The sequence below is a fragment of the Pseudomonas sp. BLCC-B112 genome (genome assembly GCF_028550695.1).
Taxonomy (GTDB): Bacteria; Pseudomonadota; Gammaproteobacteria; order Pseudomonadales; family Pseudomonadaceae; genus Aquipseudomonas; species Aquipseudomonas danubii.
In genome coordinates, this window is record NZ_JAQQGK010000011.1 from 1 (window position 1) to 56,693 (window position 56,693).

General features: G+C 64.4%; 50 protein-coding genes and 1 pseudogene (1 of these 51 running past the window's edge). 32 read left to right on the forward strand and 19 right to left on the reverse strand.

Annotated elements, in window-relative coordinates; all coding sequences use genetic code 11:
* The coding region (tssI, locus tag PQT43_RS25515) for a type VI secretion system tip protein TssI/VgrG (protein WP_272754950.1) at nt 1–617 on the reverse strand (617 nt) is incomplete at its 3' end.
* A gap of 542 nt (nt 618–1,159) precedes the next feature.
* On the opposite strand from tssI, the gene PQT43_RS25520 reads away from it, so the two are divergent.
* From PQT43_RS25520 to PQT43_RS25575, 12 genes are all read left to right on the forward strand, one after another.
* Nucleotides 1,160–1,513 (forward strand): DUF6124 family protein, encoded by a 354-nt coding sequence (locus PQT43_RS25520; protein WP_272754952.1) that lies wholly within the window; start codon nt 1,160–1,162, stop codon nt 1,511–1,513.
* Between the two features lie 132 nt (nt 1,514–1,645).
* Nucleotides 1,646–2,425, forward strand: a complete 780-nt coding sequence (locus PQT43_RS25525; protein ID WP_272754954.1) for a hypothetical protein — start codon at nt 1,646–1,648, stop codon at nt 2,423–2,425.
* Between the two features lie 98 nt (nt 2,426–2,523).
* Nucleotides 2,524–3,171, forward strand: a complete 648-nt coding sequence (locus PQT43_RS25530; RefSeq protein WP_253084109.1) for a YcxB family protein — start codon at nt 2,524–2,526, stop codon at nt 3,169–3,171.
* A gap of 47 nt (nt 3,172–3,218) precedes the next feature.
* Nucleotides 3,219–4,238 carry a beta-ketoacyl-ACP synthase 3 gene (locus PQT43_RS25535; RefSeq protein WP_272754955.1) on the forward strand — a complete coding sequence of 340 codons (1,020 nt, stop codon included), beginning with the start codon at nt 3,219–3,221 and terminating at the stop codon, nt 4,236–4,238.
* Nucleotides 4,238–5,245, forward strand: coding sequence for an NAD-dependent epimerase/dehydratase family protein (locus tag PQT43_RS25540; protein WP_272754957.1), 1,008 nt, complete (start codon nt 4,238–4,240; stop codon nt 5,243–5,245). The genes PQT43_RS25535 and PQT43_RS25540 overlap by 1 nt, the downstream gene beginning before the upstream one ends.
* The gene (locus PQT43_RS25545; protein WP_272754959.1) at nt 5,242–6,096 is read left to right on the forward strand and encodes an MBL fold metallo-hydrolase; all 855 of its coding nucleotides are present in this window, start codon (nt 5,242–5,244) and stop codon (nt 6,094–6,096) included. The genes PQT43_RS25540 and PQT43_RS25545 overlap by 4 nt, the downstream gene beginning before the upstream one ends.
* Nucleotides 6,086–7,444: a F390 synthetase-related protein gene (locus PQT43_RS25550; protein ID WP_272754961.1), complete on the forward strand. Its 1,359-nt coding sequence runs from the start codon at nt 6,086–6,088 to the stop codon at nt 7,442–7,444. The genes PQT43_RS25545 and PQT43_RS25550 overlap by 11 nt, the downstream gene beginning before the upstream one ends.
* Entirely contained in the window at nt 7,432–8,586 is a 1,155-nt protein-coding gene (locus tag PQT43_RS25555; RefSeq protein ID WP_272754963.1) for an ATP-grasp domain-containing protein, read from the forward strand. The genes PQT43_RS25550 and PQT43_RS25555 overlap by 13 nt, the downstream gene beginning before the upstream one ends.
* Nucleotides 8,583–9,722, forward strand: coding sequence for a hypothetical protein (locus tag PQT43_RS25560; protein WP_272754965.1), 1,140 nt, complete (start codon nt 8,583–8,585; stop codon nt 9,720–9,722). The genes PQT43_RS25555 and PQT43_RS25560 overlap by 4 nt, the downstream gene beginning before the upstream one ends.
* Nucleotides 9,719–10,735: an aromatic ring-hydroxylating oxygenase subunit alpha gene (locus PQT43_RS25565; RefSeq protein ID WP_102881341.1), complete on the forward strand. Its 1,017-nt coding sequence runs from the start codon at nt 9,719–9,721 to the stop codon at nt 10,733–10,735. Before PQT43_RS25560 ends, PQT43_RS25565 begins: the two co-directional genes overlap by 4 nt.
* 438 nt (nt 10,736–11,173) lie before the next feature.
* Nucleotides 11,174–12,631: an alanine/glycine:cation symporter family protein gene (locus PQT43_RS25570; protein ID WP_253084117.1), complete on the forward strand. Its 1,458-nt coding sequence runs from the start codon at nt 11,174–11,176 to the stop codon at nt 12,629–12,631.
* Between the two features lie 98 nt (nt 12,632–12,729).
* Entirely contained in the window at nt 12,730–13,731 is a 1,002-nt protein-coding gene (locus tag PQT43_RS25575; RefSeq protein ID WP_272754966.1) for an asparaginase, read from the forward strand.
* Between the two features lie 72 nt (nt 13,732–13,803).
* On the opposite strand, the gene PQT43_RS25580 is transcribed toward PQT43_RS25575, so the two are convergent.
* Nucleotides 13,804–14,349, reverse strand: a complete 546-nt coding sequence (locus PQT43_RS25580) for a hypothetical protein (protein WP_253084119.1) — start codon at nt 14,347–14,349, stop codon at nt 13,804–13,806.
* A 198-nt stretch (nt 14,350–14,547) separates the two neighbouring features.
* On the opposite strand from PQT43_RS25580, the gene PQT43_RS25585 reads away from it, so the two are divergent.
* From PQT43_RS25585 to PQT43_RS25605, 5 genes are all read left to right on the forward strand, one after another.
* The gene (locus PQT43_RS25585; protein WP_123390112.1) at nt 14,548–15,540 is read left to right on the forward strand and encodes an AraC family transcriptional regulator; all 993 of its coding nucleotides are present in this window, start codon (nt 14,548–14,550) and stop codon (nt 15,538–15,540) included.
* Nucleotides 15,541–15,611: 71 nt separating this feature from the next.
* Nucleotides 15,612–17,534 (forward strand): ankyrin repeat domain-containing protein, encoded by a 1,923-nt coding sequence (locus tag PQT43_RS25590; RefSeq protein WP_442962476.1) that lies wholly within the window; start codon nt 15,612–15,614, stop codon nt 17,532–17,534.
* Nucleotides 17,535–17,634: 100 nt separating this feature from the next.
* On the forward strand, nt 17,635–19,560 hold the full coding sequence (locus PQT43_RS25595; protein ID WP_272754968.1) for an ankyrin repeat domain-containing protein: 1,926 nt from the start codon (nt 17,635–17,637) through the stop codon (nt 19,558–19,560).
* Between the two features lie 163 nt (nt 19,561–19,723).
* The gene (locus PQT43_RS25600; protein ID WP_170001406.1) at nt 19,724–20,755 is read left to right on the forward strand and encodes a histone deacetylase family protein; all 1,032 of its coding nucleotides are present in this window, start codon (nt 19,724–19,726) and stop codon (nt 20,753–20,755) included.
* Nucleotides 20,756–20,767: 12 nt separating this feature from the next.
* Nucleotides 20,768–21,868, forward strand: coding sequence for a polyamine ABC transporter substrate-binding protein (locus PQT43_RS25605; protein WP_253084121.1), 1,101 nt, complete (start codon nt 20,768–20,770; stop codon nt 21,866–21,868).
* An 80-nt stretch (nt 21,869–21,948) separates the two neighbouring features.
* On the opposite strand, the gene PQT43_RS25610 is transcribed toward PQT43_RS25605, so the two are convergent.
* Both PQT43_RS25610 and pdxR read right to left on the reverse strand, forming a co-directional pair.
* Nucleotides 21,949–23,160 (reverse strand): YeeE/YedE family protein, encoded by a 1,212-nt coding sequence (locus tag PQT43_RS25610; protein ID WP_272754971.1) that lies wholly within the window; start codon nt 23,158–23,160, stop codon nt 21,949–21,951.
* Between the two features lie 40 nt (nt 23,161–23,200).
* Entirely contained in the window at nt 23,201–24,751 is a 1,551-nt protein-coding gene (gene pdxR, locus PQT43_RS25615; RefSeq protein ID WP_272754972.1) for a MocR-like pyridoxine biosynthesis transcription factor PdxR, read from the reverse strand.
* A gap of 102 nt (nt 24,752–24,853) precedes the next feature.
* On the opposite strand from pdxR, the gene PQT43_RS25620 reads away from it, so the two are divergent.
* Genes PQT43_RS25620 through PQT43_RS25630 form a run of 3 tightly spaced genes read left to right on the forward strand, consistent with a single transcriptional unit; the run spans nt 24,854 to nt 26,645 of the window.
* The gene (locus PQT43_RS25620) at nt 24,854–25,477 is read left to right on the forward strand and encodes an FMN-binding negative transcriptional regulator (protein WP_272754973.1); all 624 of its coding nucleotides are present in this window, start codon (nt 24,854–24,856) and stop codon (nt 25,475–25,477) included.
* A gap of 30 nt (nt 25,478–25,507) precedes the next feature.
* Complete coding sequence (locus tag PQT43_RS25625; RefSeq protein WP_102881351.1) at nt 25,508–25,954, forward strand: GNAT family N-acetyltransferase; 447 nt, start codon at nt 25,508–25,510, stop codon at nt 25,952–25,954.
* Nucleotides 25,955–25,973: 19 nt separating this feature from the next.
* Complete coding sequence (locus PQT43_RS25630; protein WP_102881352.1) at nt 25,974–26,645, forward strand: GNAT family N-acetyltransferase; 672 nt, start codon at nt 25,974–25,976, stop codon at nt 26,643–26,645.
* 185 nt (nt 26,646–26,830) lie between these two features.
* Here PQT43_RS25630 and PQT43_RS25635 read toward each other — a convergent pair whose 3' ends face one another.
* Nucleotides 26,831–27,730 carry a homocysteine S-methyltransferase family protein gene (locus PQT43_RS25635; protein ID WP_272754975.1) on the reverse strand — a complete coding sequence of 300 codons (900 nt, stop codon included), beginning with the start codon at nt 27,728–27,730 and terminating at the stop codon, nt 26,831–26,833.
* A gap of 110 nt (nt 27,731–27,840) precedes the next feature.
* On the opposite strand from PQT43_RS25635, the gene PQT43_RS25640 reads away from it, so the two are divergent.
* Together PQT43_RS25640 and PQT43_RS25645 are read left to right on the forward strand one after the other, a co-directional pair.
* Nucleotides 27,841–28,662 carry an ABC transporter substrate-binding protein gene (locus PQT43_RS25640; RefSeq protein WP_102881355.1) on the forward strand — a complete coding sequence of 274 codons (822 nt, stop codon included), beginning with the start codon at nt 27,841–27,843 and terminating at the stop codon, nt 28,660–28,662.
* Nucleotides 28,659–29,495, forward strand: coding sequence for an amino acid ABC transporter permease (locus tag PQT43_RS25645; RefSeq protein ID WP_102862364.1), 837 nt, complete (start codon nt 28,659–28,661; stop codon nt 29,493–29,495). Before PQT43_RS25640 ends, PQT43_RS25645 begins: the two co-directional genes overlap by 4 nt.
* A gap of 87 nt (nt 29,496–29,582) precedes the next feature.
* Here PQT43_RS25645 and PQT43_RS25650 read toward each other — a convergent pair.
* The 4 genes and pseudogenes from PQT43_RS25650 to PQT43_RS25665 form a co-directional block, all read right to left on the reverse strand.
* A pseudogene (locus PQT43_RS25650) lies at nt 29,583–29,849 on the reverse strand (helix-turn-helix domain-containing protein); the annotation flags it as partial.
* The gene (locus PQT43_RS25655; protein WP_272755053.1) at nt 29,846–31,120 is read right to left on the reverse strand and encodes a type II toxin-antitoxin system HipA family toxin; all 1,275 of its coding nucleotides are present in this window, start codon (nt 31,118–31,120) and stop codon (nt 29,846–29,848) included. The pseudogene PQT43_RS25650 and the gene PQT43_RS25655, both read right to left, overlap by 4 nt.
* 270 nt (nt 31,121–31,390) lie before the next feature.
* Complete coding sequence (gene oadA / locus PQT43_RS25660) at nt 31,391–33,199, reverse strand: sodium-extruding oxaloacetate decarboxylase subunit alpha (protein ID WP_102862366.1); 1,809 nt, start codon at nt 33,197–33,199, stop codon at nt 31,391–31,393.
* Nucleotides 33,200–33,210: 11 nt separating this feature from the next.
* Nucleotides 33,211–34,626 carry an acetyl-CoA carboxylase biotin carboxylase subunit gene (locus PQT43_RS25665; protein ID WP_025131542.1) on the reverse strand — a complete coding sequence of 472 codons (1,416 nt, stop codon included), beginning with the start codon at nt 34,624–34,626 and terminating at the stop codon, nt 33,211–33,213.
* 189 nt (nt 34,627–34,815) lie between these two features.
* Between PQT43_RS25665 and PQT43_RS25670 the strand changes: the two genes are divergently transcribed.
* Nucleotides 34,816–35,778 (forward strand): LysR family transcriptional regulator, encoded by a 963-nt coding sequence (locus PQT43_RS25670; RefSeq protein WP_267269145.1) that lies wholly within the window; start codon nt 34,816–34,818, stop codon nt 35,776–35,778.
* On the opposite strand, the gene PQT43_RS25675 is transcribed toward PQT43_RS25670, so the two are convergent.
* The 3 genes from PQT43_RS25675 to PQT43_RS25685 all read right to left on the reverse strand — a co-directional run bounded on the left by PQT43_RS25675 (nt 35,720) and on the right by PQT43_RS25685 (nt 40,016).
* A complete protein-coding gene (locus PQT43_RS25675; protein WP_081002137.1) occupies nt 35,720–35,932 on the reverse strand; it encodes a PA3496 family putative envelope integrity protein in 213 nt (70 codons plus the stop codon). The genes PQT43_RS25670 and PQT43_RS25675 overlap by 59 nt on opposite strands.
* A gap of 185 nt (nt 35,933–36,117) precedes the next feature.
* Entirely contained in the window at nt 36,118–36,984 is an 867-nt protein-coding gene (gene hexR, locus PQT43_RS25680; RefSeq protein ID WP_011064325.1) for a transcriptional regulator HexR, read from the reverse strand.
* A gap of 167 nt (nt 36,985–37,151) precedes the next feature.
* Nucleotides 37,152–40,016 carry an EAL domain-containing protein gene (locus PQT43_RS25685; RefSeq protein ID WP_102881358.1) on the reverse strand — a complete coding sequence of 955 codons (2,865 nt, stop codon included), beginning with the start codon at nt 40,014–40,016 and terminating at the stop codon, nt 37,152–37,154.
* Between the two features lie 246 nt (nt 40,017–40,262).
* On the opposite strand from PQT43_RS25685, the gene uvrD reads away from it, so the two are divergent.
* The 3 genes from uvrD to PQT43_RS25700 all read left to right on the forward strand — a co-directional run bounded on the left by uvrD (nt 40,263) and on the right by PQT43_RS25700 (nt 44,188).
* Entirely contained in the window at nt 40,263–42,446 is a 2,184-nt protein-coding gene (gene uvrD, locus PQT43_RS25690; protein WP_267269146.1) for a DNA helicase II, read from the forward strand.
* Between the two features lie 322 nt (nt 42,447–42,768).
* Nucleotides 42,769–43,644 carry a Tim44 domain-containing protein gene (locus PQT43_RS25695; protein ID WP_267269147.1) on the forward strand — a complete coding sequence of 292 codons (876 nt, stop codon included), beginning with the start codon at nt 42,769–42,771 and terminating at the stop codon, nt 43,642–43,644.
* 136 nt (nt 43,645–43,780) lie between these two features.
* Nucleotides 43,781–44,188, forward strand: a complete 408-nt coding sequence (locus PQT43_RS25700) for an SMI1/KNR4 family protein (RefSeq protein WP_102862372.1) — start codon at nt 43,781–43,783, stop codon at nt 44,186–44,188.
* 51 nt (nt 44,189–44,239) lie between these two features.
* Here the strand turns inward: PQT43_RS25700 and PQT43_RS25705 are convergent, their stop codons facing one another.
* Nucleotides 44,240–46,003, reverse strand: coding sequence for a cation:proton antiporter (locus tag PQT43_RS25705; RefSeq protein WP_102862373.1), 1,764 nt, complete (start codon nt 46,001–46,003; stop codon nt 44,240–44,242).
* Nucleotides 46,004–46,290: 287 nt separating this feature from the next.
* Between PQT43_RS25705 and PQT43_RS25710 the strand changes: the two genes are divergently transcribed.
* Nucleotides 46,291–46,776: an acyl-CoA thioesterase gene (locus PQT43_RS25710; RefSeq protein ID WP_102862374.1), complete on the forward strand. Its 486-nt coding sequence runs from the start codon at nt 46,291–46,293 to the stop codon at nt 46,774–46,776.
* 261 nt (nt 46,777–47,037) lie between these two features.
* The gene (locus tag PQT43_RS25715; protein WP_110594175.1) at nt 47,038–48,432 is read left to right on the forward strand and encodes an APC family permease; all 1,395 of its coding nucleotides are present in this window, start codon (nt 47,038–47,040) and stop codon (nt 48,430–48,432) included.
* A gap of 21 nt (nt 48,433–48,453) precedes the next feature.
* On the opposite strand, the gene pdxY is transcribed toward PQT43_RS25715, so the two are convergent.
* Nucleotides 48,454–49,326, reverse strand: a complete 873-nt coding sequence (pdxY, locus tag PQT43_RS25720; protein WP_102862376.1) for a pyridoxal kinase PdxY — start codon at nt 49,324–49,326, stop codon at nt 48,454–48,456.
* Nucleotides 49,327–49,443: 117 nt separating this feature from the next.
* Between pdxY and PQT43_RS25725 the strand changes: the two genes are divergently transcribed.
* Nucleotides 49,444–49,836 carry a DUF3301 domain-containing protein gene (locus PQT43_RS25725; protein WP_102862377.1) on the forward strand — a complete coding sequence of 131 codons (393 nt, stop codon included), beginning with the start codon at nt 49,444–49,446 and terminating at the stop codon, nt 49,834–49,836.
* Nucleotides 49,837–49,857: 21 nt separating this feature from the next.
* On the opposite strand, the gene PQT43_RS25730 is transcribed toward PQT43_RS25725, so the two are convergent.
* The 4 genes from PQT43_RS25730 to dksA all read right to left on the reverse strand — a co-directional run bounded on the left by PQT43_RS25730 (nt 49,858) and on the right by dksA (nt 53,339).
* On the reverse strand, nt 49,858–50,820 hold the full coding sequence (locus PQT43_RS25730) for a CobW family GTP-binding protein (protein WP_110652478.1): 963 nt from the start codon (nt 50,818–50,820) through the stop codon (nt 49,858–49,860).
* Between the two features lie 168 nt (nt 50,821–50,988).
* Entirely contained in the window at nt 50,989–51,696 is a 708-nt protein-coding gene (locus PQT43_RS25735) for a DUF1826 domain-containing protein (protein ID WP_102881364.1), read from the reverse strand.
* On the reverse strand, nt 51,696–52,904 hold the full coding sequence (zigA, locus tag PQT43_RS25740) for a zinc metallochaperone GTPase ZigA (RefSeq protein ID WP_272754982.1): 1,209 nt from the start codon (nt 52,902–52,904) through the stop codon (nt 51,696–51,698). Before zigA ends, PQT43_RS25735 begins: the two co-directional genes overlap by 1 nt.
* Before the next feature lie 30 nt (nt 52,905–52,934).
* Nucleotides 52,935–53,339, reverse strand: a complete 405-nt coding sequence (gene dksA / locus PQT43_RS25745) for an RNA polymerase-binding protein DksA (RefSeq protein WP_102862381.1) — start codon at nt 53,337–53,339, stop codon at nt 52,935–52,937.
* Between the two features lie 122 nt (nt 53,340–53,461).
* Here dksA and PQT43_RS25750 point away from each other — a divergent pair, with 122 nt between their 5' ends.
* Entirely contained in the window at nt 53,462–53,839 is a 378-nt protein-coding gene (locus PQT43_RS25750; RefSeq protein ID WP_272754983.1) for a glutamine synthetase, read from the forward strand.
* A 134-nt stretch (nt 53,840–53,973) separates the two neighbouring features.
* On the opposite strand, the gene PQT43_RS25755 is transcribed toward PQT43_RS25750, so the two are convergent.
* Nucleotides 53,974–55,197, reverse strand: coding sequence for an N-acetylmuramoyl-L-alanine amidase (locus PQT43_RS25755; RefSeq protein ID WP_253084129.1), 1,224 nt, complete (start codon nt 55,195–55,197; stop codon nt 53,974–53,976).
* Between the two features lie 130 nt (nt 55,198–55,327).
* On the opposite strand from PQT43_RS25755, the gene folE2 reads away from it, so the two are divergent.
* Both folE2 and PQT43_RS25765 read left to right on the forward strand, forming a co-directional pair.
* The gene (gene folE2 / locus PQT43_RS25760) at nt 55,328–56,221 is read left to right on the forward strand and encodes a GTP cyclohydrolase FolE2 (protein ID WP_102862384.1); all 894 of its coding nucleotides are present in this window, start codon (nt 55,328–55,330) and stop codon (nt 56,219–56,221) included.
* Nucleotides 56,221–56,693, forward strand: the 5' portion of a protein-coding gene (locus tag PQT43_RS25765) for a metal ABC transporter ATP-binding protein (RefSeq protein WP_102881367.1). It continues 196 nt past the right edge of the window; the window shows 473 of its 669 coding nt (coding positions 1–473); the start codon lies at nt 56,221–56,223; its stop codon lies off the right edge, out of view. Before folE2 ends, PQT43_RS25765 begins: the two co-directional genes overlap by 1 nt.

The window sequence follows — 56,693 nt, forward strand, 5'->3', positions numbered from 1 at the left end:
GGGTGATCGGCGACGCTGCCACTGCCGGGTTGATAGGGCGTGACGCCGAGCTTGGGGAACCAGGTCTGATCCTCGCTGAACACCAGCAGGTGATCATCGATCGAGTGCTGGTGGTGCCAGGCGATGCCCTCTTCGGCGCACAGGCGCTGGATGAACTCAAAATCGCTTTCAGCGTATTGGGTGCAGTATTCGCGCTGTGGGGCATTGCCGATATGAAAGGTAAACACATCTGGCAAAATGCCATGTTCCTGGAGCACTTGAGCCACGATCTGCGGCACCGTCAGGTGTTGGAAAATCCGCTGGTTGTGGCTGAACTGCAGATAATAAAGTGCTGGCACCAGGGTCAGGTGGTAATGGGTCAGGCGCCTGCCGGACTCGCCGACCCTGACCTCTTCGATGCGGCCATGCAGGCCCTCGCCGTTGAGGCCCAAGCGCAGAAACGCGGGCTGGCAAAGCAGGCTTTGCAGATCGAAATCGGGGTTTTCGCTAACCAGCTCAACGTGGATCGCATACAAGGCGCTGATGGCTTCAAGGCCATCAAAGGCCAGTACTTGGAAATCGTGGCGGACGGCGGGAATAAAAAGCTCGAACGGTGCAGAGTCGGCCGGTGCGAACATGAGCTTGTCCTTAAGCTGATGAAAGACCGGCCGGGACGCTAGCAAAGCACAAACGCTATTGATATGAGACCTATCTCAAATCAGGCGCTCGCCAGCGAGCTGTCGACGCCTGACGCTAAACCGATCGAAATTAGCGATTGACGCCAGGGCTGCCTGACAAAAAACACCCGCCCTCGCTCTGAGCACAAATTTGTAAGGGGATGCCGCTGAACAGCGGAGTTGAATCTCTTTGTTTTGTAGGGCAAATCCGAGAGAATCCCCCACGCCTTTGAGCGCCTTGTACCCCTTCGAACGATCAGGCAGTCTCCCGGTGCCGCTGCCAAATCAGCGGCCCGGATGTGGAAGTTCGGACCTGGGTAAGCATGAGCGCTCATGAGCATGCTCGACGCATTGTCGTCGGCATCGCTTTATGGCGGTTGTGCGCGGGACACCTTCGGGTGTGCTGGGTTACTCAGTCCCGGTCTTCCACACCCTCGCACAACTGCCACCCCTCATGTGGAAGTGAGCTCGGCAGTCCGTTAACTACTGAGTGAGTGACCGTCATGAAAAAGCTCGTCCCCGACCCACCCTTGTCCACCGATCATCCACGCCGCGACCCGGAGCTGGACCGCGCCAACGCCAACCTGCTGGCCGCCTTGCACGGCACCCGCCATCGCCCTTTCGGCCTGCGCGACGCCCAGGGCCACCCGCTGTTCGCCGTGCAACCCCAGGTGAATGCCGAAGACGCCCTGATGCACGTTTCCTTGCTGCTCAAATGCGCCGAAGAGGTGTCCGATGAAATCACCGAACGAGCCAGCGGCATCGAGCGCGGGCTGATCTGGTCCATGGTGCATTCCGTGGAAATGGCCCGCGCCGTGGTGGACGCCCTGCTCGACAGCGCCCGCACCACTCCCTGACGCAACCTGTAGCCGCTGCCGAGCCCGCGAGGCTGCGAAAAGGTCCGCAGGACCTTCAGCGACCTTGAGAACCCTGCGTCCCTTCGGGCCGTTCGCAGCCTGCGGCAGCGGCTACAGGTTTTGCCCGGCGCGGTGGATAATCAGCCTCCCGCCGCCACCGGCAATGACGACCAAGGCACCCTGTCGATGGACCCGACGCACACCCAAGCTCTGCAACAGTTACGCAAGCTGATCCCCATCGGCCTGCGCCACGCCCAGGCCCTGCTCGCCCGTTGCGCCAATAATCCGCAGCAAGCCGCCGAGCTCTACAAAGCCGAGCTGTTGCAGGTGCTGGTAGACAAATCCGGCCTGCCACCCGAGCAAGCCCGGGAACACTTGCTCAACGCCGCTTACGACCTGAACCGCGCCCTGCACGCTATAGAAGAAGCGCGTTTCACCCTGACCCAGCGCATCCTGCGCAAGCACCACCGGGACCCGGGCCAGGCCCTGGACCTGATCGCCCAGGCCATCGAAACCGCCGAGCAGCTGCCGCGTCAGTACTGGCTGGATTTCCAACGACTGGAGGCGCTGCCCCCGGCACCGCGCTGCTTCATGATCCTGCACGAATGGCTGGCCTTCGAGGGCTGGGAAGGCTTCGACAGCGCCCTGCACTTTCACCTGCCCCAGGCCATCGCTCAGTTCAGGCTCCTGCATCTGGACGCCCTGGCGGACACCCTGGAGCAGGCCGATCAGCGCCAGCAGCAGCTACGAGCCGCCCACGCCGGGAGCGAAGGCCCCGTCGAGCTGGCCATGCGCATCAACCAGGACCCGTTCTTCAACCGCTGCCAGGACCACTTCAACCAGCAGCGGCCGCAGCTGGACGAGCGCCTGTACCAGTGGGTGGAGCAACATCTGGAGCAGTTTCCAGCCTGAACAGCCGCTCGGCGTTGGCGCACACGCCGCTGCTCAACACACCCCAGAAGCCGGTAGACTGCCGCCCTCACCGAACACGGACCTCGGATTCAGCCCCCATGGAATTGCACTACCGCATCACCCCCGCCCACACCGAAGCCTGGATTGCCGAACCGCTGAAGCAGGAATTGCTCAAGGATGATCAGCAGCATGTCCGGGCCATGAGCACATTTGCCCGGTGGCAAAGCCGCTTGATCGGTCCCGTGATGTTCACCCTGTGTCTGATCGGCGGCTGCCTGTCGATCTATTTCCCCGAGCGGACCTTCACCCCGGAGAAGGTCATCGCCATGGTGGCGTTCGCCTTGATCTTCATCCCCCTGTGGTGGCGCTTTTCCGGACGCTGGATCAAGCACCTGCAAACCCGGATTGCCGCCACCCCGATCAAACCCCAAGCGCCGTTGCGCGGGTTGAGTCAGCGCCTGATCGAAACCCGCTTGCGGGCCGTCGAAGGCACCTATTGCCTGAACTTCGACGACCAGGGCTTCACCCTGCTCAACACCCGCGGAGGTCAGAGCAGCCTGGCCTGGAAGCAGATCGCAAGCGTGCAGGAAATACCCGACTTCTACCTCGTGGCGGACGCCGATATGGAGCGTCAAGGCGTGGCCTGCTTCATCGCCAAACACACTGACCTGATGCCCACCGAGGCCTACCAGCAGGGGCTGCAAGCCTTCCTGAGCCAATGCCCGGCGGCACTGCCAGCGCACTAACTCCCTCTCGCAACGCCAGCCTCGACGCCCACACACACGGAATTTGCATGTACACATCAGCGTCCTCCCCCCGCCCGGCCCGCGCCCTGGCTATCCTCGGCACCGGCCACGCCCTGCCGCAGCGGGTGGTCACCAGTGCCGAGCTGGACCGCCAGCTCGGCCTGGAAGCCGGCAGCGTGGCGCGCATCAGCGGGGTGCAGCAGCGCCACGTCGCCGATCCTGCGGACACCGCCGCCAGCCTCGGTGCCAGTGCCGCGCGCCGGGCCCTGGACGCGGCGGGCCTGGCGCTGGATCAGCTGGACCTGATCGTCTGCGCCAGCGGCACCATGGACCAAGGCATGCCCTGCAACGCCGCGTTGCTGCAACGGGAATTGGGCCTGGGGCAGTCGGGCATCCCGGCCATGGACATCAACGCCAGCTGCCTGGGCTTTATTGCCGCCCTGGACACCCTGTCCTGGCCGATCCAGGCCGGGCATTACCGGCGCGTGCTGCTGGTGTGCGCCGACATCGCCTCCTGCGGCCTGGACTGGCAGCAGGTGGAAGTCTGCGGCATCTTCGGCGACGGCGCGGCAGCGGTGGTGCTGGAAGCGGGCGACGGCGGCCCGAAGATCCTCGCCTCGCGCCTCAAGACCTACGCCGAAGGCGCTGCGCTGTGCCAGATCCCCGCCGGCGGTTCGCGCTTTCATCCGCGGCGCATCGACGTGCCGTTCGAGCCCCTGACCAGCTTCGCCATGCAGGGCAAAGGCGTGTTCCGCCTCGCGGCCAAGCACCTGCCCGAACTGATGGACGATTTGCTGCAGCAAGCCGCACTGTCCCTTGCGCAGATCGACTGGGTCATCCCCCATCAAGCCAGCCAGCAGGCCATGCAGCATGCGGCCAAACGCCTGAGCCTGGGGCCGGAGAAAGTCATCGATATCTTTGCCCAGCATGGCAATCAGGTGGCGGCGTCGCTGCCCACCGCTCTGGACATCGCGGTGCGCGACGGGCGCATTCAACGCGGACAAACCCTGATGCTGATCGGCACCGGCGCGGGCCTGTCCCTCGGCGGCATGATCCTGGAGTTTTGATGAAGATCCTGGTCACCGGCGGCACCGGTTTTATCGGACGGCATCTGGTCTGGAAGCTGGCCGCCGAAGGCTGCGAGGTGCAGTTCAGCGGGCGCAACCCCGAGGCGGCGGCCGAGGTGATTGCCCACAGCCCGGCGCCGGTGCGCTGGCTGCCCCTGGAGCACGGCAGCCCGTTGGCCAAACGCCTGCTGGCCGATGCCAGCCGCGAGCATGACGCCATCGTGCATTGCGCCGCCTTGTCTTCGCCCTGGGGCTCGCCCCAGGCGTTTACCCGGGCCAACCTCGACTCCACCGCCGAGGTGATCCACGCCTGCGGCAAGAACCGCATCCCGCGGCTGGTGCATATCTCCACCCCGAGCTTGTACTTCAACTTCAGCGACCGCCTGGGCATCCGCGAAGACCAGCCGCTGCCACCACCGGTGAATGACTACGCCCGCAGCAAGGCCCAGGCCGAAACCCTGCTGGCAGACGCCAAGCTGCCCGAATGCGTGATCCTGCGCCCCCGGGCGGTGTTCGGCCCCTGGGACGCAACCCTGATGCCGCGCCTGCTGCGGGTGATGCAACGCGGGGCGATTCCGCTGATGCGCGGCGGCCAGGCACAGTTGGACCTGACCTGCGTCGACAATCTGGTGCACGCGGTGTGGCTGGCCCTGACCCGGCCCCTGCCGCGCCCGCTGTGCGTGTACAACCTGAGCAATGGCACGCCGTTGGCCTTCAAGGACCTGCTGCAACAGATGGCCGAGCACTTCCAACTGCCGCTGCGCACCCGTCGCCTGCCCTGGCCCCTGGTGCATGGCGTGGCGCGCCTGCTGGAACTCAAGGCACGGCTGGGCAACGGCGCCGAGCCCTTGATCACCCGCTACGGCGCAGGCGTCCTGGCCTTCAGTCAGACCCTGGACATCAGCGCCATCCAGCGCGAGCTGGGCTATCGCCCGGTGATCAGCCAGGACCAGGGCATCGCCCAGCACGCCCAATGGTGGCTGGCCCAACAGAGACAAAAACCATGAGCCGCAGCGTCAGCTTGAAGATCCTCCGGGCCGGCTGGTGCCAGCATCTGGAATGCATGGCCGACCGTGGCGGGCGCCTGGCGCCGGTGCAGTTTCCGGCCTTGTGCGGGCTGATCCAGCACCCGGAGCACGGCTGGATTTTGTACGACACCGGCTACGCCGAGCACTTCTTCCAGGCCACCCGCGCCCTGCCCGAGCGCCTGTACCGCAGTGCGGTGCCAGTGCAGTTGCCGGTGGCCGAACAGCTGGGGGCGCAGCTGCATGAGCTGGGCATCGGCCCGGGGGATATCCGCCATGTGATCATTTCCCACTTCCACGCCGACCATATCGCCGGGCTGCGGGATTTTGCCAACGCGCGCTTTATCGCCCTGGAAGCCGATTACCGGCATATCGACAGCCTGCGCGGTCAGCGTTGGCGCGCCACCTTGGGCGGCCATCTACCGGGCTTGCTGCCGGACGACTTCAGCGCCCGCCTGCGCCTGGCCGAAGCCAGCCCCAGCTGTGCGCTGCCAAGCTGGATGGCGCCCTTCGAGCAAGGCCTGGATCTGTTCGGCGACAGCAGCCTGATCGGCGTGCCGCTGCCCGGGCACAGCGCCGGCCAGCTGGGCCTGTTCATCCCCGATGCCCAGGGCCGGCCGGTGTTCCTGGTGGCCGACGCCTGCTGGTCGGTGCCGGCCTGCCGCGCCGAGCGCCTGCCCGCTGCACCGGCACTGTGGTTTGCCAGCGCCGACCGTCAGCAGTACGTGCGCACTTACCACGGCCTGGGCCAGCTGATCCGCCGTGAACCAGCGGTGGCGGTGCTGCCGTCCCATTGCACCCAGGCCTGGGAGGCATTCGCCAATGAACAGTGAACGCCTACTGGGCACCCTGCGCAGCATCGGTGCATTCGTGTTCAGCCGCTACGCCCTGCGCTTTCGCCGTCGCGAGCGGCTGGAAGCCTGGCAGGCCCGGCGCCTCAAGCACTTCATGGCCAAAGTCCTGCCCCGTGGCCAGCGCTTCAACGAGCTGACCCACGACGGCCTGCACAGCTTGCCGCTCATGGACAAAGCCACCCTGATGAGCGACTTCGCCGCCTTCAACACCCGCGCCCTGAGCCTGGAACAGGTGTTGCCGGTGGCCCTGCAGGCCGAGCGTTCCCGGGACTTCAGCCCGACCCTGGGGGACATCACCGTGGGCCTGTCCAGCGGCACCTCGGGGGCCCAGGGGGTGTTCCTGGTCAGCAGCGTGGAACGCCAACGCTGGGCCGGCATCCTGCTGGCGCGGACCCTGCCCCGAGCCCTGCTGCCCCGGTTGCTGTGCCCCTGGCTGGCGCCGCTGCGGATCGCCTTCTTCTTGCGGGCCAATAGCCGCCTGTACACCACCCTCGCCAGCCGCCGCATCGACTTCGCCTTTCATGACCTGACCCTGGGCCTGACCACCTCCCTGCAACGCCTCAACCAACAGAACCCGGACGTGCTGGTGGCCCCGGCCACGGTACTGCGGGGGCTGGCCCAGGCGGCCCTGGCCGGGCAGCTGACGATCCGCCCACAACACATCCTGTCGGTGGCCGAAGTGCTGGAAAGCATCGACGCCGAACTAGTGCAGCAAGCCTTCGAGCGCAAGCCACAGCAGATCTATCAGGCCAGCGAAGGCTTTCTCGGCTACACCTGCGAGGCCGGCACCCTGCACCTGAATGAAAGCCACCTGCACATCGAGCCGCAATGGCTGGACCCTGAGCGCACGCGCTTCCAGCCGATCATCACCGACTTTTCCCGGCGTACACAGTTGATCGTGCGTTATCGCCTCAACGACATTCTGCGGGTGGCCAGCGCGCCCTGCCCCTGCGGCCGTGCGGAGCGGGCCATCGCCGCCGTGGAAGGCCGCGCCGACGAGATCCTCTGGCTGCCCCGGCTCGACGGCCCGCAGCTGGCACCGCTCTACCCTGACGTATTGCGCCGGGCGCTGCTGATGCTCGGGGCGGCGCTTGAGGAATACGAAATTCACCAGCGCGGGCTGCTCTGGCAGATCAACCTGCACACCCGCGGCGACTACCACGGGCTGTGCCAGCGCTTGAGCGAAGCCCTCGCCGAGCTCTGCGCGCAACAAGGGCTGCAGGCGCCGCAGCTGAGCTTCGGCCACTGGCAGGCACCGCCGCCACACGCGAAAAGACGCCGCCTGCTGATGCTGCAACTGCCCGAGGGACTGCCATGCGTGTATTGATTCTCGGCGCCCGGGCCCCGGCCTCTCTGGAATGGGCCCGGGCCTTTAGCCAAGCCGGCTGGACGGTGACCGTGGCCGATTCCCTGGCCCAGCCCCTGAGCCGTTTCAGCCGCGCCGCCGAGCACTTCGTGCGCCTGCCGGAGCCGCGCCACGACCCGGATGCCTGGATCGAAGCCCTGGCCGAGGTCATCCGCCAACAGGCCATCGACCTGCTGCTGCCCACCTGCGAAGAGGTGTTCTACCTGGCCCACGGCCTGGAGCGCCTGCGGCCTTTGTGCCGGGTGTTCACCAGTGATTTCGAGCTGCTGCACCGCCTGCATCACAAGGGCGATTTTGCTGCCATGACCCAGGGCTGGGACGTGGCCGCGCCGCCGACCCAAGTGCTGCATGACCCGGCCGCGTTGCAAGCGCTGGCCGCCGAGCACGACGCCCTGGTGTTCAAGCCGGCCTATTCGCGCTTCGCCTCCCAGACCCTGATCCGCCCGAGCCCGGCGCAACTGGCGAAAGTGCGGCCCAGTAGCGATGCGCCCTGGGTGGCCCAGCGCTTTGTCCCCGGCCAGGAGTACTGCAGCTTCAGCGTACTGGTGGACGGCCAGTTGCGCGCCCACAGCAGCTATCAGCCGCGCTACCGGGTCGGGCGCGGCTCGGGGATCTACTTCCACAGCTGTGCCCCGGCGCCGATCCGTGCGTTTCTGGAGCAGTTCGGCCGGGCCACCGGCTACACCGGGCAGGTGGGTTTTGACTTTATCGAGGACCAGCAGGGCCGCTTCCACGTGCTGGAGTGCAACCCCAGGGCCACCAGCGGCGTGCACCTGTTCGACGATCAGCGGGTGCAACTGGTGGCAGCGCTGGGCAGCGAAACCGACGCTGCGCTGGAGGCGACCCTGGAACCCCGGATGATCGCCCTGGCCATGCTGCTTCTGGCGGCGCCGCAACGGGCCTTGAGCCGCGAGTTCTGGCACGACTACCAACAAGCCCGGGACGTGATCGTCCAGGACGGCGATCGCGGTCCACTGACCGCCCAGTTGCTGAGCCTGAGCGAGATCATCGGCCGCGCCCTGACCCGCCGCTGCGGGCTGCTGGCCGCCTCCACCGCCGATATCGAGTGGAACGGCCAGCCTCTGGGGGCACAGCGCCAATGAAACTGCTGCTGCCCGAGCAACTGGCCCTTGAGCCCCCGAGCATTGGCGACAGCCACGCCCGGCAGTACGTGCGCACCTGCGCCGGCGGCGCGCTGATCGGCAATGTCAGCACCGCCCTGGCCCTGCTGGACACCGGCCATCAGCAGTTCCCGGTGAGCATCAACCACGGCCACGACCCTGTGGATAACTGTTACGTGGTCTCGCCACAAACCGCCTACAGCGGCTACGCCCGGGAAGAACTGCAGCGCCTGAAACGGCCCTGGCTGGCCCGGCCACTGAAGCTGCTGACCCAGGGCGTGGACCGGCTGCTGAGCGCGGCCAAGGTCGACCGTTTGGTGCAGATCAATAACTGGCTGCTGTCGACCAACCTCTACCCCGCCGATTGGGATGGTTCGGATTTGCCGGCGATCACCGAACTGCTGCGCCGGGAGTTTCCCGACCACGGCTTTGGCTTTCGCTCGCTCAACGACTTCAGCAACCTCGCACTGCGCAAGCGCCTGCAAGCCCTGGGCTACCTGGCTATTCCCAGCCGTCAGGTGTACCTGTTCGACGGCCGCGAGGGCGAGAATTCAGCCTTCCTGCGCCACCACAACACCCGCCTGGACGCCACCCTGCTGCGCCGCAGCCCGTATACGGTGGTGCCCGGCAGCGAGCTGAACGAGGCCGACTTCCAGCGCATCGAGCAGCTGTACAACCTGCTGTACCTGGACAAATACAGCCGCCTGAACCCCCACTACAGCGCCCAATGGCTGCAACGCGGGCAAGCCGAGGGCTGGCTGGAAGTGCGCGCCCTGCGCAACGCCGAAGGGCGTATTGACGGCGCCTTGGGCTGGTTCGCCAACAGCGCCCTGATCAGCACGCCCATCGTCGGCTACGACACCGCCCTGCCCCAGCGCGCCGGCCTGTACCGGCAGCTGACCAGGCTGTGCCTGCAAGAGGCGGTGAACCGTCGTCAGGTGCTCAACTTCAGCTCCGGCGCCGCCGCCTTCAAACGCCTGCGCGGCGGTGAGCCAGAGATCGAATACAGCCTGATCCACGTCGCCCACCTGCCCTGGCCAAGGCGCCTGGTGTGGCACCTGATGGGCCTGCTGCTGCAACGGATCGGCGTACCGCTGATGAGGAAGCTCAAATTGTGAACAGTCACTCGGGCTGGTGGCCCGTCGCCCTGAGCCGGCAGCTGCACAAGCAACCCCTGGCCTGCACCCTGCACGGCGTGCCGCTGGTGCTGTTTCGCGACGCCGACGGCGCCGCCGCGGTGCTGCCGGACCGTTGCCCTCACCGCTTTGCGCCCCTGAGCGCCGGCCGGGTGCGCGACGGGCAGATCCAGTGCCCCTACCACGGCTGGCGCTTCGATCCCCAGGGCCGTTGCACTCAGCTGCCCGGCCAGGAGCAGCAGCGGTGCAGCCAACCCTTGCTGCAACCGCTGCACAGCTGCGAAGCCCAGGGGCTGGTGTGGGCCAGCCTTGCCAGCGAGCGGCCGGACAAGCCTCCGGTGGCCGCCGCCGAACAGGCCCAGGCGCTGGATGTGTTCTGGATCAGCGACCGAGTGCAGTGCAGCTTGCAGGACGCCGCGGAGAACTTCCTCGACGGCTTCCACACCCATTTCGTGCATGCCGGCTGGATTCGCCACGACCGCCAGCGCCAGCGCATTCGTGCCTGGGTGCATCAGCTCGAAGACGGGGTCGAAGCCCAATACAGCGAAGAAGGCACCCAATCCGGACTGATCTCCCGACTGTTCGAAGGCGAACGCGGCCTCAGCATGGGGCGCTTTCGCCTGCCGGGGCTGGCGGAAATCGAATACCGTGACCGCCAGGGCCGACTCAACCTACTAGTCAGCGCCTGGCTGAGCCCGGCCGCCGAGGGCCAACTGCGGCTGTTCGCCCGCATCGCCACAGCCCAGGGCCGCCTGCCGGGCTGGCTCAAACGCGGCGTGCTGCAGCCCTTGTTCAAGGTGATCCTCAAGCAGGACCGGCAGATCCTGGAAAAAGTCAGCGCCAACCAGCAGCGCTTTGCCCAGGTGCCGCTGCGCTGGCACCGACCCACGCCTCTGGACAGCTCGCTGGATCTGCTGGGGCCGTGGATTCGCCAGTTGCTGGAGCAGGGTGAACTGAAGGACTTCCAAGAACGCCGAGAGGAATTCTGGCTGTAGCCCCGCAAGCCGGCTGGCCGGCGAACAGGGCTTCAAGACGGACACCGCTCAAACGGCCCCCTTCGCTGGCCAGCCAGCGCCTGCGATTACCAGGGGCTCGCGGGGATGATACGGGCCCCTTGGAGCCCCTGTTCGCGGGGTTTGCCGGGCAGGACAAGAACCGATTCAGCCTCCCGCCAGCACTGCCGTTCCTCGGCTCGACACGCAACATGCAGACGGCGAGCCCGCGCACCGGTATAGTGCGCCCCCTCTTCACGTGGACAGCCGTCGGTAACGAGGCTCACACCCACGGGAAACCCGAACTAATAACAACCCGCGAAATATAGAACCGGGACGAACGCTCGCCCCACCGCCTTGCCGTGCGTGCAATCAGCGGTGTAACTGAATGTTTCCGTCTGCTCTGCTTTTGCCTACACAAAAAACAGCGAGGAATAATCCATGCTCGAAGTCATCAACGACTTCCTCTCAGGGAAAGTACTGATCGTGCTCATCGTCGGGCTCGGCAGCTACTTCACGATCCGCTCGCGTTTCGTTCAATTGCGCCATTTCCTCCATATGTTCGCGGTGTTCCGCGACAGCCTGAAAAGCAGCGCCGGCCAACTCAGCTCGTTCCAGGCGCTGATGCTCAGCCTCGCCGGCCGAGTGGGTGCAGGCAACATCGCCGGCGTCGGCATCGCCGTAACCCTGGGTGGCCCCGGCGCGGTGTTCTGGATGTGGGTGACCGCGCTGGTGGGCATGTCCAGCAGCTTCTTCGAGTGCTCCCTCGGCCAGTTGTACAAGCGCTGCGACGCCGAAGGCCAGTACCGTGGCGGCCCGTCCTACTACATCGAGCACGGCCTGAAGATGCGCTGGCTGGGCATGATCATGGCCTTCCTGCTGCTGGTGACCTTCGGTTTCGCCTTCAACGGCCTGCAGGCCCACGCCGTGACCCACTCGCTCAAGGACGCGTTCAACTTCGACACCACCTACTCCGGCATCACCATGGCCGTGTTGCTGGGCCTGGTGTTCGTCGGCGGTATCAAGCGCATCGCCAAGGTCGCCGACCTCTTGGTACCGGTGAAAACCCTGGCCTACATCGGCGTGACCCTGTACGTGATCGTGCTGCAGATCGACCACGTGCCCGGGATGCTGATGACCATCGTCAAGAGCGCCTTCGGTCTGGACCAGGCCTTTGGCGGCCTGATCGGCAGCGCCATCATCATGGGCGTGAAACGGGGCGTGTTCGCCAACGAGGCGGGCCTGGGCAGTGCACCGAACGTCGCCGCCGTGGCCTCGGTCGAGCATCCGGTCGCCCAAGGCGTGGTCCAGGCGTTCAGCGTGTTCCTCGACACCTTCTTGATCTGCACCTGCACCGCGCTGCTGATCCTGCTGTCGGGCTTCTACACCCCGGGCTTTGAAGGCGACGGCATTGCCCTGACCCAGAACTCCCTGGCCGCAGTGGTCGGCGAATGGGGCCGGGTATTCATCTCGGTGGCCCTGTCACTGTTCGTGTTCACCTCGATTCTCTACAACTACTACTTGGGCGAGAGCAACCTGCGCTTCTTGATCGGTGAGAACCGCAAAGGGCTGATCGCCTACCGGGTGCTGGTACTGGTCCTGATCTTCTGGGGCGCGGTGGAGAACCTGGGCACGGTGTTCGCCTTCGCCGACATCACCATGACCCTGCTGGCCTTCGTCAACCTGATCGCCCTGTTCCTGCTGTTCAAGATCGCCCTGCGTGTGCTCAAGGACTACGACGACCAGCGCGCCGCAGGCATCAAGACCCCGGTGTTCGATTCCAGCAAGTTCCCCGACCTGGACCTGGACACCAAGGCCTGGCCGGCCAACCCGCAGATCCCGGCCGTGAAGGCCGACGCCCAGGCCGCCCCGGCCAACGCCAGCCCAGCGCAACGCTGAGTGCTTAAAGTCGGGCGACGTCCTGTCGCCCGACGTGACATCGTGCGTGGCCAGAGGCATGCTTGCGGCCCACGCTGCCATCGCCCAGGAGAGGCTCAATGGACCCTGCAACTTTTCCCGCTGCGCAACAGGTCATGGTGCTCTACACCGGCGGCACCATCGGCATGCAGGCCAGCGCCGACGGCCTGGCCCCGGCTTCCGGTTTCGAAGCCCGGATGCGCGAGTACCTGCACAGCCAGCCTGAGCTGGTGGTGCCCAACTGGCGCTTTCGCGAGATGGCGCCGCTGATCGACAGCGCCAACATGACCCCCGACTACTGGCAGCGCCTGCGTGCAGCGGTGGTCGAAGCCGTGGACCAGGGTTGCGACAGCGTGCTGATCCTCCACGGCACCGACACCCTGGCCTACAGCGCCGCCGCCATGAGCTTCCAGTTGCTGGGGCTGCCAGCGCGGGTGCTGTTCACCGGCTCGATGCTGCCGGCCGGTGTGCCTGACAGCGACGCCTGGGAAAACCTCAGTGGCGCCCTGTTGGCCCTGGGCCAGGGCCTGGCACCGGGGGTGCACCTGTACTTCCACGGCGAACTGCTGGCCCCGACCCGCTGCGCGAAAATCCGCAGTTTCGGCCGTCACCCGTTCGCCGCCCTGCAACGCAATGGCGGCGGCGCAAAGGCCGAAGCGATTCCGTCGGCGCTGGACTACCGCCAGGCCAAGCAACTGGCCAAGGTCGGCGTGCTGCCGCTGTTCCCCGGCATCAGCGCCGAGCTGCTGGACGGCGTGCTCGACAGCGGCATCCAGGCCCTGGTGCTGGAGTGCTTCGGCAGCGGCACCGGTCCTAGCGACAACCCGGCGTTCCTGGCCAGTCTCAAGCGCGCACAGGAGCAAGGCATCGTCGTGGTGGCGGTGACCCAGTGCCATGAAGGCGGTGTGGAGCTGGACATCTACGAAGCCGGCAGCCGCCTGCGCGGCGTGGGCGTGCTGTCCGGTGGCGGCATGACTCGCGAAGCGGCGTTCGGCAAGCTCAATGCGCTGCTCGGTGCCGGGCTGGAAAGCGCCGAAGTGCGGCGCCTGGTCGAACTCGATCTGTGTGGCGAGTTGAGCTGAAGCTCGCGCTCGGGAGCCGGTGGCTACTGCGGTAGCTGCCGGCTCGACGACGAGCAGAGGGTGGCTGTCAGGTTACTTTTTGACCGAGTAATCCTGGCCCCAGACCCGCACCGAACTCGAGCTCTCGATTGGCCCTTCAAACACGAACTTCTGCCGCACTGCCGCCTTGGCCGGGATGGTGACTTCGTCCGGGTTGTCGAGGCTGACAGTCAGATTGTTGGCGTAACCGTCCTGGTCGATCGCCAGCAGGGCGCCGGTCTGCTTGAGGTTGATCAGTCGCAACTGGCTGTCGCTGCTGTTCTTGAAGCCCAGGGTAACGTTGAAGCTGTCACCGACGGCTTCGGTCTTCAACACCTGAACGTCGACGCGGCCTTTCATTTGCTCGCGGGAGGAAATGATCGAGGCACCGTCAACACCTTGCGCCGATTGGCGACCATCGAGCACGCCTTCGCTGACGCCGCCCAAGAGGTTCTTGCCTGCCGAAATGGCTGATGAGACGGCTGACTTGGCAGAGTCCTTGATGGTGCTTTCGCTGCTTGGCTCAGCCTCGGCCAGGCACAGCGAACTCAGGAGCAAGCCGGACACCAAAAGCAGGGAACGCGCAGGAGTGAGGGTCATACATAATCCTTTATCGGGGGAGCTACACCGCCACCTCAGGCGGTGAATGGCAGGCAGGTTGCACCAATCAAAGCGCCAAGTCACTAGCCACACAACGCCCGGAATACCAAATGACGCTGGCCGGCAAACCGCAGGTCTGATCGCGGGCGGCATGCAAATTGCTCCTGTCCCCGGTCTTCCCCAGGCTGGAATCTGCGCATGCTGCACTCGCACCTCACCACCCTCAATGCGGTTTCACTGGTCCTCAATACCTTCAAGGAGCAGGGCCAGGACAGCGACGCGCTGCTGGCCGGCAGCGGCATCAACCCCGCCGACCTGAGCCGCGCCGACACTCGCATCACCACCAACCAGGAGATGCTGGTGTGCGCCAATGCCGTGGCCCTGCAACGGGATATCGGCCTGGAACTGGGCCGGCGCATGCACGTTTCCTCCTACGGCATGCTCGGCTATGCCCTGCTCACCAGTGCCACCTTAGGTGACGCTTTGCGCCTGGCCATGCGCTATCCGGCGCTGATGGGAACACTTTTCGAACTGAGCCTGGAAGCCGACGGCCCGCGCATCTGGTTCACCGCCGCCGGCTACCGCGAAAGCCCGGCCCTGGCCGCGTTCAATACCGAGTTCTGCCTGGTGTCGCTGAAGGTCATCTGCGACGACTTGCTGGGCCACCCGCTGCCGCTGCTGGGCGCGCGCTTCGACTATCCGGCGCCGGACTATCAACAGCGCTACCGCGAAGCCTTCGACTGTCCGCTGCAGTTCAACGCCCGCAGCAACGCCTTCGCCTTCGACCAGCAATGGCTCGAACACCCCCTGCCCCTGGCGGATGCCATCACCCACCAGGCCATGGCCGAACGCTGCCGCAAGCAGAACACCGAGTTCACCGGGCGCCAGGCCTGGCTGGGGCGCATCCGCCAGCTGCTGGCGGCGCAACTGGACGCCGCGCCGGGGCTGGAAGGGCTGGCGGAACAGATGAACTGCTCGGCCCGGACCCTGCGCCGCCATCTGCGCGACCTGGGCTGCAGCTATCAGGAACTGCTGGACGAGCTGCGCTTCGAGCGGGCCAAGCAGATGCTCTGCGAAGACCAGCTGCCCATCTACCGCATCGCCGAGGCCCTGGGCTTCAGCGAAACCGCGAGCTTTCGCCATGCCTTCATCCGCTGGAGCGGTGTGGCGCCGAGCCAGTTCCGGCCCTGAGACAAACCCCGGCATAAAGCTACCGATTGCATTACATTGCCGACCTTTGAAACCGGCAAGGGACTGCAAGCTTGAACCTAATCACAGGCGCCATCGCCCGGCGCATCGGTATTCGCGGGGGGTGCCTGGCGCTGGTGCTGCTAGCCGGCCTCCCCCTCGCCCAAGCCTTCGAGCTGTCCAAAATCCGCTGGTGGGAGATGCAGAGCAGCATCCTTCTGGACGATCCGGAAACCGCCACCCTGCAACTCGAACCCTTTGCCCTGCCCGGGCTGGCCCAAGCGCCGGCCCGAGTGATCCTCAGCCAATACCACGGCCTGTTCTATCTCAATGGCTATGCGGATGGGCAGTACCGGCAGCGGGTCTACAAGTCGCCGCCCCTGCCGCTGTTCAACGCCCAGGAACTACAGGCCTGCGTGCCCGAGCAGCGACCTGTTGGAGCCACGGACAACTGGCCGTCGAGCAAGCAGCTTGCATCCGCCCTGAGCCTGACCAAACTGAGTTTCGACTGCCAGAGCCCAGGCTGGGAGTTGAGCAATCGCTATCTGCTGGTGGACAGCCGCGATCCCCAGCGGCCGTTGCTGGCCATCGGTCAACGCCAAGGCGAGGCACAGATCGACTTCACCCCGCAGCAACCGATCAGCCCCGAACTGCAGCAGCAATGGCTGCAAGCCCTGCACAAATACCCGAAGCTGCTGGAACCCTTTGACGCCAGCAGCGGCCAGCTGCGCGTCAAGCCCTATGCGCCGCCGCCCAGCGCGGAGCAGATCTGGACCGAATTTCGCCAGCTGCACACGCAATTGCGCGATGCCAAAGACAAGGCTCCGGGCATCGCCCGGGTGGAAGAGTTCTTCAGCCGTCATGACTTTCGCGCGATCGCCCCCGAGCGCAGTACCTACCCGGGCCTGCTCAACGACATCGCCTATTGGGCCACCGAGGCCGGCCAGTTGCAGAGCGCCCGACCGTGGCTGGCGTACGTGCTGCGTCGCGACCCGGGGCGCATGCCGACCTACCTCAATCTGGCGGACCTGGATTGGCGCCTGTACCAACAGCAGCCCGCAGACACCCGGTACCGGGGCCGGGCCATGGAGAACTATCGGCTGTATTGCGGGCTGCGCCTGCAACGCCAGCTCGGGGTCCCCGCCAGGGTCACCCAGCGCCTGGGCCTTGAGGCACCCAGCGAACCGGCCTGCCAAAGCGCCTGGCCGCTGGTGACGGCGGTGGACCAGGGTGACGCGGGCGAAGTCCGGCGCCTGCTGGAGAACGGCCTGAGCGGCGACGTGATCGCCGCCGATGGGCGCCCGGCGCTGTTGCACGCCCTGGATAAGCCCGACCTGGACATCGCCCGGCTGTTGCTGGCCCATGGCGCCCGCCCACAGGGCCAGTACAACGGCCGCACCCAGGTGGTCCTGGCCATGCGCCGCGACCTCAAGGACAACCCGGACCTGAGCCAGGCCAAGCGCCTGAACTTCCTGCTGCAAGCCGGTGCCGCCATCGATGAACAGGATGTCCAGGGCGGCACCGCGCTGCAGGCCATGGCCAAGGAACGCGACGACATCGAGCGCTTCAACTGGCTGCTGCAACACCCGCAAGACCTCGACAAGCGCAGCGGGCCAGACGGCGAAACCGCACTGTTCCTGGCGCTCAAGGGCGGCAACTACGCCGCTGCCAGAGAACTGATAGAGGCCGGTGCCAACCTCAACCTGAGCTACGGCCGCGGTTTCTGCGCACAGCAGCCGGTTCGCCAAAGCCTGCTGATGATCGTCGCCGAACAGGGCTCGCCCGAGGTCATCAATCCCTGGGTCAGCCAGCAACAGAGCCTGGACATGTTCACCCTGCTGCTGGAAAAAGGCGCCGACCCCAACGTCGGCCGCTACTGCAAGAACAACGGCTACACCTGGCTGCTGGAGATCATGGCCCGGCGCAAGCGCGACGACATGCTCAAGGTGCTGCAAGGCTTTGCGCCGCCACCGCCGGCGACGGCGTTTCGCCTTTGAGGCGTGGCGCCGAACCCGCGGAGCCCCTGAAACAAAGCCCGGCACAACGGCGCCGATTGCATTACATTGCCGAGCTTTCTACCGGCAAGGGACTGCAACGTTGAAGCTATTCTCAGGCGCCATCGCCCGGCGCATCGGCATTCGCGGGCTTGGCCTGGCGCTGGCGCTGCTGGCTGGCGCACCCGCCGCCCAGGCCTTCGACCTGGACCTGGGCGCGATCAAATGGTCGGGAATGGCTCGCTACTTCGTCATCGACTACCCGGAAACCGCCACCCTGCAACTCAAGCCGTTCCCCGTGCCGGGCCGGGAGCGAGTGCCGGCGCGGATCGTCCTGAGCCAGTACCGCGGGCTGTTCTACCTCAACGCCTATCAGGACCTGAAGTACCAGCAGCGGGTCTACAAATCGCCGCCCATGGCCCTGTTCAGCCCCGAAGAACTGCGGGCCTGTGCGGCCCCGGAGTATCCGGTGCCAGTCGCCGACAACTGGCCCACGAGCAATACCCTGGACACCGGCATCACCCTGACCTCGCTCGACTTCAAGTGCCAGGAGCCCAGCGATTGGCAACTCAGCCGACGCTACCTGCTGATCGACCAGCGCGATCCGCAGCGCCCGCTGCTGGCGATCAGTCACCGCCGGGACCTGACCCAGATGGAGTTCACCCCGCTGCAACCCATCAGCGAGGAAACCGGGCAGCAATGGCTGCAGGCCCTGGAGACATTCCCGCCGTGGTTCCGCCCTTTCACCCAAGGTAGCGGGCCGATCATCGTCAACGCCTTTGTGCCAGCGCCAGCCTCGAACCCGGACAGCATCTGGAAAGCGTTCCGCGCGCTGCACGAGCAACTGCGCACCGCCAAGGACAAGCAACCGGGCATCCACCGGGTGGAGGACTTCTTCGTCACCCATGACTTTCGCAGCATCGCCACCGAGCGCCGTGAATACGCCGGCCTGCTCAACGACATCGCCTACTGGACCAGCGAAGCCGGGCACCTGAGAACCGCCCGCCCCTGGCTCAAGGAAGTGTTGCGCCGTGACCCCGGGCGCATGCCGACCTACCTCAACCTGGCGGACCTGGACTGGGCGATCTACCAACAACGCACGCAGGACAACATCCACCAGGGCCGGGCCATCGAGGGTTACCGGGTGTATTGCGGCCTGCGCCTGAAGCGCCAGATGAGCATCCCGCCCCGGGTCCTGCAGCGCCTGGGCCTGAACGCCGCCAACCCCCGAGACTGCCAGGCCTTCTGGCCGCTGGTGGACGCGGTGGATGCCGGCGATCTGGCCGAAGTGCAGCGCCTGCTGGCCAGTGGCATCAGCGGTGAGGTCATGGCCGACGATGGCCGCAGCGCCTTGCTGCATGCCCTGGACGCCCCGCGCCTGGACATCGCCCGGCTGCTGCTGGAGCACGGCGCCCACACCAGCGGCCTGTACAACTGGACCACCCTGGCGACCCTGGCCATGCGCCGCGACCTGGGCGACAGCCCCGACCTGAGCCAGGGCGGGCGCCTGAAGTTCCTCATCGACGCTGGCGTCGCCGTCGACGAGCCGGACAGCCAGGGCCAGACGCCACTGATGCAGATGGCCGAGAACAAGCGCAGCCTGCAAGGCTTCACTTGGCTGCTGCAACACCCGCAAAACCTCGACCGGCGCAGAACCGACGATGGTGAAACCGCGCTGTATCGGGCGTTCTCGGGCAACAACTACGAGGCCGTGCGACAACTGATAGCCGCTGGTGCCAACCTCAACCTGAGCTACGGCCGCGGCACCTGCTACAACCAGCCCGTCGGCGAGAGCCTGCTGACCCTGGTGGCCGACAAGACCTCCGCCGACGACAAGGCGCCCTACGTCAGCCAACGGGACACCCTGGACCTGTTCACCCTGCTGCTGGAAAAAGGCGCCGATCCCAATGTCGGCCAGCACTGCGAGAAAAAGGGCTACGCGCTGTTGCTGGAAGCCATCGCCCGGAAAAAACGCGAGGACATGCTCAAGGTGCTGCAGCGCTACGCTCCCGCCCCGCCCGCCGGCTGAAACCCGTGGCGCCCCGCAATGGGGCGCCACGCCTCTTTAAGGGGCGAATTTCGGTCAAACACTTTGGCCAGATCAATCCCCTTTTGGCCGCTCCTGCCGTTCTCCGAAACCCCGCGCCCCGCAAGACTGTGATCCACCGAATCAGCCTGCGGAGAACAAGAAAATGCTGACGATCTACTCGGACGATCACCACCTGCACCACGGCCGTTGTGAACTTATCGACGGGCAATTGATGCCCTGCTTTGAAATGCCTTCCCGGGCCGACCATGTGCTGGACCGGGTGAAGTACCGCAACCTTGGTCCGGTAGAGGCGCCCAAGGACTTCGGCCTGGGGCCCATCGAACGCGTCCACAGCCGGGCCTACCTGGACTTCTTCAAAGGCGCCTGGGAGCGCTGGGCGGCACAGGGCATCGACGGCGACCTGCTGCCCTACACCTGGCCGGCGCGCACCCTGCGCAGCGTGATTCCCACCAGCCTCCATGGCCAGCTCGGCTACTACAGCTTCGACGGCGGCGCGCCGATCACCGCCGGCACCTGGCAGGCGGCCTACAGCGCAGCGCAAGTGGCCCTCACCGCCCAGGCGGTGATCCAGCGCGGTGCCCGCAGCGCCTTTGCCCTGTGCCGGCCACCAGGACACCACGCCGCCAGCGACCTGATGGGCGGCTACTGCTACCTGAACAACGCGGCCATCGCCGCCCAGGCCTTCCTCGACCAGGGCCACAAGAAAGTCGCGATCCTCGATGTCGACTACCACCACGGCAACGGCACCCAGTCGATCTTCTACGCGCGCAGCGACGTGCTCTTCACCTCGATCCACGGCCACCCGGAAGCCGAGTTCCCGTTCTTCCTGGGCTATGCCGACGAAAGCGGCGAAGGCGCCGGGGAAGGCTTCAACTTCAACTACCCGCTGGCCGCCGGCAGCGGCTGGGATGAGTGGAGCGCAGCCCTGGAGCAGGCCTGCAACCAGATCCACAGCTATGACGCCGACATCATCGTGGTGTCCCTGGGCGTGGACACTTTCAAGGACGACCCGATCTCGCAATTCAAACTCGACAGCCCGGATTACCTGGCCATGGGCAAGCGCATCGCCGCCCTCGGCAAGCCGACGCTGTTCGTCATGGAAGGCGGTTACGCGGTAGAGGAAATCGGCATCAACGCCGTGAACGTTCTCGAAGGTTTTCAAAGCGCCCAGTGAGGGACTCGCATCATGCAAAGACTCAAACGCTTAATGGTTCCAGCCCTGTGCGCCAGCCTGCTGGGCACCGCCGCCCACGCCGAGGAGCGCACGCTGCGGGTGTACAACTGGTTCGACTACATCACCCCCAAGGCCCTGGAAGATTTCAAGGCGCAGAACAGCCAGGTGAAGCTGGTCTACGACATCTTCGACACCAACGAAGCCCTGGAAGCCAAGCTGCTGACCGGCAACTCCGGGTATGACGTGGTGGTGCCGTCCAACGTGTTCCTGGCCAAGCAGATCGAGGCCGGGGTGTTCCAGCCCCTGGACCGCAGCAAGCTGCCCAACTGGAACCACCTGGATCCCAAGCTGATGAAGCTGATCGAGGCCAACGACCCGGGCAACCAGTTCGCCGTGCCCTACATGTACGGCACCATCCTGATCGGCTTCAACCCGGACAAGGTCAAGGCCGCCCTGGGCGACAAGGCGCCGGTGGACAGTTGGGACCTGATCTTCAAGGAAGAGAACATCAGCAAGCTCAAGCAGTGCGGCGTGGCCCTGCTGGATTCGCCTTCGGAAATCCTGCCCCTGGCCCTGCAACACCTGGGCCTGGACCCCAACAGCAAGAAGCCGGCGGACTACGAGAAGGCTGAGGCGCTGCTGATGAAGATCCGGCCGTACATCACCTACTTCCACTCGTCCAAGTACATGGCCGACATCGCCAATGGCGATATCTGCGTGGCGGTGGGCTACTCGGGGAGCTTCTCCCAGGCCGCCAACCGCGCCAAGGAAGCCAAGAACGGCGTGACCGTGGACATGCGTCTGCCCAAGGAAGGCGCGCCGATCTGGTTCGACATGCTGGCGATCCCCAAGGGCGCCAAGAACCCGGAAGATGCCTACACCTTCATCAACTACCTGCTGCAACCTCAGGTGATCGCCCCGGTCAGCGACTTTGTCGGTTACCCCAACCCGAACAAGGACGCTACCGGACTGGTGGACCCTTCGATCCGCAACAACCCCAACCTGTATCCGACGGAAGCGGCGATGAGCACCCTGTACACGCTGCAACCGCTGCCCCGTGATGCAGAGCGGGCGCGGACCCGGGCCTGGACCAAGATCAAGTCCGGGACCTGATCCGGCGGACGATGGGCGCGCGGTCAGTGATAGACCGCGCTGTCTGCTGCGCCGGCAAGCCGACTCCTGCACCGCGGCGTTTAGCAGCCCGTGAGGCCTTGGGGCGTGCGCTCTTCGGCGAAGAACCAGGGGCGCAGGCGCACGCCGACGCCGTTGCCGATAAAGGCCGCCACCAGCCACAGCCAGCCATGCAGGCTGCCGGAGGCGATGCCGCTGAAGTAGGCGCCGATGTTGCAGCCATAGGCCAGGCGCGAACCGTAGCCCAGCAGCAGCCCGCCAATCACCGCCGCCACCAGGGAACGGGTGGGGATTCTCAGGTTGGGGGCAAAACGTCCCGCCAGTCCCGCTGCCAGCAAGGCCCCCAGGACGATGCCGATGTCCATGACGCTGGTGATGTCCTGCCACACCGGGGCGGCCAGGGCCTTGGCGTTCGCCGCGCCCTGCCAGAACACCCAACTGCCCACGTCTACGCCCAAGCCACTGGCGACTTTCGCGCCCCACAGGGCAAAGGCCGAGGTGATGCCCCATGGGCGCCCGGCCAGGGCCAGGGTGGCAAAGTTGAGCAAGGCCAGGGCCACCGCGCCCCAGACCAGCGGCCAGGGACCGCGCAACAGTCGGCGCCAGCCCTGGTGCTGGCTGGTGACCGGGGCTTCGAGGCTGCCGTAGCGGCGTTTTTCCAGGGTCTGGGTGAGCAAGGCGATCAGCGCGAACAGGCACAGGCTCAAGCCCAGGGCCGGGCCGACGCCGAAGCTCTGGACGATGGAGATCGGTGGCAGCGACGGCAAGGCAAACCACCAGTCCACATGATGGGTGGCAATCAGCGAGCCGCAGATGAAGAACGCCAGGGTCACCAGCATCCGCGCATTGCCGCCGCCGACGGTGAACAGGGTGCCCGAGGCGCAACCGCCCCCCAGTTGCATGCCGATGCCGAAAATGAAGGCACCGAAGATCACCGACACCCCGGCCGGCGCCACCAGCCCCACCACCGGCTGGCCGAACAGGCTGCCCGCCCCCAGCGCCGGGAAGAACAGCAACACCGCCAGGGCCAGCATGACCATCTGCGCGCGCAGGCCAGCACCGCGCCGATCACGGATAAACACCCGCCAGGCCGAGGTGAAACCGAAGGCGGCGTGGTACAGGGTGAGCCCCAGGGCGGCACCCAGCAGCAACAGCAGCACCTGTCGCGCACCCACCTGGGTCTGCAGGAACAGGGCGCCGGCCACCAGTAGCAGCAAGGCGAACAGGGGGGCGCCGAACATGCGTTGCGGGGCCACGGGGAGGGTCTGGCTCATGAGGCTTCTCGGGCAGGGAAATGGCCGCGAGTATAACCCGTCAGACCCGCCAGGCCTGGCGCAGGCGGCCCAGGGCGGCCTGGATATCGGCCTCAGGCACCGCGGCGAAGCCCAGCACCAGCCCAGCCCGTTGGTCCTCGGGCAACAGGGTTTCCGGCAACCAGTAAGTGCTCAAGCCGTTGACCTCGACATCGACACTGGCCGCCTGCTCCAGCAGTTGCTGCTCCCGGGCCAGGCTGTCCACGCGCACTGTCAGGTGCAACCCGGCGGCCACCGTGGGCAGCGGTCCGACGCCTGGAATCGCCTCGGGCCAGCCGGCGAGCAAGGTATTGCGCCGGCTCAGGGCGGCCCGGCGCATGCGCCGGATATGCCGCTGGAAATGCCCGGCGGCCATGAACTCGGCCATCACCGCCTGGGTGCTGACCTCGGAGTGGCGCACGTCCACCGCCCGGCGCTGGGCGAAGGCCTGCACCAGATTCGGCGGCAGCACCAGGTAGCCCAGGCGCAAGGCCGGGAACGCCACCTTGCCGAAGGTGCCGACGTAGATCACCCGGCCCTGCCGGTCCAGCGCCGCCAGGGGGGCCAGGGGCGCGCCGCTGTAGCGGTACTCGCCGTCGTAGTCGTCCTCGACGATCCAGCCGCCGCTGCGCTCGGCCCAGGCCAGCAGCTCCAGGCGCCGGGCCAGGCTCATGATCACCCCCGTGGGGTACTGGTGGGACGGGGTGACATAGGCCAGGCGGCAGTTGGGCAACTGCTCCAGCTGACGGCAGTCGATGCCCTCCTGATCCACCGCCACGCCCTGCAACTGTGCCCCGGCTACGGCGAAGGCGTGACCGGCCGCCCGATAGCCGGGGTTTTCCACAGCCACGCTGTCGCCGGGCTCCACCAGCAGCTGTGCACAAAGGCTGATGCCCTGTTGCGCGCCACTGGTGATCACAATTTGTTCAGCGCTGCATTGCAGCCCACGGGCACTGCGCAGGTAAGCGGCGATCAGGCTGCGCAGTCGCGAATCGCCAGCGGAATCGCCGTAGCACAGCTGACGCAGGTCCGGCCTGCGCCAGAAAGCCGCATTCAGCTTGGCCCAGACCTCGAACGGGAACAGATCGAAAGCCGGCACGCCGACCCGAAAAGCCCGCGGCGGGCCACTGGGCGGCGTGCTCAGATGATGCTTTTGCAGGCGCTGCACACCACTGCTGTGGATAACTTTACTGGATGCATCACCAGTTATTTCGGTCGAATTTGTGGATAAACCTGTGGGTAAGCCTGTTGACAACCCTGTGGATACTTTTGTGGATAGTTTTTTGATGGGTAAGCGGGTTTCTGGCAATTGGGCCACGTAGGTGCCATCGCCGACCCGGCCTTCGATAAAACCCTCGGCATACAGCTGGTCATAGGCGCGCACCACGCTGTTGCGGGAAATCCCCAATGCCGCCGCCAGATCACGGCTGGCCGGCAGGCGCGTGCCGCTGGCCAGGCGCCCGTCCAGCACCCGCAGGCGCAGGGCCTGGTACAGCTGGCGGCTGAGGCCCTGGCGGCGATCCAGCTCGATCCCGGCAGGGTTGAAAGACAGCGGAGGCAAAGCACTGTTCATCGAGGCGCCCCAGGGATTGGACCCACAAAATAGACCAAAGATGGCTCTTACAACGAACCATTAGCCTGCCTAGGATGCAGCCACTCGCCAAGGATTTTTTCCATGTACCTACCGCGCGCTTTCGTCGATGAAGACCTCTCCCGCCTGCAAGGCGTGATCCAGCACAGCCGCCTGGCGACCCTGGTGACCTGGGGCGCCCTGGGCCTGCAGGCTAGCCACGTGCCACTGCTGCTGGACCCCGAACAGGGGGCCAATGGCACCCTCTACGGACACTTGGCCAAGGCCAACCCACAGTGCGCCGAGCTCGCCAGTGGCGCCGAAGCGTTGCTGATCTTCATGGGCGAGGATGCCTATATCAGTCCTTCGTTCTATCCGAGCAAGGCCGAACACGGCAAAGTGGTGCCCACCTGGAACTACGTGGCGGTGCACGCCTATGGCCAGCCAGAGGTCTTCACCGACCCGCAGCGGCTGCTGCAGGTGGTCGAGGGCCTGACCGAGCGTCACGAGGCCGGTCGCCCGCAACCGTGGAAGGTGGCCGATGCCCCGGCCGACTACATCGACGGCATGCTCAAAGCGATTGTCGGTTTCGCCCTGCCGATCCAGCGCCTGGAGGGCAAGCGCAAGCTCAGCCAGAACCGCAATGCCGAAGATATTGCCGGGGTCCGCGACGGTCTGGCGGCCAGCGCCGACCCGCGTGACCAACACCTGTCGCAACTGATGGGCTGAGTGCCCGCCCAGAACAATAAAGGAGCTTTCATGAGCCAGATCCAGATCCGCCCGGTTACCACCGCCGACCACGCCGCCTGGCTGCCGTTGTGGCAGGCCTACCTGCGCTTCTACGAAACCGAACTGGCGGACGCCGTGACCCAGAGCACCTGGCAGCGCTTCCTCGATGCCCGCGAACCGACCCACGCGGCCCTGGCCTGGGACGGCGAGCGCGCCGTGGGCCTGGTGCATTTCATCTACCACCGCTCCAACTGGAGCATCGAGAATTCCTGCTACCTGCAAGACCTGCTGGTGACCCCGGACCAGCGCGGCACCGGCGTCGGCCGCCAGCTGATCGAGTTCGTCTACGCCCAGGCGAAACAGGACGGCTGCGCCAAGGTGCATTGGCTGACCCACGAAACCAATGCTACGGCCATCCAGCTCTACGAGCGCATCGCCGAGCGCCCGGGCTTTATCCAGTTCCGCAAACCCCTCTGAACCCGCAAGGAGCCACTGCATGTCGATTTCTCTCGCCGATTGGAAAGGCGTCCCCGCCCCTTCGGCCACCCTGCTTGAAGGGCGTTTCATCCGTTTGGAAAGGCTCGACCCGGTGCGCCATGGCGATGAGCTGTTCCAGGTGCTGCAAGGCCCCGGCGCCGACCCCGTGCTGTGGAACTACCTGCCTTATGGCCCCTTCCCCGAGCGTGCGGCGTTCGATGCCTGGCTCGGTAACCACGCCCTTGCCAGTGACCCGTATTTCTTCACCGTGATCGACCGCGCCAGTGGCCAGGCCCAGGGCCTGATCAGCCTGATGTCCATCGTCCCGGCCCAGGGCCGCATCGAGATCGGCCACGTCACTTTCGGCGCACCGATGCAGCGCTCACCCAAGAGCACCGAGGCGGTGTACCTGCTGGCCAAGGAAGCTTTCGCCCTGGGCTACCGGCGCCTGGAATGGAAGTGCAACAACGCCAACGCCCGCTCGCGCTATGCCGCCGAGCGTTTGGGTTTCAGCTTCGAGGGGGTGTTCCGCCAGCACATGGTGGCCAAGGGGCAGAACCGCGATACCGCGTGGTTCTCGATCCTGGATGGGGAATGGCCGGTGATTGCCAAAGGGTTCGAGCAATGGCTCAGCGATGAGAACCAGAGCGGCGCGGGGCAGCTCAAGTCGCTGGCGGAGTGTCGCGGGTAACCGTGGTTTTCGCCGGCAAGCCGGCGCCTACAAGGGAGCGGTGAACCCGGCCTGGCAGAAGACCTGTAGCCGCTGCCGCAGGCTGCGACCGGGCTGGGCGGCACTCCGACGCAGCGGGCGCCGCCGTTGAAGGCCGCGGAAGGTCCTGCGGACCTTGGCGCAGCCTGCGGCAGCGGCTACAGGGGTCAGCCCAGCTTCTGCGCCAGCACAGCAATATGCTCCGGCCCAATGCCGCAGCACCCGCCGACATGGCTGGCACCGCGCTGGTGCCAGTCCGCCACCCATTGCAGATAACCCGGCGGGTCCAGGTCTTCCCGCAGGGGGCACAGGCCGTCGTTGGCGGTGGCATCCTCGGGCTGCGGCGGGAAGGCGTTGGCGTACACGCCGATATGGATCTGCACCCCCAGGCGCTCGAAGGTCTCGCGAGCGGCATCCACCGCCGCACCAATCACTTCCGGCTGGCTGCAGTTGAACAGCAGGGTCTGCACGCCCAACTGCGCCGCCACCGCCGCCGCTTCAGCCACCGGCTCGCCGGAACGCAGGCGCGGCACTTCATCGACCTCTTCGTCCTTGAGGGTGAAGGACAGCCAGAACGGCTTGCCGTCCTTGGGCAGTCCGGCGTGGATGGCCCGCGCCTCGGCAATCGAGCTTTGGGTTTCTGCGAGCCACAGGTCCACGAAAGGCGCCAGCCCTTTAACCAGTGGGCTCAGCACTTCCTCGACCCGGGACGCATCGAACAGGTCCGGGCGATAGGAACCGAACAGCGGCGGCAACGAACCCGCCACCCGCACCGGCTTGCCGGAGGCCTCTACTGCGCGGCGCGCCAGCTCACCGGCCAGGGCCGCCAGGGCCTGGCCTTCGGCGGCAAAACGCTTTTCACCGATGTGGAAAGGCACCACGGCGTAGCTGTTGCTGGTGATCACGTTGGAACCGCTGGCGATATAGGCCGCATGCACCGCCTCCACCGCCTGAGGGTCCTCGCTCAACGCCAGGGCTGACCACTCGGGCTGCCGGAACGGCGCACCACGGCGCTGCAACTCACGACCCATACCGCCATCCAGAATTACCGTGCTACCTGCGCCCATATGCTTTTTACTCATATGCTTATGAAAATAACTCACTACCGGAGTCGTTCTTATAACTATTAAATACGCACCATTCGGTTAATAACAACTCTTTTTCAGTCAGGATTCCGATGAATTTCAAACCGCTGCTGGCCCTCGGCCTGACCCTGCTTACCGCCTCTTCCCAAGCCTTCGCCGGCGCCACCCTGGAGCGTATCGAGCAGAAAAAGGAGCTGGTCGGAGTGCTGATGGAAAGCTACCCGCCCTTCTCGTTCCTCAATGACCAGAACCAGCTGGACGGCTTCGATGTCGACGTGGCCAAGGCCGTGGCCGACAAGCTCGGCGTCAAGCTGCGCCTGGAAACACCGTCCTGGGATGTGATCGCCGCGGGACGCTGGAGCGGACGCTACGACATCTGCATCTGCTCCATGACCCCGAGCAAGGCCCGCGCCGAAGTCTTCGACTTCCCGGTGCAGTACTACGCCTCGCCGGCGGTGATTGTGGTCAACGCCAAGGATGATCGTATCCACAGCGCCAAGGACCTGAGCGACAAGAAGGTCGGCCTGACCGCCGCCTCCAGCTACGAGAGCTACCTGAACAAGAACCTGGTGATCGAAGGCGCCGAGGACACCCACCTGCAATACCCCTTCGAGAACGTACAGATCGCCCCCTACGACACCGACAACGTGGCCTTCCAGGACCTCGGCCTGGGCCCGGGCGTGCGCCTGGATGCGATCCTCACCAACCTGGTCACCGCCCAGCCGCGGCTGACCCAGGATGCGCGCTTCAAGCTGGCCGGCGAGGCCTTGTACGCCGAGCCCAACTCGGTGGCCATCGAGAAAGGCGATGCCCAGTGGAACGCCAAGGTGCGTGAAGTCTTCGCCCAGTTGAAGCAGGACGGCACCCTGAGCAAGCTGTCGCAGAAATGGATCGGCGCCGATATCAGCCAATGACTGCCTACACGCCACCGCCTCAGCCACCGCAACCGGTGGCTGAACCGCTGCTCAAGCGTCTGCTGGGCTTTCGCACTCGTCTGTACCTGACCTGGGCGGCGCTGCTGGTGCTGTTCGCCAGCTTCTTCCTGAGCTTCGACCTGAAGTTCTCGATCATCCTCGACAAGCTGCCGAACCTGCTGGGCCTGCACCTGTCCCCCAGCGGCTTTCTCCAGGGCGCGGCGCTGACCCTGTTCCTCTGCGCCTGCTCCATCGTCGCCTCGTCGCTGCTGGGCTTTGTCACCGCCCTGGCGCGCCTGTCTTCCAGCGCCGTGGCCTTCGGCATCGCCAGCTTCTATGCCTCGTTCTTTCGCGGCACGCCGTTGCTGATCCAGATCCTGCTGATCTACCTCGGCCTGCCGCAACTGGGGGTGGTGCCGGGCGCCATTACCGCCGGGATCATCGCCCTGTCGCTGAACTACGGCGCCTACCTCAGCGAGATTTTCCGTGCCGGCATCCTTGGCGTGCCCCACGGCCAACGCCAGGCTGCCCTGGCCCTGGGCATGAGCGACAGCGTGATCTTCTGGCAGGTGACCTTGCCCCAGGCCATGCGCACCATCATTCCGCCGGCCACCAACCAGTTCATCTCGATGCTCAAGGACTCGTCGCTGATCTCGGTGATGGGGGTCTGGGAAGTGATGTTCCTGGCCCAGTCCTACGGCCGCTCCAGCTACCGCTACATTGAAATGCTCAGCACCGCGGCGCTGATCTACTGGCTGCTGTCCATCGGCCTGGAACTGATCCAGGCACGGATGGAAAAGCATTACGGCAAGGGCTACGCCAAACGCGGCTAAGGCTCAGGCAAGCGTCGAAGGCCCGGGAATACCCGGGCTTCTTGCCGAGCGCTCAAGTTCATCGAGCAGCGAACGGGCGCGGCTGGTCTTCTGCACCTTCACCACCCCCATCTGCAAGCCGAACGGCTTGAACACCGCATTCAATGACTTGAGGGTCGGGTTGCCGTCACCGTGTTCGATATGGATCAGGGTGCGCAGGGAAATCCGGCACATACGGGCAAACTGGCTCTGATGCAGCCCCGTGACTTCAGTGCGCAGGCGCTTGACCGCGTCGCCAAGCGACAAGCGACCGCCCGCCAGCTCCTGCTGGATGTGGTCGATCAAGGCCCCGCGTTCTTCCAGCGTCATGCTCATCGCAATCCCCACTCCTGCAGGCGTCGGTCCAGGTGGCGCAGGTGAATGCGCGGATGATTGAAGGTGGCTTCGGGCAGGCCGCCGGCACTCAACAGGTCCGGCAGGGCCCGCAGGTGTTCGGCATCTGCCCGCAGGCGCGTCAGGGCGGCCTCGGGATCGAGCAGCGGCTTGAGGCTGGCACACACCAGGCGCCAATCGACGTCGCCGGCTACTTCCATGCGTCCGGGCCATTTGGTGGTGCGGGCAATCCCCTCGTCATCCATGACCTTGGGCGCCAGGTCATGGATCGGGGCCAGGCGCACCTCTGTATCCGTGCGAACCACCGCAAGCGTGCGGCCATGATTGTCGGTGTTGCCGAGGATCCTGTTGAGCAGGTCGCGCCGCAGGTAGTCCGCCACCAGTTCAGGGATCGACGCCTCCTGGCCGGTGGCGCGCCACAGTTCAGCGAGAATCCCCAGGACCTCGGTATGGCGCATGCCCTGCCCATGGCCCACCAGCCCGGCCAGGGAATAGATCGACTCCACCGCCAGACGCTCGACTCCGGCGGGCGTTAGCCGACGGTCAAAACGCTGCATCCACAGGCTTGGCCGCCGCCCCTCTTCCAGCGCCAGCCCAGGCGCCGGGAAGGTCTCGATACCCAGCTGCTGCAGCGCCCGGTAGTAATGGAACTCGCTTCTGAGGATGTCGCAGGCATTCGGCGAAGCCGGGTGACGGGGGAACTTCACCCACCAGTGACGCGCTGCACAAGCGTCATCGAGCAGCGCATCGGGGTACAACAAGCCCTCGCGGTTTTCTGTCAGCAACAGCTTGGGCGCTTCGTCGCCGATGCTCGCCGTGCCACCAAAGGCCGCCGCCTGCTCATGGGCGTATTCAAGAAAACGGTTATCCAGGGTCACCACCTGTTCCCGGGTGAAGCCCAGGGCCGGACGCCTGTGCAGCCCTGCCAAAGATTCCTTGATCCGCAGATGGCCAATGGGCGCCGCAGTGCTTCGGGCCAGGAGGAACAACTCGCTGCCCATGCCATCGGGTCGCTCATGGCCGATCTGTCGGAGCAAAAAGCTGCGTGCCGCCGGCGTTGCGATCAGGTCATAAAGAAAGGCCGGTGCACGGTCTTCTCGCCAGGGCTCCCATCCCAGAGGTATCTGGGCACTGACCGAACGGCCCAACGGGCTGGCAACAGCGTCCAGGTTGTCCACCAGATACTGCGGGACATAACCAAAGCTGCAAGGGCTGGCAAAGCCCTCTTCAGGGTTGTCGAAACTCAGGGTCATGGCGTCGGCCCACGCCCCTGCGCCGTAGAGCTGCAACGTCAGCCGGAGCATTGGGGTACCTGTCATTTGCTGCACTTCAAGAGACATTCCGCTTCAATCATCCGTGCATTATATTGCAGTTTTTCCAAGCCAATGTGCCTATAAGTGCATCAAAATGCACTCCAACAAAATACTCCTCCCAAAAAATGCATTAAAAGACACTTCAGAAAAGCAAAAAAAAGGGGAGCCGTAGCTCCCCCGAGGTAAACCGTTGCAGATGAGGGCCTGAATTCAGCCCTCGATTTCGATGAGGATTTCGCCCGGGTTGACCCGGTCGCCCTTGGCCACGTGGATCGCCACGACCTTGCCGGCGACGGCCGCCTGGACTTCGGTTTCCATCTTCATGGCTTCGGTGATCAGCACCGCCTGACCTTCCTTGACCACGTCGCCTTCCTTGACCAGCACATCGACGATGTTGCCCGGCATGGTGGTGCTGACATGGCCCGGGGCGCTGGCCTGTTTGCGCTTGCTGGTGCCGCCGCCGACGAACTCGTTGAGTGGCTCGAACACCACTTCTTCCGGCATGCCGTCGATGGACAGGTAGAAGTGGCGCTTGCCTTCGGCCTTGACCCCGACGCCAGTGATGTCGACGCGGTAGGTTTCGCCGTGGACGTCGATGACGAACTCGGTAGGCACGCCTTCACCGCCCGGCTTGCTGACGCCACCGGCTTCGGGGATGGGCAGCAACGCTTCCGGAACCAGGGTGCCGGCCTCACGCTCTTCGAGGAACTTGCGTCCGATGTCCGGGAACATGGCGTAGGTCAGCACGTCTTCTTCGGAATGGGCCAGGGCACCGATTTCGCCGCGCAGCTTGGTCATTTCCGGCTTCAGCAGGTCGGCCGGACGCACATCGATCACATCCTCGCTGCCGATGGCCTGGCGCCGCAGGTTTTCGTCCACCTGACCCGGGGCCTTGCCGTAGCCGCCTTGCAGGTAGAGCTTCACTTCGTTGGTGATGGTCTTGTAGCGCTCGCCGGCCAGGACGTTGAAGAACGCCTGGGTGCCGACGATCTGCGAGGTCGGGGTCACCAGCGGCGGGTAGCCCAGGTCGTGACGCACCCGCGGGATCTCGGCCAGCACTTCGCCCATGCGGTTCAGCGCGCCCTGCTCTTTCAACTGGTTGGCCAGGTTGGAAATCATCCCGCCCGGCACCTGGTTGACTTGCACCCGGGTGTCGACCGCGGTGAATTCGCTTTCGAACTGGTGGTACTTCTTGCGCACGGCGTAGAAGTACAGGCCGATCTCTTGCAGCAGCTCCAGGTCCAGGCCGGTGTCGAACTCGCTGCCTTTAAGGGCCGCAACCATCGACTCGGTGCCCGGGTGACTGGTGCCCCAGGCGAAGCTGGAGATGGCGGTGTCGATATGGTCGGCGCCGTTCTCGATGGCCTTGAGCTGGCACATGGCAGCCAGGCCGGCGGTGTCGTGGGAGTGGATGAACACCGGCAGGGACAGCTCGGCCTTCAGCGCCTTGACCAGCTCGCCGGTGGCATAAGGGGTCAGCAGGCCGGCCATGTCCTTGATGGCGATGGAGTCGCAGCCCATGGCTTCCATCTGCTTGGCCTGGGCCACGAAGGCCTCGATGGTGTGCACCGGGCTGGTGGTGTAGGCGATGGTGCCCTGGGCGTGCTTGCCGGCAGCTTTCACCGCTTCGATCGCCACCCGCAGGTTACGTACGTCGTTCATCGCGTCGAAGATGCGGAACACGTCGATGCCATTGACCGCGGCCTTGGCCACGAAGGCTTTGACCACGTCATCGCTGTAGTGGCGATAGCCCAGCAGGTTCTGCCCGCGCAGGAGCATTTGCAGGCGAGTGTTGGGCAGCGCCGCGCGCAATTGGCGCAGGCGCTCCCAGGGGTCTTCCTTGAGGAAGCGCACGCAGGCGTCGAAGGTCGCGCCGCCCCAGACTTCCAGGGACCAGTAGCCGACTTTGTCGAGCTTGTCGCAGATCGGCAGCATGTCTTCGGTGCGCATGCGGGTCGCCAGCAGCGATTGGTGGGCGTCGCGCAGGATGGTGTCGGTTACATGAATCTTCTTGGACATTGTTTTATTCCTCACAGGCCTGCGTGGGCGGCGATGGCGGCGGCGATGGCCAGGGCCAGCTCTTCGGGTTTGCGCTTGATCGAGTAGTTGGTCAGTTCCGGATGGCTTTCAACGAAGCTGGTATTGAACTGACCGCTACGGAATTCCGGGTTACGCAGGATTTCCTGGTAGTAGGCGGCGGTGGTCTTGACCCCTTGCAGACGCATGTCGTCCAGGGCGCGCAGGCCACGGTCCATCGCCTCTTCCCAGGTCAGGGCCCAGACCACCAGCTTCAGGCACATGGAGTCGTAGAACGGCGGAATGGTGTAGCCGGTGTAGATCGCCGTGTCGGTGCGCACGCCGGGGCCGCCGGGGGCGTAGTAACGGGTGATCTTGCCGAAGCTGGGGAGGAAGTTGTTCTTCGGGTCCTCGGCGTTGATCCGGAACTGCAGGGCGAAACCACGGTGGTGGATGTCTTCCTGCTTCACCGACAGTGGCAGGCCCGAGGCGATGCGGATCTGCTCGCGGACGATGTCGATGCCGGTGATTTCCTCGGTGATGGTGTGTTCCACCTGCACCCGGGTGTTCATCTCCATGAAGTACACCTCGCCCTCGGCGAGCAGGAACTCCACGGTGCCGGCGTTCTCGTAGCCCACGGCCTTGGCCGCTCGCACCGACAGGTCGCCGATGTAGGCGCGCTGTTCCGGGGTCAGTTGCGGGCTCGGGGCGATCTCGATGAGCTTCTGGTTGCGGCGCTGGATCGAGCAGTCGCGCTCGAACAGGTGCACCACGTTGCCAAAGCTGTCGCCGAGGATCTGCGCTTCGATGTGCTTGGGATTGACGATGCACTTTTCCAGGAACACTTCCGCCGAACCGAAAGCCTTGGTGGCTTCGGAAATCACTCGGGGGAACGCCTGCTCCAGCTCTTCACGGCTGTTGCAGCGACGAATGCCGCGGCCGCCACCACCGGAGGTGGCCTTGAGCATCACCGGGTAGCCGATGCGGTCGCCTTCAGTCAGGGCTTCGTGGATATCCGCGACGTTGCCTTCGGTGCCTGGGGTCACCGGCACGCCGGCCTTGATCATGCTGCGACGGGCTTCGGTCTTGTCGCCCATGCGGCGGATGACTTCCGCCGACGGGCCAATGAATTTGATTCCACGTTCGGCGCAGATGTCCGCCAGTTCGGCGTTTTCCGAAAGGAAACCATAGCCGGGATGCAAGGCATCACAGCCGGTTTCCACCGCCAGGTTCACCAGCTTGCGGGGGTTCAGGTAGCCGGCCAGCGGCTCGGCGCCAATGCTGTGGGCCTCATCCGCACGCTTTACATGCAGGGCATGGCGATCAGCGTCGGAGAAGATCGCTACCGAACGGATGCCCATCTCGGCGCAGGCACGCACGATTCGTACGGCGATCTCACCACGGTTGGCGATCAGGATCTTTTTTATCACTTGGAGGTTCCCTTGAGCCGTTGGAACAAACGACCCGCTAGACCGAGTCGGCGCGTGACCAAATGTTTCAAGTCAGTCGCCGCGTCACACTAGCTCTGCAGAGGGATTAACAAAAATCAATAATTATTGGGTTGGGCATAAGTAAAGACTTATAGTTGTGCTACCAGCCCTTGGCGCGAGCACTGAAAAATGCGTAAGTCCTTGATGAGACTGACATTACGTCAGTTGCAGATTTTCAATGAAGTCTGCGATCTACGCTCCTACAGCCGCGCCGCCGAAGAAATGAATCTCACCCAGCCCGCGGTCAGCCTGCAGATCCGTCAGCTGGAGGAGCTGATCGGCCAGCCACTGTTCGATTACGTGGGCAAGAAGCTCTACATGACCGAAGCCGCCGAGGCCCTGCAACGTGCCAGTCGGGACATCTTCGGGCGCCTGGAAAACCTCGACATGCAGCTCTCGGACATGCAGGGCTCGCTGCAGGGCCAGCTCAAGCTGGCGGTGGAATCCAGCGCCAAGTACTTCGTCCCGCACCTGTTTGCCGCCTTCAAGCGCCAGCATCCGGAAGTCCACCTGCAACTGACGGTGGTCAACCGCGCCCAGGTGATCCGCCGCCTCTCGGACAACCGCGATGACCTGGTGATCATGTCCATGGTGCCCCAGGACATGGAGCTGGAGTTCCTGCCCTTCCTCAACAACCCCATCGTCGCCGTGGCGCCGCCGGATCATCCCCTGAGCCACATGGGTCCGCTGCGCCTGCAGGACCTGGAGCCCTACACACTGGTGCTGCGCGAGCCGGGCTCAGGCACGCGCCTGGCCTGCGAGGAGTACTTCAAGGAGAAGCGCGTGCACTTCACCCAGATCCTCGAAGTGTCGTCGGCGGAAGCTCAGCGCGAGTGCGTGCGGGCGGGTCTGGGCGTGGCCTTGCTGACGCGCCACGCCCTGAACCTTGAGTTGGCGACCGGCGGCTTGATCGAGTTGCCGGTCGAAGAGCTGCCATTGCTTCGCAGCTGGTGCCTGGTGCAGGCCAAAGCCAAACGCCTGTCACCGGTAGCGCATGCGTTCCTGGGATTCATCCGCAGCGAACGCGTGCAGATCAGCGGGCTGGTTGAACGCTTCGACGGGAAGCCGCGGGTGCCGCCTGCCAGTAATTGACGGCCTCAAGCTCGGGGTAATCGTTGATTTGCTGCTGCAACTGACGCAGCTCGAAGCGGTGTTCGATCGCACGACGAAATTCCATGCGGCGCTGGTCTTCCTGCTGACGACGGGTCTTGACTGCGCTGTTGCTCTCTTCGTAAGGCCGGGCCATTTCGAGTCTCCCAATGCGAGTACGGGAGCTTCACGATGGACGTCGGCGGTTACGGTTTGGCGGCGGGTCGGTTACAGGACGATGAACATTCGCAGCGCCTACCTATCTGTAGGAGCTGGCTTGCCAGCGAAGGCGTCCGTCAGCGCGATGCACAACCCAGAGGCCTCATCACCGGCCAGAGAGACTCAGTCGTCCAGGGCTTTGACCGACTTGGGCGACAGACGCAGGCTGCGCAGACTGCGCTTGACGCTCTTGAGGTGGTTCACCAGGCTCGGCCCGCGGGCCATGGCCACACCCATGGCCAGCACGTCGATCACCACCAGGTGGGCGATACGCGAGGTCAGCGGGGTATAGATCTCGGTGTCTTCGTGCACATCGATAGCCAGGTTGACCGTGGACAGCTCGGCCAACGGCGTCTGGCTCGGACACAGGGTGATCAGCGAGGCGCCGCTTTCACGCACCAGATTGGCGGTGATCAGCAGGTCCTTGGAGCGCCCGGACTGGGAAATACAGATGGCCACGTCGGTAGGCTTCAAGGTCACCGCCGACATCGCCTGCATGTGCGGGTCGGAATAGGCCGCCGCAGTCAGCAGCAGGCGGAAGAACTTGTGCTGGGCATCCGCCGCCACCGCGCCCGACGCGCCAAAGCCGTAGAACTCCACACGCTGGGCCTGGGACATGGCGGTCACCGCCTGCTGCAGGGCCACCGGATCGAGCTTCTCGCGAACTTCCATCAGGGTGTGCAGGGTGGTGTCGAAGATCTTCAGGCTGTAGTCAGCGACAGAATCGTCTTCATGGATCGCGAACTGGCCAAAGCTGGCACCGGCGGCAAGGCTCTGGGCCAACTTGAGCTTCAAGTCCTGAAAACCGGAGCAACCGATGGCCCGACAGAAACGCACGATGGTCGGTTCGCTGATGCCCACGCTGTGGGCCAGGTCCGCCATGGAACTGTGCATCACGGCCGCAGGATCAAGGAGCACGTGATCGGCGACCTTGAGTTCCGATTTGCGTAACAAATGACGTGACTGGGCGATGTGCTGCAACAGGTTCAAAGGGCTGGACTCATTGTTATTGGCTGACGCCGGGGATGTAGCAAGCTTGTAGTTATACTACAGGAATCGTCTTTTTGCCTGTTCAATGCATCATCAATTTGCCGGCCTGCCCCCCATTTTCAGCCGGGTACGACTTATGTAGCCGTTGTGGCTGGCGTCGCCGCCCACTAGCCAGACTGGGCCTGCAACAGCTGCGCGAGCGCTTCGGCATTCACCGGACGACTGATCAGGTAGCCCTGCACTTCATCGCAGTGCTCGGCCCGCAGGAAGGTCAACTGCGCCGGGTCCTCGACCCCCTCGGCCACCACTTTCAGCGATAGCCCGTGCGCCATGGCAATGATTGCCCGGGTAATCGCCGCGTCCTCGCCACCTTCGGCAAGGCCACGGATAAAGGCCTGGTCGATCTTCACGTAGTCCACCGGAATGCGCTTGAGGTAGCTCAGGGACGAGTAGCCCGTGCCGAAGTCGTCGATGGCCAGCTTCACTCCCAGATCACGCAGTTGCTGGAAGGTCGCGATGATGTGCTCGACGCTGTCCAGGAGCTGGCTTTCAGTCAGCTCCAGCTCCAGGAAATGCGGCGCAAGGCCGGTTTCTTCCAATACCTGGCGCACCAGGCTCACCAGCTTGCCTTGGCGCAGTTGATACACCGACAGGTTGACCGACACCCGAATCGGCTCCAGCCCCTGGCGCTGCCAGTCGCAGGCTTGGCGGCAGGCCTGGCGCAACACAAATTCGCCGATGGGCCCGATCAGCCCGGTCTCTTCCGCCAGGCCGATGAAGTCCCCCGGCGGCACCCGACCCATGGTCGGGTGATCCCAGCGCACCAGGGCTTCGGCAGCATTCAGCCGGCCCGTGGCCAGGCACAGCTTGGGTTGGTAGAACACCATCAACTGGCCTTCTTCGATGGCCTTGCGCAGCTGGTTCTCCAGTTGCAGACGCTCCAGGGTGCTGGCCTGCAGGCTCTCGGTGTAGAACTGGAAGTTGTTGCCGCCCAGGTGCTTGGCGTGGGCCATGGCCATGTTCGCCTGACTGACCAAAGCAGCAATCTCCCGGGCGCTGTCCGGCAGCATGCTGATGCCCATGGAGGCGCTGACCACCAATTCATGGCCATCGACGGTGATCGGCAGGCGCAGCTTGCTCAGCAGCCGGGTCGCCACCCGCGTCAGGCTCGACAGGCTGCCGTAGGCGTCGAACAACACAGCGAACTCATCCCCGGACAGCCGGGCGATGGTGTCGGCCTCCGGCAGGGCATTGACCAGTCGCCTGGACATCTTCTGCAGCAACTGGTCGGCCACTTCATGGCCGAGGCTGTCGTTGAGCAACTTGAAGCGATCCAGATTGATGTGCAGCAAGGCCAGGCTGCGGCCGCCCTGGCGTACCCGTTGATGGGCCTCGCCCAGGCGCTCGCGAAACAGGGAACGGTTGGCCAGCCCGGTGAGTTCATCGTAGTGAGTGAGGTAGCGCATGCGCTCCTCGGACTCGCGCCGAGCCGAGAGATCGGCGAAGAAGCCCACGATGTGGCGGATTTTCCCTCGTTTATCCCGCACTACATTCAATTGCAGCCATTGCGGATAGAGCTCGCCGTTCTTGCGGGTCTCCACCAGCTCGCCCTGCCAACTGCCGTGCTGCTCCAGGGCCTGATGAATCAACGGGTAATGCCGGCGGGCATCGCGGCTACAGGACAGTTCCACCACATTGCGCCCGAGCATGTCCTCGATCTGATAGCCCGTGACCTGGCTGAAGGCCTGATTGGCGGCGATCAGGGCGTACTCGGGGTCGAGGATGACGATGCCTTCACTGGCCGCCTCGAACACTGTCGCCGCCAGATTGCGCTGCACCTCCACTTCCTTGTCGGCGCTGATATCCCGCCGCGTGCCCACCATGCGCAACACCCTTCCACCAGGACTGCGTTCCACCGCCCTGCCCCGGTCCTCGATCCACACCCAATGGCCGTCGCCATGGCGCACCCGGTACTCGACCTGGTAATCCTCGCTGCGGCCCTTGAGATGCTCCACCAGGGCACGTTTGAGCAGCGGCAAATCCTCGGGGTGCAGGCGCGGCTTGAGATGGCTGAGCATCGCGGTGACGTCTTCGGGCTCCAGGCCAAACAGTTCCTTGATCTGGGTGTGATGGATTTCGTCGGTCTGCAGGTTCCAGTCCCAAAGTCCCAGCTCGCTGGCATTCAGGGCCAGGGCCAGGCGCGCCTCGCTCTTGCTCAGGGCCTGGTTGGCCTGGTCCAGTTCCAGGCTGCGCTGGGCCACCCGCTGCTCCAGTCCCGCCTGGGCTTCACGCAATTGTTCTTCGGCCCGTCGGCGCTGTTCGATCTCACGGGCCAGCTCGCGGTTGAGCTGGCTGCCGCGGCTCTGGGCATCCTGCAGATGCTCGATCAGCGCCTGATTCTGAAAGCGCCGCAACAGGCCTCGCTGAATCAGGCGGTTGACCTGCCAGGCCACAACGCTCAGGGATACCAGGAGAATCAGCCCAAGCCAGCCCCAGCCGCGCTGCTGATCGTCTCCGCCCCAGAACAGATAGGCGATGGCCGGCAACAGGCAGGGCAATGTGAAGGAGAGAAAAGCCTGCAGGCTGACCGCGTAGGCCACGCTGGCGGAAAGAATCGCCGCGCCGATCAGGCCGAAAACCCAGGCCTGCTGCAAAAAGCTGTCGGTGGGCACCAGGGCGATGCCGGCGCAGGCCAGGGTCAGGCCACTGACCGCCGACCCCAGAAGAAACATGCGCTGCCAGATGGGCTGCGCCTGGCGACTGGGAATCGCCGAGTCGAACGCCGCCACCTGGATCACCCGCAAGGCCACCAGGGCCAGCAGCCAGACCATCCACACGCTGAGCAACAGATAGCGCGCCGGACTCCAGAGCAACCAGGTGCACACCAGACCGTTGAGCAGCATGAAAAGGGTCGGCAGCAGCGAGCCCTGATACAGCAGGCGCGTACGCTCCACTGCCATCTCGACGGCGTAATGCTGGCGGATGCCCCCCGGCGCCATGAAGGGCCCGGACGGGTCGGGGTTAAGTGTCATAGGCAGTATTCTTATAATGTAGAGCCCGAAACGTCGGCGGAGCATACACAAGCACAAGCTCGAGCCAAACTGCTCTGGATCATAAAATCGATAAAACAAATCCCTCCGTAATCCGCCGTGCAAGTGTGCGCGCGAGAGACACCAATGGCTGCGGCCTGTGACCAACCGGTCGTCCCCGGCCGTTGTTTTATCGGCTAATGCAATGCCGGGTTTGCCCGGGGTGACGCGGCCCCCTAGAATGCCCCGATGCGCGATGATCTCTCCCTCCTGTTGAACTCCCTCAACGATGCCCAACGCCAGGCCGTAGCTGCCTCCGTGGGTCGTCAGTTGGTCCTGGCCGGTGCTGGCTCCGGCAAAACCCGAGTGCTGGTGCACCGTATCGCCTGGTTGATCCAGGTCGAGAACGCCTCGCCCCACTCGATCCTGTCGGTGACCTTCACCAACAAGGCCGCCGCCGAGATGCGCCACCGCATCGAACAATTGCTGGGCATCAACCCGGCGGGCATGTGGGTCGGCACCTTCCACGGCCTGGCGCACCGCCTGCTGCGAGCCCACTGGCAGGAAGCCGGCCTGAGCCAGACCTTCCAGATTCTCGACAGCGACGACCAGCAACGCCTGGTCAAGCGGGTGATCCGTGAGCTGGGCCTGGATGAGCAGCGCTGGCCGGCCCGCCAGGCCCAGTGGTTCATCAACGGTCAGAAAGACGAAGGCCTGCGGCCGCAACATATCCAGGCCAGCGGCGATCTTTTCCTGGCCACCATGCGCGGCATCTATGAGGCCTACGAGGCTGCTTGCCAGCGCGCCGGAGTCATCGACTTCTCCGAACTGCTGCTGCGCGCCCTGGACCTGTGGCGCGACCACCCGGGCCTGCTGGCGCACTACCAGAAGCGCTTCCGCCACGTGCTGGTGGACGAGTTCCAGGACACCAACGCCGTGCAATACGCCTGGCTGCGGCTACTGGCCCAGGGTGGCGACAGCCTGATGGTGGTGGGCGACGACGACCAGTCGATCTACGGCTGGCGTGGAGCGAAGATCGAGAACATCCATCAGTATTCCGCCGACTTCCCGGACACCGAAGTGATCCGCCTGGAGCAGAACTACCGCTCCACCGCCGGCATCCTCAAGGCTGCCAACGCCCTGATCGCCAACAACACCGGGCGCCTGGGCAAGGAGCTGTGGACCGATGGCGGCGACGGCGAAGCCATCAACCTGTACGCCGCCTTCAACGAGCACGATGAAGCCCGCTATGTCGTGGAAACCATCGAGAGCGCGCTGAAAACCGGCCTGGCCCGCAGCGACATCGCCATTCTCTACCGCTCCAACGCCCAGTCCCGGGTGCTGGAAGAAGCGCTGCTGCGCGAGCGCATTCCGTACCGCATCTATGGCGGTCAGCGCTTCTTCGAACGGGCCGAGATCAAGAACGCCATGGCTTACCTGCGCTTGCTGGAAGGCCGGGGCAACGACGCAGCCCTGGAACGGGTGATCAACGTTCCAGCCCGGGGCATCGGCGAAAAGACCGTCGAAGCCATCCGCGAACACGCACGCCACAGCGATGTGTCGATGTGGGAAGCCATGCGCCAACTGGTGGCCAATAAAGGCCTCACCGGTCGTGCGGCCGGCGCCCTCGGCGCTTTCATCGAGCTGATCGAGAACCTGGCGGCCAAGACCCAGGAAATGCCCCTGCACCTGATGACCCAGACGGTGATCGAGCAGTCGGGGCTGATCGCCTACCACGAAGCGGAAAAAGGCGAGAAAGGCCAGGCTCGGGTGGAAAACCTTGAGGAACTGGTGAGCGCCGCGCGCAACTTCGAGAACACCGAAGAAGACGAGGACCTGTCGCCCCTGGCGGCCTTCCTCGGCCACGCGTCCCTGGAAGCCGGCGATACCCAGGCCGACGAGCACGAAGACAGCGTGCAACTGATGACCCTGCACAGCGCCAAGGGCCTGGAGTTCCCCTACGTGTTCCTGGTGGGCATGGAAGAAGGCCTGTTCCCCCACAAGATGAGCCTGGAAGAACCCGGCCGCCTTGAGGAAGAACGGCGCCTGGCCTACGTGGGCATTACCCGGGCCATGCAGAACCTGGTGATGACCTATGCAGAGACCCGTCGTCTATATGGCAGCGAAACCTACAACAAGGTGTCGCGCTTCGTACGCGAGGTGCCCAAAGGGCTGATCCAGGAAGTGCGCCTGTCCAACAGCGTCAGCCGGCCTTTCGGTGGCGGCCAGTCGCAAAGCACCAGCAGCCTGTTCGGTGGCAGCGAGATTCCGGACACCGGCCTGAGCCTGGGTCAGGCCGTGCGCCATTCGGTCTTCGGCGACGGAGTGATCCTCAACTTCGAAGGTGCCGGCGCCCAGGCCCGGGTCCAGGTCAACTTCAGTGAAGGCAGCAAATGGCTGATGCTCGGCTACGCCAAGCTGGAAGCCATCTAACCGCAGACGATCCGCAGGCGCTGGCTTGCCAGCGAATCTTGCTGGTGAAGAACCTCTTCGCCAGCAAGCCGGCTGCTACAGGTCAGCGCAGAAATCGCCCTGATCAGCGCTGGCGTGGTACTGCTGGCAATGCGTCGCTGCTCGGCTTGGGGATTGAACCAAAACCACGTCCTTACAGACCAAAAACCCATCGGCGAGCATGATTGCGGACAGTGCTGAATCAAGCCTTTCAGGCAAAAGCCCGAAACATTATGCCGCTCGCCACTGACACTTGACCTGTGCAATATGGCGCGCGTGCCATCCACAAATGGGAACCCCCTTTATGAAACGTTTTCTTAGCATCGCCATGGCGCTGTGCATCGGCCTGACGATGAGCCTCGACGCCAACGCCAAGCGCTTCGGTGGCGGCAAAAGCGCCGGCGCTGCCCCGACCCACCAAACTCGCCAGGCGGCGCCAACCACTCCGGGCGCTCCTGCCGCTGCAGCCACCGCTGGCGCAGCCGGAGCTGCAGGTGCCGCGGCCAAGGCTAGTGGTGCTTCGCGCTGGCTCGGCCCTCTGGCTGGCATCGCAGCCGGTGGCCTGCTGGCCTCCATGTTCATGGGTGACGGCTTCCAGGGCATGCAGATCTTCGACATCCTGATCATGGCGGTCATCGCCTTTGTGATCTTCCGCTTTATCGCCGCTCGCCGTCGCAAGCAGCAGGAGCAGTTCGCTCCAGCGGGTCACGCACCGATGCAGCGTGAAGCTTTCGAGCCTCAGCAACCGGCTGGCGGTTCGATCTTCGGTGGCTCGGCAGCACCTGCCGCGCGTCCGGTGATCAACGCTCCGGCCTGGTTCAACGAAGAGCGCTTCATTGAAGCGGCGCGCAATCACTTCCAGTCCCTGCAGCAACACTGGGACGCCAACGAAATGGACAAGATTGCCGAGTTCGTCACCCCGCAGATGCTGCAGTTCCTGAAACAGGAACGTGCCGATCTGGGCGACAGCTTCCAGTCCACCTACATCGACAACCTGCAAGTGCAACTTGAAGGTGTGGATGACCGTGCCGACAAGACCATCGCCACCCTGACCTTCAGCGGTGTATCGAAGACCTCGCGCTTCGACCAGGGCGAAGTGTTCAGCGAAAGCTGGAACATGGAACGCGCCCAGGGCGACAACCAGCCATGGCTGGTGGCAGGTATCCGCCAGAACGGCTGATTCATTCTGCTGTCACAGCTGTAAGGCAAAACCCCGACTCAGGTCGGGGTTTTGCATTTCACGATTGCACTTATAGCGAGCTACTGTATAAACCGCCGTCAAACAACCGCGCCATAGAGCAAAGAGGACCCAGGCCGTGGAAGAAGTCATCGAACAACTCCGAGAAGCCAACGAACCGGTACCCGTCCCCCTGGAACTGCCGGACGAAGACCAACTGGTGGAAATTGAAGAACAGCTGTTCATCAATATCCCGTTCGTCTTCAAAGAGTTCCTGTTGACGGTCAGCGACGTGGTTTACGGCAGCCTGGAACCGGTCACCGTCACCGACCCGCAATCCCACACCTACCTGCCGGAAGTGGCCGCGACCGCCTGGGACCTGGGCGTGCCTCGTGAGCTGATCCCGATCTGCCAGGACGGCGACGACTACTACTGCGTCGAAGAAGACGGCACCGTGGTGCTGTGGTCCGGCGAAGAAGAGCTGATCACCGAAGAGTCCTGGGAATCGGTGTGGCACTGGGCGCGGGACGTTTGGCTGGAAAGCTGAGCCCCCGCCGTTGCAACCGGCTCGCCAGCGCCCTGCTGGCGAGCGGCAAGGTCAATGCCCACCGTTGTCCTTGCTGTGATCGAGGGTTTCGATCAGTGCCACCTGCATCCGCGTGTGCACGCGGATGAACCAGCGCCACAACACCGCGGCCACCACCGCCGCCACCACGGCAATCAGTACCAGCAACTCCAGGGTCGGCAGGATGCTCGACGACAGCGCCGCCAACAGCAGAAAGATCACCAGTAGCGACAGGATCGGAATCACCTCGGCGATCACCCGGCGCACTCGCTGGGTATGACGCCCGGCCATTTCCGCCTTGACCCCCATCTCCGCCAGCAGCATCGACAGCGCCTTGAGCTTGCGGTAGGCGGCAATCAGGAATGGCAGGGATAGCAGCAACGCTGCGCCCCAGATCAGCGCCTTCTGCCAGCTAGGATCACTGACCCATTCCTCCAGATAAGTGCCGATGCGCTTGGCGAAATAGCCGCCGGAAAAGAAGATCGCCACCACCAGCGCCAGATTCACCCCCACTTGCAGCAGGATCTTGCGGATCATCGACGCCAGCAATGCGCCTTCCCCCTGAGGCTGGATACTGCGCAACCACTCCCCATACATGCCCAGCACCCGGCTCAGGCGTTGAGGCAGGACTCCAGCCAGCTTGTGCGACAAAGGATCGGCCGCGCGAATCAGATAAGGCGTGAGCAAGGTGGTGATCGCCGACACGGCAACCGCGACCGGATAGAGAAAATCGCTGGTGACCTGCAGGGTCATGCCCAGGGCGGCGATGATGAACGAAAATTCGCCAATCTGTGACAGGCCCATCCCGACTCGCAACGAGGTCCGTCCATCGTTACCAGCGATAAAGGCGCCCATGCCGCAGGACAGCATCTTGCCCAGCACCACTGCCACACTGATCACGGCGATGGGCCAGGCGTATTGCAGAAGGATCTGCGGGTCGATCATCAGACCGATGGCGACAAAGAAGATGGCACTGAACAGGTCACGAACCGGCTCGATCAGCCGTTCGATCTTCAGCAACTGACGGGACTCGGCCATGATCGCGCCGATCAGGAAGGCGCCCAGGACCATGCTGTACTCCAGCTTGACCACCAGCAGGCAGAAGCCGAAACACAGCCCCAGCACCGTGATCAGCAGCATCTCGTTGCTGTCGAACCTGGCCACGTAGGCCAAGAGGCGCGGCACCAGCAGAATGCCGATCACCAGCGCCACGATCATGAACAGCGAAAGCTTGCCGACGGTGGAAAACACATCGCCGGAACTCACGGTGCCACTGACCGCAATACTCGACAGCAAGGCGATGATGCCGATGCCGAGAATGTCTTCGACGATCAACACACCGAAGATCAGCTGGGCGAAGCGCTCGTTCTTCATCTTCAGGTCGTTGAGCGCCTTGACGATGATGGTGGTGGAGGAAATGGCCAGGATCGCCCCGAGGAACAGCGAATCCATGGTGCTCCAATCGAACCAGCGACCGATCTCGTAGCCGATCCAGATCATCAGGACGATTTCCAGGAACGCCGCGATAAACGCCGTGGCGCCCACCTTGAACAGCTTGCGCAGGCTGAATTCCAGCCCCAGGCAGAACATCAGGAAAATCACCCCAAGCTCGGCCAGGGTCTTGATGGTCTGTTCGTCGTGGATCAGGCCGAACGGCGGAGTGTGGGGACCGATGATGAAGCCAGCGACGATGTAGCCCAGCACCACCGGTTGCTTGAATCGATGAAAGAGAATGGTCACTACACCTGCGACCAGCATGATCACGGCCAGGTCCTGAATGAAGCTGATGGCATGCATGGACGGGGTTCTCCTTGAACGCTGGGCGGCGCAGATCGCCTAAAAAGAAAAATCTGATCAGTACAAAGAAATATCCAAAAAATTAGAGGAAAAAGCCCTGAAACGGGTGTTTCGCAGGTTAACACCGGGACTTCTGGCAGAAAGGCGATGCAATATTAGGAAACAGATCCACCGGAGCGTGACGGCACGACGCGGCCCGGCGTCCCGTTATCGATGGTTTGAAAATCCTTGAAACCAGCACCCGCAGAGGTGCTCCAGCAACCCCTGCCTTGAACCGTGAGTGTGCTATGGAACCCGGAAACGCCCAGCTGTCGATGACGGTATTGATGACCCCTGACATGGCCAATTTCTCTGGCAATGTCCACGGCGGCACCCTGCTCAAGTACCTCGACGAAGTCGCCTATGCCTGCGCCAGCCGTTATGCCGGCCGCTACGTAGTGACCTTGTCGGTGGACCAGGTGATCTTCCGCGAGCCGGTGCATGTCGGCGAACTGGTGACCTTCCTGGCCTCGGTCAACTACACCGGCAACACCTCCATGGAGGTGGGCATCAAGGTGGTGACCGAGAACATCCGCGAGCGCTCGGTGCGCCACACCAACAGCTGCTTCTTCACCATGGTGGCGGTAGACGACCAGCGCAAACCGGCCCAGGTGCCACCGCTGCAGCCCGAGACCGCCGACGGCAAACGCCGCTATATCCAGGCCCAGCAGCGTCGGCAGATCCGCCAGGAGCTGGAAAAGCGCTACCAGGAAATCAAGGCCGACGGCCCTTGATCCTCAGACAGATACGCTGATTCAGCAGGACCACGGACGGTCCCCTCGCCACGCCCCTGCAAAGCCTTGCCCACTCGCCCCCTCTCCTTCCGCTGCTCCAGGCAGTCTTCTGCGGTCATCCCGAATGGCCACATCCATCCCTTTTTGACCACTTAGAGAGTTATGCCCCAGGGGCACCGCTGCCAGAATCGTTGGGCAAGGCACAAGCGCACTCCCCGTTTGGGGAGCCTTCGAACCCACGAACGCGTGAGAACAATAACAATGCCCAGCGCCAATACTCTCTCCGACAATCCCACCCTCGCCCCCAGCGATTTCACCCACAGTGCCCAGGGCACCTCCCTGCGCCGCATCCTCGGGCTGCCGGCCCTGGTGTTCTTCGGCCTGGTGTACATGGTCCCGCTGACCGTCTTCACCACCTACGGCGTGGTCACCCAGATCACCGGCGGGCGTACCGCCGCCGCGTACGTGATCACCCTGCTGGCCATGATCTTCACCGCCCTGTCCTACAGCGTCATGGTCAGGAAGTACCCGATTGCCGGCTCGGCCTATTCCTACGCCAGCCTCAGTTTCGGACCGGGCATCGGCTTTCTTGCCGGCTGGTCGCTGCTGCTGGATTACCTGTTTCTACCGATGATCAACTACCTGGTGATCGGCCTGTTTCTCAACCTGGCCTTTCCCGCCGTGCCGGCCTGGGTCTTCGTGGTGGCGACCATCAGCCTGGTGACGCTGCTGAACATTCGCGGCATCGGTTCGGTATCGAGCATGAGCAACCTGATCGTCTGCGCGCAGATGGTGTTCGTGGTGGTGTTCGTGGCCCTGGTGATTCGCCAGTTGGCCGGGGCCGAGAGCCTGGACCTGAGCGCGCCCTGGATCGGCGACGGCAGCCAGAGCGGACTGTTGCCCTTGATGGCCGGAGCGGCGGTGCTGTGCCTGTCGTTCCTCGGCTTTGACGCGGTATCGACCCTGGCCGAGGAAACCCGCGACCCGCGCCGGGACATCCCCCGGGCCATTGTCATCACCACCTTGGGCGCAGGCCTGCTGTTCATCCTGTTGGCCATGACCAGCCAGCTGGCCTTCCCCGGCAGCAGCTTCAAGGACGCCGATTCGGCAGCCAGCGAGGTGATGCTGCACGCCGGCGGACGTTTCCTGGAGATGTTCTTCACTGCCACCTATGTCGCTGGCGCCGCCGGTTCGGCCCTGGCGTCACAGGCCTCGGTGTCGCGCATCCTGTTCAGCATGGGCCGCGACGGCATCCTGCCACGGCGAGTGTTCGGCACCCTCTCCGAGCGCTACAAGACCCCGGTGATCGCCATTGTCCTGGTGTCGCTGGTGTCCTTGCTGGCAGTGATCATCGACCTCACCACCCTGGCGTCGATGATCAGCTTCGGCGCACTGGTGGCGTTCTCGGTGGTCAACCTGGCGGTGATCAAGAGTCACCTGGGGCAGGGACAGCCGCGCACGGGCGCGCGACTGCTGCAGTACGGCCTGCTGCCGTTGATCGGCTTCGGCCTGATCGTCTGGCTGTGGACCAGCCTCTCGGCCCTGACCCTGGGGATTGGCCTGGCCTGGTTTGCCTTGGGCCTGGCGTACCTGGGCGTCCACACCCGGGGCTTCCGTCAGCCGGCGCCGACGGTGCAATTCTCCGAACAGGCCTGACTCAGCGCCCGCCGGTCGCCATCAGAAGCCGATCGGCGTGGCCTCGAACCGTACTCGCGGATGGGCAATGCGATCCTGGGCCCGCACCAGCTCCAGCTCGTAGCTGGCGCAGGCCTGGGTTTCCAGCAGCACTTCATGCACCGCCGCGGCGGTGAATTCGAACGCCGCCACCAGGCTGTCACCCAACAGCACCCGGGCCAGGAACAGACCCGACGTCAGGTCGCCCACCCCCACCGGCTGGCGCGGAAACGCCAGCAGCGGGCGCCGCAGGTGCCAGCTGCCCTCGGCGGTCACCAGCAGCATCTCGAAGCCTTCCGCCAACTTGCCGGGGTAGTCCAGGTGCTTGACCAGCACCGCCTTGGGGCCCTTCTCCAGCAGCGAGCGGGCCATGCCCAGGCAATCGAACAACGATTGCGGCTTGCGTCCGCAGAAGCTGTCCAGCTCCAGCTGGTTGGGGCACAGGAAATCCGCCATGGCCACCGCCTCATCCAGCAGGAAGTCGCTGACCTCCGCCGGCACGCTGCAGCCCTTCTCCGGATGGCCCATCACCGGGTCGCACAGGTACAAGGCCTTGGGGTTGGTCGCCTTGATCCGCGCCACGCCACTGAGAATCGCCCGGCCCTGGGCCGCGCTGCCCAGGTAACCGGAGAGAATCGCATCGCAGTTGCCCAACTCGCCGATGGCGGCGATACCTTCCACCAGCTCGGGAATCTGCTGGGGCGCCAACACTTCTCCGGCCCAGTGACCATACTGAGTGTGGTTGGAGAACTGTACGGTATTCAGGGGCCAGACATTCACCCCGACCCGCTGCATGGGAAACACCGCAGCACTGTTACCGGCGTGGCCGAAAACCACATGGGACTGGATCGCAAGCAGGTGGGGCGTACGTTTCATGCAGGATTTTCCATAAAACCGGTGGAATTCAAGCCGCGCAGTATGCGACTAAACGCAGCCTGTACGACAGACCGGAGACGCAGTTAAGCTGACGCCACTTCGTTGGAGCAAACCTTCATGCTGACCCTTGGAAACATTTTTGTGCTGATGCTGCTGGCGACCGGCGCCGCCTGGCTATGGCACAACCACGGCCTGCGGGAGCGGGCGCTGGCGCGGGTCAAGCAGCACTGTGCACGGCTCGACATCGAGCTGCTGGACGGCAACGTCGCACTCAAGCGCATCGGTTTGGTCAAGGACGCCAACGGTCGTCGGCGCCTGGCGCGAATCTACAACTTCGAATTCACCGTGACTGGCGAAACCCGCCACGCCGGAACCATCACTCAGTTCGGAGCCCACAGCGCGCACATCGAGCTGGCACCCTATCCATTCGAAGTGAAAGAGCCGTTGCCCAGCGCCGAGGTGATCGAGCTGAGTCAGTGGCGCGAAGAACATCGCAAGTTCAAGCCGTGAGATGCGCAGGCAAGCCTGCGCCTACAGGCGGCAAGCGCTGAGGCTGGCTTGCAGGCCGGCCATGTCCTGAGGGGCACTGAAAATCAACTCCAGGCGCGAATCCCGTCGCCATTCGCTGGGCAGCCAGTTCAGCGGTGAATTATCCAAGCCATTGCCCGAGCGCCAGCCCTCATCGCTGTGGATCACCAGTTTGGCCCGACGCCAGTCGAGGTTCTGCAGCCAGTGATCGACCCGGGTCAGGTCGAACTGCTGGCTCGGGTGCCAGCGCCAGCCGATGCTCCAGCCCTCCTCTTGAGACTGACTGAGGCAGATCGGCAACGCCGGATCGCTCCACACCGCCGGTAACTGTGCCAGGCCCTGGGGAACATCCAGGTGCTCCAGCGCCGCCCCGGCGCTGGCCTCCAGGCCCGGTAGCTCGGCCAGGGGCAAGGCGGCGTGGCGCGTCCAGAACAAGGGCAGGTCCGGCAACTGCTCCAGCACCCGCAGCCGATCGCTGTCGCTGAGCAGTTCGTCCTTGTTCAACACCAACAGGCCGGCGCTGGACAGGGCGTCCTGCTGGGCCTGGGGCAGCGGCTTGCCGGCCGCCAGGGCCTGGGCGTCGAGCACCAGCACACAGGGCTGCAACGCCAGCACCCCTTGCCAGGGCGCGACGCTCAGTTGCTTGAGCAATTGCGCCGGGTGACCGAGGCCGGAAGGCTCGATGAACAGACGATCCGGCTTGGCCTTGCGCAGCAGACGCCCCAAGCCCACCTGAAACGGTGCGCCGTTGACGCAGCACAGACAGCCGCCGGCCACTTCGCCGAGGGCGATGCCATCGTCATCCCGAGTCAGCAAGGCCGCGTCCAGGCCGATCTGGCCGAACTCATTGATCAGCACCGCCCAGCGCTCATGGGCCGGGCGCTGGCTCAGCAGATGACGGATCAGGCTGGTCTTGCCGGCCCCCAGGGGGCCGGCGATCACATGGGTAGGAATGTTCTGCAGCATGGGAAGGGGGTCCGGAAAGCCTGTGAGGTGATGCTACGCCCTTCCCGTGCAGGGCGAAAATCCGCGCGCTCAAGAACGACGCCGCAGCAGACGCCGTTCTTGAGCGCACTGAAGGTCCTGCGGACCTTGGCGCAGCCTCACAGGCTAGGCAGCGGCTACACGCCTGGCTCAACCCAGCCAATCAAGGGTAAGGATCAGCCGGCGCTCCCCCGGCGCCGGTTGCGGCGAGCGGTGGATCAGGCCGAAACCTTCGTTGCCGTGCCACTTCTCGCCCTTGAACAGCGCCACCTCACCGCTGCCGATCTGCTGGATCAGCGCCGGGTCTCGGGGTTCAGCGCTGGCCTGTCCCAGTTGCCGACGGTCCATCGCCCCTTCGCGCAACCACTGGCTGCCAATCCCGGCATAGGTGGTGATCAGGCGCACGGGCACATGGTCGACGTGAAAGCGCGGGCACATGGCCTTGTCCAGCACCCGCAAGCGCAAGCCCACGCGCTTGGCGCCCAACAGGCAGGCAAAGGCGCTGACCAGCCAGGAAACGTCGGCGATAAAGCCGTCATAACCGTGCAAGTCGCTGAAGCGCGAGGCCAGGCCCCGCAGGTTCGGTGGGCAATCCTCATCCGGCAGTTCCAGGGACAGGGACTCGGCCAAGGGCTCGTTGAGGGACAACAGCAACTGGCCGAAGTCCTCGATGTGCGCCGGCAACTGGCGCTGCCAGAGGCCGAGGTTGACCTCGTCGTCCAGCACCTCGGCCAGGACCGCCGGGGTCGGGCCAATGGCCGCGCGCCGGGAAACCAGCGGCACCGCACAAGGCAGCAGCAAGCTCCTGGCCGCCAATGGAATGCTCAGTGGAGTCACCGGAGAACTCAGGGTCAGCATCAGGCCGCCTCCTCTTCATGCCAAGAACCGAAAGGGTCGGTCATCAGGCTCCAGCCCTCGACACCCAGGGCCATTTCATCGTCATCCAGCAGGCACAGGTCGAGCTCGGCACAGAGCCGGGTGAAGTCGATGTTCTGGCCGATGAACACCAGCTCCTGGCGACAGTCGCCCGTGGCCGGGGTCCAGTTGTGCAGGATCGCCGCCGTGCTTTCCTCGTCCTGGGGCCATTGCTGCTTGGGCACGAAGCGCCACCAGCGCCCGGCAAAACCGTGGCGCATCAAGCCACCGGCCTGGGACCAGCTGCCCGCCTCCTGGTACTTGCTGGCCAGCCAGAAGAAGCCTTTGGAGCGCAGCAGCTTGCCGTTGACCCAAGGCCGGTTGATGAAGTTGAAGAAGCGCTGCGGATGAAAGGGACGCCGCGCCCGATAGGCGGTTGAAGCGATTCCGTACTCCTGGGTTTCCGGCACGTGCTCGCCGCGCAACTCCTGCAGCCAGCCCGGCGCCTGGGCCGCGCGTTCAAAGTCGAAGCGCCCGGTATTGAGGATCTTGGCCAAGGGCACCTGGCCCATGACCATGGGAATGATCTCTGCCTGGGCGTTGAGCCGCGCCAGGATCGCCATCAGCTCCTGGCGCTCGGCGCTGCTGATCAGGTCGATCTTGCTGACCAGGATCACGTCGGCAAACTCCACCTGCTCGATCAGCAGGTCGGTGATCGAACGCTCGTCTTCCTCGCCCAGGGTTTCACCGCGACTGGCGAGGCTTTCCGCCGCCTGGTAATCCAGCAGGAAGTTCATGCCGTCGACCACAGTCACCATGGTGTCGAGGCGGGCGATGTCCGCCAGGCTCTGCCCGGCCTCATCGCGAAAGGTGAAGGTTTCCGCCACCGGCAGCGGCTCGGAGATCCCGGTGGATTCGATCAGCAGGTAGTCGAAGCGCCCGTCGCGGGCCAGCTTGCCCACTTCCTCCAGCAGGTCTTCGCGCAGGGTGCAGCAGATGCAGCCGTTGCTCATCTCCACCAGCTTCTCTTCGGCGCGGTTGAGGCTGACATCGCGCTGCACCTCGCTGCCGTCGATGTTGATTTCGCTCATGTCGTTGACGATCACCGCTACCCGCAGGTTGTCGCGGTTGCGCAGGACGTGATTGAGCAGGGTGCTTTTGCCCGCGCCAAGAAAGCCGGACAGCACGGTAACGGGAAGACGCTCGGTCATGGGGGGTTCCTCATCAGGTTCGCGGCTGGGTCAAAGCGCCCGTTGGTGGCGTTCGCGCAGCTCTTGGCGTTCTTTGGCTTCGATACACAAGGTGGCGGTGGGCCGCAGCAGCAGGCGCTGCAGGCCGATGGGCTCGCCGGTGTCGCGGCACCAGCCGTACTCGCCGCGGGCCAGGCGCTCCAGGGCCTCGTCGATCTTGTCCAGGAGCTTCTTTTCCCGCTCCAGCAGGCGCAGTTGCCATTGCCGCTGCTCTTCGGCGCTGCCGATGTCGGCGGGGTCGCTGTGGGGTTCCTGCTCGCGCAGTTGGTCGAACTCAGCGGCAATGCGCTCCTGCAATTCGCTGCGCTGGGCCAGCAGCAGATCGCGGAAGAAGCCCTGCTGGGCGTCGTTCATGTAATGCGCCGAGGGTTCGGCGAGGAGCTCTTGTTCAGTCATGGCGGGGGTCACGGGTCAGGCTTTATTTTATGTTATATTATAACAATGCAGATTAGCCAATACTCCCTTGCCGACCACGACGAAGGGCGCAATGCTGCGCCCCTGTCGCCACGAGAACTGCCATGCGCCTTGTCCTGCCCACCCTGCTTTCAAGCCTGATGCTGCTGGCCGGCCACGCCACAGCCGCCGTGCCCAGTACCTTGGCCACCTGCACCCGCAGCGCCACCCTGCTGGCCTGCGTCGATCCCTTGGGCAACGCCTACAGCGTCGCCACGGCGGGCAGCACCACTTACTTGCGCGGGTTCGAGGTGATCGGCAAACGCTACTGGTCGCAGACCAACAGTCGCTACGGGCAACTGACCTTCTTCACCGGCCTGGCCTCCGATGGTGAAGCCTGGGTGGGCTACAGCCAGCGCGTGGGTTGGACCACCCGCAATCGCTTTTCCAGTTCTGGCGGCAGCAGCGCCAAGTTCACCTGCAGCCGCATTAGCGGTTGCTAGCCGCCCCCACATCGCGCCAGATGCAGGCGCTGGTGGCTGTAGGAGCTGGCTTGCCAGCGAACGCAACCGTCAGGGCGACGCACAATCCAAGGGGCTCTTAGCCGCCCTCGCCGCCTTCGCCGGCAAGCCGGCTCCTACACGGTGCGGTTGTTCTTTGTTTCCTGGAGCCAGGCCAGATAGCTGTTGGCCGGCGGGTTCTTTTCGAAGTAGCGCTGCAAACCCTGGAACAGGCCGTCGGCAATCGCCTGCTGATGTCGCGTGGTGACCAGTTGCTGGCTGTCGCGGCGGTTGGAGATGAAGCCGGTTTCCACCAGGATCGATGGCACGTCTGGCGACTTGAGCACCGCGAACCCGGCCTGTTCCACGCGCTTCTGATGCAGGGTGGTGATCCCCGACAGGCTGTCCAGCACCGTGCCCCCTAGCTGCAGGCTGGCGGCAATGGTGGCATTCATCGACATGTCGAGAATCACCCCCGCCAGCATCGGGTCCTTGTCCTTGAGATTGAGCAGGCTGCTGGCCCCCAGCAGGTCGGCATCGTTTTCCCGCTGGGCCATGAAGCGCGCAGTGGCCGAAGTCGCCCCGCCTTCGGACAAGGCATACACCGAGGCACCGGAAGCGCTAAGGCGCGGCGCCGCATCGGCGTGCACCGAGATGAACATGTCGGCCTTGTGCTTGCGGGCGATCTCTACCCGCTTGCGCAGCGGCACGAAGAAGTCGTCGTTGCGCACCAGCTTCACGGCAAAGCCCTTCTCGCGCTTGAGCCGCTTGGCCAGCAACTGGGCAATGGACAGCACCACATCCTTCTCTCGCTCACCCTTGGCCCCCACGGCGCCGGGGTCCTTGCCACCGTGGCCGGGGTCCACCACCACGATGATGTCGCGCTTGGGATGAGGCTTGCCCGGCGACGCCTCGGGTTTGGCCAGGGGCGCAGCGGCCGCGGCGATCTGCAACGGCGCCTTGCCGGGCGCAGACAGGTCCAGCACCAGTCGATGGCCCTGCCCATCCTGGGGCGGCAGGAGAAAACTGTTGAGCTGCACCGGCTCATTCAGGTCGAGGACGATTCGCGTATCGCCCTGGCCAAAATGCCCGGAGCGGATCGCGCGGATCACCGTACGGGCCAGGGGCAACTGACTGAAATCGCCACTCAGGCGAGCGCCGTTCAAATCGATGATCAAGCGCTCCGGTGCGCTCAGAGTGAAGGTCTTGTACTGCACCGGGCCACTCAGATCGAGCACCAGCCGCAGCTTGTCGGCGTCTTTCCACAGCCGCGCATTACGGATCTGCGCGGCAGAAACAGCCCAGGGCAACATCAGGGCCGTACCGGCCAACAGCAGGTTGAGCAATTGACGTCTGTGCATGACAAATACCGCAGATGAGGGAGTGTCCGTACTCACAAGAACAGGCCAAAGAACCGCCGAGGAAAAATGTTTCATCGGATGTATTGTTATAATATAACATGCAGAAATATTCCTAACGACGGACCTGTTCATGAACGCGCTGACTCTGCCGGATATCGCCGCGCAGGCCTCACGCCAAGCCTTGCCCCTGGAATGGGTGGGCATGTGCGGCATTGCCTTACCTGTACTGATGGACAGCCAACGGATCGCTGCCAAAGCGGACGCCGGAGTCAGCCTCGACGACGGCGAGGCGCGAGGCATTCATATGTCGCGGCTGTACCTGGCCCTGGAAATGCTCGAACAGGACAACCTCACGCCTGCTCTGCTGCGCCAAGTGCTACAGCGCTTTCTCGACAGTCACGAAGGCCTGGCCAACAGCGCCTACCTGCGCCTGCACTTCGATCTGCTGCTCAAACGCCCGGCATTGGTCAGTCCTTTGGCCGGTTGGAAGAGCTATCCGTTGAGCATCGAAGCACGGCTGAAAAACGCGATGTTCCACGTGGAACTAAAAATTGTCGTGCCTTATTCCTCCACTTGCCCTTGCTCGGCCGCCCTGTCCCGTCAGTTGATCCAACAGCAATTCGTCGACGATTTCGCCAACCGGCCACTGCAGCACGCCGAGATCCTGGCCTGGCTGGGCTCGACCCAAGGCATAGTTGCCACGCCCCATAGCCAACGCAGCAACGCCGAACTGCACCTGCGCCTGGACGACTTCCTCGACGAACTGCCGTTGATTGCCCTGATCAACGACGCGGAAAACGCCCTGGGCACTGCCGTGCAGACGGCGGTCAAACGCGCCGATGAACAGGCCTTCGCCCTGGCCAACGGACAAAACCTGATGTTCTGCGAAGACGCCGCCCGCCGGCTGAATCTGGCCCTGCGCCGCTCCCCCGGGGTCAACGCCTTCCAACTGCGGGTCGTGCATGCGGAAAGCCTGCACGCCCACGACGCCGTGGCGCAAAGCCGCTGGAACTGGGAGGCCTGATGATCCGCTGTCGAGGTTTGCGCTGGGGCGCGCCGGGCCAACCCCTGACTCCAGCCCTGGACCTGCACCTGCCCAGCGGCAGCCTGAGCGCCATCATCGGCGCCAACGGTTCGGGCAAGAGCAGCCTGCTGAAAGTCCTGGCTGGGCTGCAAAAGCCCTTGGCCGGCAAGGTCGATCTGGCGGCTCCCAAACGGGGCGGCTTTTCGTTTCTGCCGCAACAGCAACACCTCGATCGCCAGTTCCCCATCAGCCTTGAAGCGCTGGTGGCCGGTGGCTTCTGGGGCAAGCGCGAACCCGCCAGGGCCCGGGCAGAAAAACTGCAGGCGGTGCTCGAAGACTGGCATTTGAGTGGCTTGGAAAGTCGCCCGTTGATGGCCCTTTCCGGCGGTGAATTACAGCGTGCGCTGCTGGCCCGACTGAGCCTGACCGAAGCGCCTCTGCTGCTCCTGGACGAACCCCACGCCGCCCTCGA

What these genes read in the sequence shown, in the direction of transcription:
- uvrD (WP_267269146.1), top strand. Translation starts at nt 40,263, where the DNA reads ATGCGCGATGATCTCTCCCTCCTGTTGAACTCCCTCAACGATGCCCAA.
- PQT43_RS25730 (WP_110652478.1), bottom strand. Translation starts at nt 50,820, where the DNA reads ATGCTGCAGAACATTCCTACCCATGTGATCGCCGGCCCCCTGGGGGCC.
- PQT43_RS25620 (WP_272754973.1), top strand. Translation starts at nt 24,854, where the DNA reads ATGTACCTACCGCGCGCTTTCGTCGATGAAGACCTCTCCCGCCTGCAA.
- PQT43_RS25755 (WP_253084129.1), bottom strand. Translation starts at nt 55,197, where the DNA reads ATGCACAGACGTCAATTGCTCAACCTGCTGTTGGCCGGTACGGCCCTG.
- PQT43_RS25625 (WP_102881351.1), top strand. Translation starts at nt 25,508, where the DNA reads ATGAGCCAGATCCAGATCCGCCCGGTTACCACCGCCGACCACGCCGCC.
- PQT43_RS25635 (WP_272754975.1), bottom strand. Translation starts at nt 27,730, where the DNA reads ATGGGCGCAGGTAGCACGGTAATTCTGGATGGCGGTATGGGTCGTGAG.
- PQT43_RS25545 (WP_272754959.1), top strand. Translation starts at nt 5,242, where the DNA reads ATGAGCCGCAGCGTCAGCTTGAAGATCCTCCGGGCCGGCTGGTGCCAG.
- dksA (WP_102862381.1), bottom strand. Translation starts at nt 53,339, where the DNA reads ATGACTGAACAAGAGCTCCTCGCCGAACCCTCGGCGCATTACATGAAC.
- PQT43_RS25580 (WP_253084119.1), bottom strand. Translation starts at nt 14,349, where the DNA reads ATGACCCTCACTCCTGCGCGTTCCCTGCTTTTGGTGTCCGGCTTGCTC.
- PQT43_RS25520 (WP_272754952.1), top strand. Translation starts at nt 1,160, where the DNA reads ATGAAAAAGCTCGTCCCCGACCCACCCTTGTCCACCGATCATCCACGC.
- PQT43_RS25725 (WP_102862377.1), top strand. Translation starts at nt 49,444, where the DNA reads ATGCTGACCCTTGGAAACATTTTTGTGCTGATGCTGCTGGCGACCGGC.
- PQT43_RS25570 (WP_253084117.1), top strand. Translation starts at nt 11,174, where the DNA reads ATGCTCGAAGTCATCAACGACTTCCTCTCAGGGAAAGTACTGATCGTG.
- PQT43_RS25685 (WP_102881358.1), bottom strand. Translation starts at nt 40,016, where the DNA reads ATGACACTTAACCCCGACCCGTCCGGGCCCTTCATGGCGCCGGGGGGC.
- PQT43_RS25655 (WP_272755053.1), bottom strand. Translation starts at nt 31,120, where the DNA reads ATGACCCTGAGTTTCGACAACCCTGAAGAGGGCTTTGCCAGCCCTTGC.
- PQT43_RS25705 (WP_102862373.1), bottom strand. Translation starts at nt 46,003, where the DNA reads ATGCATGCCATCAGCTTCATTCAGGACCTGGCCGTGATCATGCTGGTC.
- oadA (WP_102862366.1), bottom strand. Translation starts at nt 33,199, where the DNA reads ATGTCCAAGAAGATTCATGTAACCGACACCATCCTGCGCGACGCCCAC.
- PQT43_RS25675 (WP_081002137.1), bottom strand. Translation starts at nt 35,932, where the DNA reads ATGGCCCGGCCTTACGAAGAGAGCAACAGCGCAGTCAAGACCCGTCGT.
- PQT43_RS25670 (WP_267269145.1), top strand. Translation starts at nt 34,816, where the DNA reads ATGCGTAAGTCCTTGATGAGACTGACATTACGTCAGTTGCAGATTTTC.
- PQT43_RS25715 (WP_110594175.1), top strand. Translation starts at nt 47,038, where the DNA reads ATGCCCAGCGCCAATACTCTCTCCGACAATCCCACCCTCGCCCCCAGC.
- PQT43_RS25610 (WP_272754971.1), bottom strand. Translation starts at nt 23,160, where the DNA reads ATGAGCCAGACCCTCCCCGTGGCCCCGCAACGCATGTTCGGCGCCCCC.
- PQT43_RS25735 (WP_102881364.1), bottom strand. Translation starts at nt 51,696, where the DNA reads ATGCTGACCCTGAGTTCTCCGGTGACTCCACTGAGCATTCCATTGGCG.
- PQT43_RS25710 (WP_102862374.1), top strand. Translation starts at nt 46,291, where the DNA reads ATGGAACCCGGAAACGCCCAGCTGTCGATGACGGTATTGATGACCCCT.
- folE2 (WP_102862384.1), top strand. Translation starts at nt 55,328, where the DNA reads ATGAACGCGCTGACTCTGCCGGATATCGCCGCGCAGGCCTCACGCCAA.
- PQT43_RS25640 (WP_102881355.1), top strand. Translation starts at nt 27,841, where the DNA reads ATGAATTTCAAACCGCTGCTGGCCCTCGGCCTGACCCTGCTTACCGCC.
- PQT43_RS25575 (WP_272754966.1), top strand. Translation starts at nt 12,730, where the DNA reads ATGGACCCTGCAACTTTTCCCGCTGCGCAACAGGTCATGGTGCTCTAC.
- PQT43_RS25630 (WP_102881352.1), top strand. Translation starts at nt 25,974, where the DNA reads ATGTCGATTTCTCTCGCCGATTGGAAAGGCGTCCCCGCCCCTTCGGCC.
- PQT43_RS25560 (WP_272754965.1), top strand. Translation starts at nt 8,583, where the DNA reads ATGAAACTGCTGCTGCCCGAGCAACTGGCCCTTGAGCCCCCGAGCATT.
- PQT43_RS25530 (WP_253084109.1), top strand. Translation starts at nt 2,524, where the DNA reads ATGGAATTGCACTACCGCATCACCCCCGCCCACACCGAAGCCTGGATT.
- zigA (WP_272754982.1), bottom strand. Translation starts at nt 52,904, where the DNA reads ATGACCGAGCGTCTTCCCGTTACCGTGCTGTCCGGCTTTCTTGGCGCG.
- PQT43_RS25645 (WP_102862364.1), top strand. Translation starts at nt 28,659, where the DNA reads ATGACTGCCTACACGCCACCGCCTCAGCCACCGCAACCGGTGGCTGAA.
- PQT43_RS25605 (WP_253084121.1), top strand. Translation starts at nt 20,768, where the DNA reads ATGCAAAGACTCAAACGCTTAATGGTTCCAGCCCTGTGCGCCAGCCTG.
- PQT43_RS25585 (WP_123390112.1), top strand. Translation starts at nt 14,548, where the DNA reads ATGCTGCACTCGCACCTCACCACCCTCAATGCGGTTTCACTGGTCCTC.
- PQT43_RS25555 (WP_272754963.1), top strand. Translation starts at nt 7,432, where the DNA reads ATGCGTGTATTGATTCTCGGCGCCCGGGCCCCGGCCTCTCTGGAATGG.
- PQT43_RS25550 (WP_272754961.1), top strand. Translation starts at nt 6,086, where the DNA reads ATGAACAGTGAACGCCTACTGGGCACCCTGCGCAGCATCGGTGCATTC.
- PQT43_RS25540 (WP_272754957.1), top strand. Translation starts at nt 4,238, where the DNA reads ATGAAGATCCTGGTCACCGGCGGCACCGGTTTTATCGGACGGCATCTG.
- PQT43_RS25535 (WP_272754955.1), top strand. Translation starts at nt 3,219, where the DNA reads ATGTACACATCAGCGTCCTCCCCCCGCCCGGCCCGCGCCCTGGCTATC.
- pdxY (WP_102862376.1), bottom strand. Translation starts at nt 49,326, where the DNA reads ATGAAACGTACGCCCCACCTGCTTGCGATCCAGTCCCATGTGGTTTTC.
- PQT43_RS25750 (WP_272754983.1), top strand. Translation starts at nt 53,462, where the DNA reads ATGCGCCTTGTCCTGCCCACCCTGCTTTCAAGCCTGATGCTGCTGGCC.
- PQT43_RS25600 (WP_170001406.1), top strand. Translation starts at nt 19,724, where the DNA reads ATGCTGACGATCTACTCGGACGATCACCACCTGCACCACGGCCGTTGT.
- pdxR (WP_272754972.1), bottom strand. Translation starts at nt 24,751, where the DNA reads ATGAACAGTGCTTTGCCTCCGCTGTCTTTCAACCCTGCCGGGATCGAG.
- PQT43_RS25695 (WP_267269147.1), top strand. Translation starts at nt 42,769, where the DNA reads ATGAAACGTTTTCTTAGCATCGCCATGGCGCTGTGCATCGGCCTGACG.